The 52,143-nt window shown below is 73.8% G+C and carries 55 protein-coding genes (1 of these 55 running past the window's edge); 34 read left to right on the top strand and 21 right to left on the bottom strand.

Annotated elements, in window-relative coordinates:
• The 3 genes from ACIGNX_RS28505 to ACIGNX_RS28495 all read left to right on the top strand — a co-directional run.
• Positions 1-525: cellulose binding domain-containing protein (locus ACIGNX_RS28505; protein WP_396543887.1), on the top strand; the 525-nt coding region annotated here is incomplete at its 5' end.
• A 211-nt stretch (positions 526-736) separates the two neighbouring features.
• Complete coding sequence (locus ACIGNX_RS28500; RefSeq protein ID WP_396543886.1) at positions 737-1,156, top strand: YciI family protein; 420 nt, start codon at positions 737-739, stop codon at positions 1,154-1,156.
• The gene (locus ACIGNX_RS28495) at positions 1,153-2,460 is read left to right on the top strand and encodes an RNA polymerase sigma factor (protein ID WP_396543893.1); all 1,308 of its coding nucleotides are present in this window, start codon (positions 1,153-1,155) and stop codon (positions 2,458-2,460) included. The genes ACIGNX_RS28500 and ACIGNX_RS28495 overlap by 4 nt, the downstream gene beginning before the upstream one ends.
• On the opposite strand, the gene ACIGNX_RS28490 is transcribed toward ACIGNX_RS28495, so the two are convergent.
• Positions 2,444-4,147, bottom strand: a complete 1,704-nt coding sequence (locus ACIGNX_RS28490; RefSeq protein ID WP_396543885.1) for a serine/threonine-protein kinase — start codon at positions 4,145-4,147, stop codon at positions 2,444-2,446. The genes ACIGNX_RS28495 and ACIGNX_RS28490 overlap by 17 nt on opposite strands.
• Positions 4,148-4,246: 99 nt before the next feature.
• Positions 4,247-5,461 (bottom strand): serine/threonine-protein kinase, encoded by a 1,215-nt coding sequence (locus ACIGNX_RS28485; RefSeq protein WP_396543884.1) that lies wholly within the window; start codon positions 5,459-5,461, stop codon positions 4,247-4,249.
• 238 nt (positions 5,462-5,699) lie between these two features.
• Between ACIGNX_RS28485 and ACIGNX_RS28480 the strand changes: the two genes are divergently transcribed.
• The gene (locus tag ACIGNX_RS28480; protein WP_396543883.1) at positions 5,700-6,593 is read left to right on the top strand and encodes a trypsin-like serine peptidase; all 894 of its coding nucleotides are present in this window, start codon (positions 5,700-5,702) and stop codon (positions 6,591-6,593) included.
• Positions 6,594-6,690: 97 nt separating this feature from the next.
• Complete coding sequence (locus ACIGNX_RS28475; protein WP_396543882.1) at positions 6,691-7,278, top strand: hypothetical protein; 588 nt, start codon at positions 6,691-6,693, stop codon at positions 7,276-7,278.
• A 22-nt stretch (positions 7,279-7,300) separates the two neighbouring features.
• Here the strand turns inward: ACIGNX_RS28475 and ACIGNX_RS28470 are convergent, their stop codons facing one another.
• On the bottom strand, positions 7,301-7,762 hold the full coding sequence (locus ACIGNX_RS28470; protein ID WP_396543881.1) for a hypothetical protein: 462 nt from the start codon (positions 7,760-7,762) through the stop codon (positions 7,301-7,303).
• An 11-nt stretch (positions 7,763-7,773) separates the two neighbouring features.
• Positions 7,774-8,727, bottom strand: a complete 954-nt coding sequence (locus tag ACIGNX_RS28465; protein WP_396543880.1) for a caspase domain-containing protein — start codon at positions 8,725-8,727, stop codon at positions 7,774-7,776.
• A 234-nt stretch (positions 8,728-8,961) separates the two neighbouring features.
• Between ACIGNX_RS28465 and ACIGNX_RS28460 the strand changes: the two genes are divergently transcribed.
• Both ACIGNX_RS28460 and ACIGNX_RS28455 read left to right on the top strand, forming a co-directional pair.
• Positions 8,962-11,166: a hypothetical protein gene (locus tag ACIGNX_RS28460; RefSeq protein WP_396543879.1), complete on the top strand. Its 2,205-nt coding sequence runs from the start codon at positions 8,962-8,964 to the stop codon at positions 11,164-11,166.
• Positions 11,167-11,173: 7 nt separating this feature from the next.
• Positions 11,174-13,732 carry a toll/interleukin-1 receptor domain-containing protein gene (locus ACIGNX_RS28455; RefSeq protein WP_396543878.1) on the top strand — a complete coding sequence of 853 codons (2,559 nt, stop codon included), beginning with the start codon at positions 11,174-11,176 and terminating at the stop codon, positions 13,730-13,732.
• 6 nt (positions 13,733-13,738) lie between these two features.
• On the opposite strand, the gene ACIGNX_RS28450 is transcribed toward ACIGNX_RS28455, so the two are convergent.
• Both ACIGNX_RS28450 and ACIGNX_RS28445 read right to left on the bottom strand, forming a co-directional pair.
• A complete protein-coding gene (locus ACIGNX_RS28450; RefSeq protein ID WP_396543877.1) occupies positions 13,739-14,092 on the bottom strand; it encodes an ArsR/SmtB family transcription factor in 354 nt (117 codons plus the stop codon).
• A 175-nt stretch (positions 14,093-14,267) separates the two neighbouring features.
• Positions 14,268-14,864, bottom strand: a complete 597-nt coding sequence (locus ACIGNX_RS28445; protein WP_396543876.1) for a short chain dehydrogenase — start codon at positions 14,862-14,864, stop codon at positions 14,268-14,270.
• Positions 14,865-15,050: 186 nt separating this feature from the next.
• Between ACIGNX_RS28445 and ACIGNX_RS28440 the strand changes: the two genes are divergently transcribed.
• Positions 15,051-16,970 carry an ABC transporter ATP-binding protein gene (locus tag ACIGNX_RS28440; RefSeq protein ID WP_396543875.1) on the top strand — a complete coding sequence of 640 codons (1,920 nt, stop codon included), beginning with the start codon at positions 15,051-15,053 and terminating at the stop codon, positions 16,968-16,970.
• A gap of 71 nt (positions 16,971-17,041) precedes the next feature.
• Positions 17,042-17,941, top strand: a complete 900-nt coding sequence (locus ACIGNX_RS28435) for a DUF2268 domain-containing protein (protein ID WP_396543874.1) — start codon at positions 17,042-17,044, stop codon at positions 17,939-17,941.
• Here ACIGNX_RS28435 and ACIGNX_RS28430 read toward each other — a convergent pair.
• On the bottom strand, positions 17,938-18,759 hold the full coding sequence (locus tag ACIGNX_RS28430) for a hypothetical protein (RefSeq protein ID WP_396543873.1): 822 nt from the start codon (positions 18,757-18,759) through the stop codon (positions 17,938-17,940). The genes ACIGNX_RS28435 and ACIGNX_RS28430 overlap by 4 nt on opposite strands.
• A 149-nt stretch (positions 18,760-18,908) precedes the next feature.
• Here ACIGNX_RS28430 and ACIGNX_RS28425 point away from each other — a divergent pair, with 149 nt between their 5' ends.
• From ACIGNX_RS28425 to ACIGNX_RS28410, 4 genes are all read left to right on the top strand, one after another.
• A complete protein-coding gene (locus ACIGNX_RS28425; RefSeq protein ID WP_396543872.1) occupies positions 18,909-19,952 on the top strand; it encodes a magnesium and cobalt transport protein CorA in 1,044 nt (347 codons plus the stop codon).
• A 40-nt stretch (positions 19,953-19,992) separates the two neighbouring features.
• Complete coding sequence (locus ACIGNX_RS28420; protein WP_396543871.1) at positions 19,993-20,256, top strand: hypothetical protein; 264 nt, start codon at positions 19,993-19,995, stop codon at positions 20,254-20,256.
• Between the two features lie 208 nt (positions 20,257-20,464).
• Positions 20,465-20,956 carry a GNAT family N-acetyltransferase gene (locus tag ACIGNX_RS28415; protein ID WP_396543870.1) on the top strand — a complete coding sequence of 164 codons (492 nt, stop codon included), beginning with the start codon at positions 20,465-20,467 and terminating at the stop codon, positions 20,954-20,956.
• Positions 20,957-21,145: 189 nt separating this feature from the next.
• Positions 21,146-22,288, top strand: a complete 1,143-nt coding sequence (locus ACIGNX_RS28410) for a glutamate--cysteine ligase (RefSeq protein WP_396543869.1) — start codon at positions 21,146-21,148, stop codon at positions 22,286-22,288.
• On the opposite strand, the gene ACIGNX_RS28405 is transcribed toward ACIGNX_RS28410, so the two are convergent.
• The gene (locus ACIGNX_RS28405) at positions 22,289-22,633 is read right to left on the bottom strand and encodes a hypothetical protein (protein ID WP_396543868.1); all 345 of its coding nucleotides are present in this window, start codon (positions 22,631-22,633) and stop codon (positions 22,289-22,291) included.
• Between the two features lie 146 nt (positions 22,634-22,779).
• Here ACIGNX_RS28405 and ACIGNX_RS28400 point away from each other — a divergent pair, with 146 nt between their 5' ends.
• Entirely contained in the window at positions 22,780-23,181 is a 402-nt protein-coding gene (locus ACIGNX_RS28400; RefSeq protein WP_396543867.1) for an ATP-binding protein, read from the top strand.
• 11 nt (positions 23,182-23,192) lie between these two features.
• Here the strand turns inward: ACIGNX_RS28400 and ACIGNX_RS28395 are convergent, their stop codons facing one another.
• The 3 genes from ACIGNX_RS28395 to ACIGNX_RS28385 all read right to left on the bottom strand — a co-directional run bounded on the left by ACIGNX_RS28395 (position 23,193) and on the right by ACIGNX_RS28385 (position 25,626).
• Positions 23,193-23,585, bottom strand: a complete 393-nt coding sequence (locus tag ACIGNX_RS28395) for a hypothetical protein (RefSeq protein ID WP_396543866.1) — start codon at positions 23,583-23,585, stop codon at positions 23,193-23,195.
• 185 nt (positions 23,586-23,770) lie between these two features.
• Positions 23,771-25,099: a pectate lyase gene (locus ACIGNX_RS28390; protein WP_396543865.1), complete on the bottom strand. Its 1,329-nt coding sequence runs from the start codon at positions 25,097-25,099 to the stop codon at positions 23,771-23,773.
• A 347-nt stretch (positions 25,100-25,446) separates the two neighbouring features.
• Entirely contained in the window at positions 25,447-25,626 is a 180-nt protein-coding gene (locus ACIGNX_RS28385; protein WP_396543864.1) for a hypothetical protein, read from the bottom strand.
• 49 nt (positions 25,627-25,675) lie between these two features.
• Between ACIGNX_RS28385 and ACIGNX_RS28380 the strand changes: the two genes are divergently transcribed.
• The 6 genes from ACIGNX_RS28380 to ACIGNX_RS28355 all read left to right on the top strand — a co-directional run bounded on the left by ACIGNX_RS28380 (position 25,676) and on the right by ACIGNX_RS28355 (position 30,210).
• Positions 25,676-26,116, top strand: a complete 441-nt coding sequence (locus ACIGNX_RS28380) for an RrF2 family transcriptional regulator (RefSeq protein ID WP_396543863.1) — start codon at positions 25,676-25,678, stop codon at positions 26,114-26,116.
• Positions 26,113-26,529, top strand: a complete 417-nt coding sequence (locus ACIGNX_RS28375; protein WP_396543862.1) for a group III truncated hemoglobin — start codon at positions 26,113-26,115, stop codon at positions 26,527-26,529. The genes ACIGNX_RS28380 and ACIGNX_RS28375 overlap by 4 nt, the downstream gene beginning before the upstream one ends.
• Positions 26,526-28,049 carry a PucR family transcriptional regulator gene (locus tag ACIGNX_RS28370; protein WP_396543861.1) on the top strand — a complete coding sequence of 508 codons (1,524 nt, stop codon included), beginning with the start codon at positions 26,526-26,528 and terminating at the stop codon, positions 28,047-28,049. Before ACIGNX_RS28375 ends, ACIGNX_RS28370 begins: the two co-directional genes overlap by 4 nt.
• Positions 28,050-28,164: 115 nt before the next feature.
• Positions 28,165-29,424, top strand: a complete 1,260-nt coding sequence (locus ACIGNX_RS28365) for an NAD(P)/FAD-dependent oxidoreductase (protein ID WP_396543860.1) — start codon at positions 28,165-28,167, stop codon at positions 29,422-29,424.
• A gap of 9 nt (positions 29,425-29,433) precedes the next feature.
• Positions 29,434-29,598: a hypothetical protein gene (locus ACIGNX_RS28360; protein ID WP_396543859.1), complete on the top strand. Its 165-nt coding sequence runs from the start codon at positions 29,434-29,436 to the stop codon at positions 29,596-29,598.
• Positions 29,599-29,733: 135 nt separating this feature from the next.
• The gene (locus ACIGNX_RS28355; protein WP_396543858.1) at positions 29,734-30,210 is read left to right on the top strand and encodes a GreA/GreB family elongation factor; all 477 of its coding nucleotides are present in this window, start codon (positions 29,734-29,736) and stop codon (positions 30,208-30,210) included.
• Positions 30,211-30,351: 141 nt separating this feature from the next.
• Here ACIGNX_RS28355 and ACIGNX_RS28350 read toward each other — a convergent pair whose 3' ends face one another.
• The 4 genes from ACIGNX_RS28350 to ACIGNX_RS28335 form a co-directional block, all read right to left on the bottom strand.
• Positions 30,352-32,673, bottom strand: coding sequence for an Orn/Lys/Arg decarboxylase N-terminal domain-containing protein (locus ACIGNX_RS28350; protein ID WP_396543857.1), 2,322 nt, complete (start codon positions 32,671-32,673; stop codon positions 30,352-30,354).
• Between the two features lie 117 nt (positions 32,674-32,790).
• Complete coding sequence (locus tag ACIGNX_RS28345; protein ID WP_396543856.1) at positions 32,791-33,351, bottom strand: GNAT family N-acetyltransferase; 561 nt, start codon at positions 33,349-33,351, stop codon at positions 32,791-32,793.
• Positions 33,352-33,378: 27 nt separating this feature from the next.
• The gene (locus tag ACIGNX_RS28340) at positions 33,379-33,672 is read right to left on the bottom strand and encodes a hypothetical protein (protein ID WP_396543855.1); all 294 of its coding nucleotides are present in this window, start codon (positions 33,670-33,672) and stop codon (positions 33,379-33,381) included.
• Between the two features lie 69 nt (positions 33,673-33,741).
• On the bottom strand, positions 33,742-34,164 hold the full coding sequence (locus tag ACIGNX_RS28335; RefSeq protein WP_396543854.1) for a DUF6292 family protein: 423 nt from the start codon (positions 34,162-34,164) through the stop codon (positions 33,742-33,744).
• A 155-nt stretch (positions 34,165-34,319) separates the two neighbouring features.
• Here ACIGNX_RS28335 and ACIGNX_RS28330 point away from each other — a divergent pair, with 155 nt between their 5' ends.
• The 3 genes from ACIGNX_RS28330 (at position 34,320) to ACIGNX_RS28320 (ending at position 36,598) form a co-directional block, all read left to right on the top strand.
• Entirely contained in the window at positions 34,320-35,417 is a 1,098-nt protein-coding gene (locus tag ACIGNX_RS28330) for a sensor histidine kinase (protein WP_396543853.1), read from the top strand.
• Positions 35,414-36,079 carry a response regulator gene (locus ACIGNX_RS28325; protein ID WP_396543852.1) on the top strand — a complete coding sequence of 222 codons (666 nt, stop codon included), beginning with the start codon at positions 35,414-35,416 and terminating at the stop codon, positions 36,077-36,079. The genes ACIGNX_RS28330 and ACIGNX_RS28325 overlap by 4 nt, the downstream gene beginning before the upstream one ends.
• Before the next feature lie 117 nt (positions 36,080-36,196).
• Positions 36,197-36,598, top strand: coding sequence for a hypothetical protein (locus ACIGNX_RS28320; RefSeq protein ID WP_396543851.1), 402 nt, complete (start codon positions 36,197-36,199; stop codon positions 36,596-36,598).
• A gap of 42 nt (positions 36,599-36,640) precedes the next feature.
• Here ACIGNX_RS28320 and ACIGNX_RS28315 read toward each other — a convergent pair whose 3' ends face one another.
• Both ACIGNX_RS28315 and ACIGNX_RS28310 read right to left on the bottom strand, forming a co-directional pair.
• Positions 36,641-37,006, bottom strand: a complete 366-nt coding sequence (locus tag ACIGNX_RS28315) for an STAS domain-containing protein (protein WP_396543850.1) — start codon at positions 37,004-37,006, stop codon at positions 36,641-36,643.
• A 70-nt stretch (positions 37,007-37,076) separates the two neighbouring features.
• Positions 37,077-38,066: an RNA polymerase sigma factor RpoD/SigA gene (locus ACIGNX_RS28310; protein WP_396543849.1), complete on the bottom strand. Its 990-nt coding sequence runs from the start codon at positions 38,064-38,066 to the stop codon at positions 37,077-37,079.
• A gap of 254 nt (positions 38,067-38,320) precedes the next feature.
• On the opposite strand from ACIGNX_RS28310, the gene ACIGNX_RS28305 reads away from it, so the two are divergent.
• Both ACIGNX_RS28305 and ACIGNX_RS28300 read left to right on the top strand, forming a co-directional pair.
• The gene (locus ACIGNX_RS28305) at positions 38,321-39,016 is read left to right on the top strand and encodes a GAF and ANTAR domain-containing protein (protein ID WP_396543848.1); all 696 of its coding nucleotides are present in this window, start codon (positions 38,321-38,323) and stop codon (positions 39,014-39,016) included.
• Between the two features lie 343 nt (positions 39,017-39,359).
• The gene (locus tag ACIGNX_RS28300; protein ID WP_396543847.1) at positions 39,360-40,208 is read left to right on the top strand and encodes a maleylpyruvate isomerase N-terminal domain-containing protein; all 849 of its coding nucleotides are present in this window, start codon (positions 39,360-39,362) and stop codon (positions 40,206-40,208) included.
• Here ACIGNX_RS28300 and ACIGNX_RS28295 read toward each other — a convergent pair.
• Positions 40,200-41,198, bottom strand: a complete 999-nt coding sequence (locus tag ACIGNX_RS28295) for a serine/threonine protein phosphatase (RefSeq protein WP_396543846.1) — start codon at positions 41,196-41,198, stop codon at positions 40,200-40,202. The two genes, ACIGNX_RS28300 and ACIGNX_RS28295, sit on opposite strands and share 9 nt — an antisense overlap.
• A 105-nt stretch (positions 41,199-41,303) precedes the next feature.
• Between ACIGNX_RS28295 and ACIGNX_RS28290 the strand changes: the two genes are divergently transcribed.
• The 3 genes from ACIGNX_RS28290 (at position 41,304) to ACIGNX_RS28280 (ending at position 43,385) form a co-directional block, all read left to right on the top strand.
• Positions 41,304-41,849, top strand: a complete 546-nt coding sequence (locus ACIGNX_RS28290; RefSeq protein WP_396543892.1) for a GNAT family N-acetyltransferase — start codon at positions 41,304-41,306, stop codon at positions 41,847-41,849.
• A 95-nt stretch (positions 41,850-41,944) separates the two neighbouring features.
• Entirely contained in the window at positions 41,945-42,733 is a 789-nt protein-coding gene (locus ACIGNX_RS28285) for a lysostaphin resistance A-like protein (RefSeq protein WP_396543845.1), read from the top strand.
• A 22-nt stretch (positions 42,734-42,755) separates the two neighbouring features.
• The gene (locus ACIGNX_RS28280; protein ID WP_396543844.1) at positions 42,756-43,385 is read left to right on the top strand and encodes a hypothetical protein; all 630 of its coding nucleotides are present in this window, start codon (positions 42,756-42,758) and stop codon (positions 43,383-43,385) included.
• Between the two features lie 4 nt (positions 43,386-43,389).
• On the opposite strand, the gene ACIGNX_RS28275 is transcribed toward ACIGNX_RS28280, so the two are convergent.
• Complete coding sequence (locus tag ACIGNX_RS28275) at positions 43,390-44,832, bottom strand: flavin monoamine oxidase family protein (RefSeq protein WP_396543843.1); 1,443 nt, start codon at positions 44,830-44,832, stop codon at positions 43,390-43,392.
• 288 nt (positions 44,833-45,120) lie between these two features.
• On the bottom strand, positions 45,121-46,155 hold the full coding sequence (locus ACIGNX_RS28270) for a chitinase (protein ID WP_396543842.1): 1,035 nt from the start codon (positions 46,153-46,155) through the stop codon (positions 45,121-45,123).
• Between the two features lie 195 nt (positions 46,156-46,350).
• Between ACIGNX_RS28270 and ACIGNX_RS28265 the strand changes: the two genes are divergently transcribed.
• The 6 genes from ACIGNX_RS28265 (at position 46,351) to ACIGNX_RS28240 (ending at position 51,209) form a co-directional block, all read left to right on the top strand.
• A complete protein-coding gene (locus ACIGNX_RS28265; protein ID WP_396543841.1) occupies positions 46,351-47,373 on the top strand; it encodes a DUF2330 domain-containing protein in 1,023 nt (340 codons plus the stop codon).
• A gap of 46 nt (positions 47,374-47,419) precedes the next feature.
• On the top strand, positions 47,420-48,586 hold the full coding sequence (trpB, locus tag ACIGNX_RS28260; protein WP_396543891.1) for a tryptophan synthase subunit beta: 1,167 nt from the start codon (positions 47,420-47,422) through the stop codon (positions 48,584-48,586).
• Positions 48,583-49,365, top strand: a complete 783-nt coding sequence (gene trpA / locus ACIGNX_RS28255) for a tryptophan synthase subunit alpha (RefSeq protein WP_396543840.1) — start codon at positions 48,583-48,585, stop codon at positions 49,363-49,365. Before trpB ends, trpA begins: the two co-directional genes overlap by 4 nt.
• A gap of 34 nt (positions 49,366-49,399) precedes the next feature.
• The gene (locus ACIGNX_RS28250) at positions 49,400-50,176 is read left to right on the top strand and encodes a GntR family transcriptional regulator (protein WP_396543839.1); all 777 of its coding nucleotides are present in this window, start codon (positions 49,400-49,402) and stop codon (positions 50,174-50,176) included.
• Positions 50,177-50,603: 427 nt separating this feature from the next.
• Positions 50,604-51,020 (top strand): universal stress protein, encoded by a 417-nt coding sequence (locus ACIGNX_RS28245; protein ID WP_396543838.1) that lies wholly within the window; start codon positions 50,604-50,606, stop codon positions 51,018-51,020.
• Positions 51,021-51,080: 60 nt separating this feature from the next.
• A complete protein-coding gene (locus ACIGNX_RS28240; RefSeq protein ID WP_396543837.1) occupies positions 51,081-51,209 on the top strand; it encodes a hypothetical protein in 129 nt (42 codons plus the stop codon).
• A 49-nt stretch (positions 51,210-51,258) separates the two neighbouring features.
• Here the strand turns inward: ACIGNX_RS28240 and ACIGNX_RS28235 are convergent, their stop codons facing one another.
• Positions 51,259-52,143, bottom strand: the 3' portion of a protein-coding gene (locus tag ACIGNX_RS28235; RefSeq protein WP_396543836.1) for a hypothetical protein. 948 nt of this gene lie beyond the right edge of the window; 885 of the gene's 1,833 nt are visible here — the last part of the coding sequence; the start codon falls outside the window, past its right edge; its stop codon occupies positions 51,259-51,261.

Raw genomic sequence — 52,143 nt, 5'->3', positions numbered from 1 at the left:
CAAGCCGCCTCCACCCTCCAAAACGGCGGCGTCATCCTCATGCACGACGGCTACCAGACCACCATCAACGCCATCCCCCAGATCGCCGCCAACCTCGCCTCCCGCAACCTCTGCGCCGGCATGATCAGCACCACCACCGGCCGCGCCGTCGCACCCACCGACACCCCACCCGGCACCACCACCACGACCACGACGTCCACCACGACGTCCCAGCCGGGCACCGGTTCGTGCACCGCGACCTACCGGACGACCCAGCAGTGGGGCGACCGCTTCAACGGCGAGGTGACCATCCGGGCCGGCGCGTCGGCGATCAGCAGCTGGACCGCCACCGTGACCGTGCGGTCGCCGCAGAAGGTCTCGTCCACCTGGAACGGCACGCCGAGCTGGGACTCCACCGGCAACGTGATGACGATGAAGCCCGCCGGCAACGGCAACCTGGCCGCGGGCGCCGCCACGACGTTCGGCTTCACCGTCATGGCGAACGGCCAGTGGGCCTCGCCGACGGTCACCTGCCGGACCCCGTGACGCGTGCCGGTGCGCCCCGCACAGCGAGGTGCGGGGCGCACCGGCACGCCCCTCCCCCGCCGATCGGCCGACCCGGCCGCTCCCTCGGTAAGCTGCCGGCGCACTCCCGGAAAAAAGTTCGGCGGGTGTGTCGATCCACGGCCCGGCCCGTTCGACCCAGGGGTGACGGGGTCCGAGAGAGGGCCCGGACGACTGCCAGGGAGAGCGGACCATGAAGTACATGCTGATCATGCGCGCCACCGACGAGGCGTTCGCGAGCATGGCGAACACCGACTTCGACCAGATGCTGGAGACCGTCGGCAGGTTCAACGACGAGCTGATCCGGGCGGGCGTGCTGGTCGCCGCGGAAGGGCTCGCCGATGCCGAGGAGGGCGTGGTGGTCGACCACTCCGCCGAGCCGCCCGTGATCACCGACGGCCCGTACGGCGAGACCAAGGAGCTGTTCAACGGCTTCTACATCCTCAACGTGGCCTCCAAGGAAGAGGCCGTCGAGTGGGCCAAGCGGCTCCCGATCACGGGTGCCGGCTTCAAGACCGAGGTCCGCCGGGTCCCCACGATCGACGAGTTCCCGCAGGACAACGAGTGGATCCGGAAGGAGCGCGCGTGGCGGGAAGCGAACGGCCAGCTCTGAGCGGGACGACGGCCGGCGACCCGACGGGTCGCGGCGCCGTCGCCGCCGTCTGGCGGATCGAGTCGGCGCGGATCGTCGGCGCGCTCGCGCGCTACACCGGCGATTTCGCGCTGGCCGAGGACCTCGCCCAGGAGGCGCTGGCCGAGGCGCTGGTGAACTGGCCGCGCGACGGGGTGCCCCGCAACCCGTCGGGGTGGCTGCTCACCGTCGGCAAGCGGCGCGCGATCGACGCGTTCCGCAGGCGCTCCGCGCTCGACGAGAAGTACGCCGTCCTCGCCCGCGACCTGGGCGAGGGCGGCGCCGTCACGGGCGGCGGGGCCGGCTCCGCGCGCCACGGCGACGATGTGCTGTGGGACCCGGACCAGATCGACGACGACGTGCTGGCGCTGATGTTCATCTCGTGCCACCCCGTGCTGTCGAAGGAGGCCCGGGTGGCGTTGACGCTGCGCGTGGTCGGCGGTCTGACCAGCGACGAGATCGCCAAGGCGTGCCTGGTGCCGACGGCGACCGCGCAGGCGCGGATCACGCGGGCGAAGAAGGCGCTCGGCGCGGCGGGGGTGCCGTTCGCGGTGCCGACGGCCGAGGAGCGGACCGCGCGGCTCGGCTCGGTGCTCAACGTCATCTACCTGATCTTCACGGAGGGGTCGACGGCCAGCTCGGGCGACGACCTGATCCGGTTCGACCTCGCGGGCGAGGCGCAGCGGCTGGCCCGGGTGCTGGCCAGGCTCGTGCCCGACCAGCCCGAGGCGCACGGGCTGCTCGCGCTGCTGGAGCTGACCGCGGCCCGCTTCCCCGCGCGCACCCGCCCGGACGGCGAACCCGTGCTGCTGGAGCACCAGGACCGCCGCCGCTGGGACCACGCGGCGATCCGCCGGGGACGCGCGGCGCTGGCGCGGGCCGAGCAGGCCGGCCGCGGGCTGGGCGCTTACGGCCTCCAGGCGGCCATCGCCGAGTGCCACGCCGTCGCGCCCTCGGTCGAGGAGACGAACTGGGAGCGGATCGTCCTGCTGTACGAGGCGCTCGGCCGGCTCGCGCCCTCGCCGGTGGTCGACCTGAACCGGGCGGTGGCGGTGTCCATGGCGCGCGGCCCGGCCGCCGCGCTGCCGATCGTGGACGGGCTCGCCGGTTCCGACCTGCTCGCCAACTCCCACCTGCTGCCCAGCGTGCGCGGCGAGCTGCTCGTCCGCCTCGGTCGGGCGGACCAGGCGCGGGTCGAGCTGGAGCGGGCCGTGCTGCTGTGCGGCAACGAGCGGGAACGGTCGGTGCTGGAGCGCAAGATCGCCGACCTCACGGCATCGCGCTGAGGATCATGCCGTTCCACCAGTAGCCGAGCTGGTCGAGCGCGTCCGGGTCGAGCGCGGTGGACGACCGCAGCACACCCGTGGTGGAGGTCCTGCTGTCGACCCACCAGACCTGGCCGACGCCGTCGGCGACGAAGCACGTCGTGTACTCGCCGGGCAGCGGTTGGCTCTCCGGCCGGTAGTAGAGGGCGTAGTGCGCGGGGCGGGTCAGGGGCCGGCAGCCGCCGGACTCGTCCTCGCGCGGGATGCCCCTGGCGTCGACCAGGGCCTTGAAGTGGGCGTCCTGCGCGGCCCGGTCGGCGAACAGGTGGAACACCGCCTGGTCCGGGGGCGGGAACCGGAAGTGCGCCGAGTTGGCCTTCGCGCAGGTGACCGTCGCGGCGACGCCGGCGGCGGACGGGGACGGCACGCAACCGGCGTTGCCGCGGTAGGCACCGGGCAGCCGGTCGAGCAGCGTGGTGACCTGTGGGTCCACCGCGGTCGTGGTGGTCAGGGGAACCTTCGTGAGGGTCGGCTTCCCGGCGGTGGTCGTCTTGGTGACGGTGGTGGGGGTGCCGTCGGCGAGCGGGCCACTCTGCCGCCAGTTCACGGCCCAGACCAGCACCACCGCCACGAGCCCCAAGGCCACCGCGCCGGCGACGACCGGGGCGCGGGCGGTCGACCGGGCTCGCCCCTCGGGCCGCGACCGAACCGGCGACGGGACGAGTGGTGGGGGCGCGGACGGGGACGGCACCGGCTGTGATGCGGCCGGCGACCCGTGATTCGGCGCTGCGGGATTCGGGGCCGCGGGATTCGGTGCTGCGGGGTGGACCGGTGCGAGGTGGACCGGTGCGGGACGGGGCGGTGTGGGTGGTCTGGGGGCGGGCGTCGGTGGTGGTGCGTCGACCGCCCGCGCGGCGGCCGCGGCCAGGGCGCCCGCGGTCGGGAAGCGGTGCGCGGGGTCCTTGGCCATGCCCTGCCGGATCACCTCGTCCAACGCGCGCGGCACGGCCGGGTTGGTGGCCGAGGCGGCGGGTGGCGGCTGTTGGAGGTGCGCCCAGAGCAGGGCGGCGGCGCTGTCGGTCTCGAACGGGCGGCGGCCGGTCACGCACGCGTGCAGCACGCAGGCCAGGGCGTAGACGTCGGAGCGGCCGTCCACCGGTCCGTCACCGATCCGCTCGGGCGCCAGGTAGTCGAGCGTGCCGATCACCGCGCCCGACGCGGTGAGGTCCGTGCCGGCCGGCACGACGCTCCGCGCGATGCCGAAGTCCACCAGGTACACGAAGTCGTCGGGCGTCACGAGGACGTTCGAGGGCTTGACGTCCCGGTGCACCAGCCCGTCGGCGTGCGCCGCGTCCAGCGCGCCCGCCACCTGGGCCACGACCCGCACCGCCCGCGCCGGGTCGAGCGGGCCGTCCGCGAGGACCTCGGCCAGGTCCCGGCCCTCGACCAGCCGCATGTCGAGGTAGAGCCGGCCGTCGATCTCGCCGAACGCGTGGATCGGGATGACGTGCGGCTCGCGCAGCCGGGCCGCGATCCGCGACTCGCGCCGGAACCGGGCGCGGAAGTCCTCGTCCTCGGCGTGCCCGGCGGAGAGCCGCTTCAACGCCACCACGCGGTCGTGCGCCGTGTCGTACGCGCGGTGCACCTCGCCCATGCCACCGCGGCCCACCAGCTCACCGACACGATAGGGCCCGAACGCCTCCGCCATGACTCCCCCGGCTCGACCACCACGCCACTGCCTGACCGACGCGGATCACCGGCGAAGGGTTCCACGGACGTCGACGCGGTCGCGGCGCGGGTGCCGGCCCTAGGGCTTGCCCTTGCCCGGCGCCTTGCCGGGACCCTTGTCGACGACCTTGCCCTTCTCCTTGCCCTCTTCCTTGCCGCGGGCGGGTGCGGGCTTCTCCGCCGGACCGGCCTGCCGCTGGTCGGCGACCACCACCGGCGGCGGCGTGGTGGTCGCCTCCGCGGTGGTCACCGGGACCTCCGCCGACGTCGTCGGGCTCTGCGAGGTCGTCACCGACGGCGCGGGCTCCACCGGCGCGGACGTCGCCGGCGACGACCCGGGCGTCACCGCCCACACGATGCCCAGCGCGCCGACGAGGCCCGCAGCGGAGGCGGCGAGCGCCTTGACCCGCCGGTGCGGCCGGCGCGCGGCGACCAGCGTCTGCTCCTCGGACCCGCGGGCGTCGAAGTCGTCGTCGAACTCCAGCACGTCGGCCGGCGGCTCACCGGTGCGCAGCACGTGGGCGCACTCCCGGGCGGTCGGGCGGCGGCGGGCCGTCAGCGACGTCGCCAGCGACAGCAGGCGCACCAGGTCGGCGGGCAGGTCGTCCGGCACGGTGGGCCGGCGGTGCAGGCGGGCCACCGCGGACTCCACGTCACCGCCCGGGTACTCGCGGCGGCCGGTCAGGCACTCCAGCAGCACCAGCCCGAACGAGTACACGTCGGCGGCCGGGCCGATCTCGCCGCCCCGGACCTGCTCCGGCGACAGGTAGGCCGCGGTGCCGACGAGCTGGTCGGTGCGGGTGAAGCGGGTGGTGTCGGCCAGGTGCGCCAGCCCGAAGTCGGCCAGGAACGGCGTGCCGTCGTCGTCCAGCAGGATGTTGGACGGCTTGACGTCCCGGTGCACCACGCCCCGGTCGTGCACGTAGGCCAGGGCGTCGGCCAGCCGTGCGCCCAGCACCCGCACCTCCTCCACCGGCAGCGGGCCCTCGGCGATCCGCTCGCGCAGCGTGCACCCCTCGATCAGCTGCAGCACCACGAACGACGTGCTGTCGCTGGTACCCGCGTCGTAGACGGCCACGAGCCCGGGGTGCGAGAGCCGGGCCAGCGTGCGGGCCTCGTTGTCGAACCGCCGGGCGGCGTCGGCGTCCGCCGTGGGGTGGAACACCTTCACCGCGACCGGGCGTCCCAGCAGGGTGTCCCACCCCCGGCGCACCTCGGCCATCCCACCGATGCCCAGCGTGCCGGCCAGCCGGTAGCGACCGGCCAGGAGTCCGCCACTCACAGGAAGCGACACCGCGAACACCCTTCGGGCGTGGGGACACAGGACATCCTCAAGTGCCCGATGGCCGCCCGCGGCAAACCCACGACCTTCGGGTTGCCCGCGCGAGGGCGGATTTCCCGTCCCCGCTGGACCGAATGGCCGTTCGGCCGTCCGAAAGGGCACCCGTTCGCCGGAAACGCCCGAACGTCGCGCTGAGTAACTTCCTGTGCACGGTCCCTGCCGTTGATCGACCCACGAGAGGTGGAAGATCATGAACCGTGCCGTGAGAAGACTGATCACCCTGGCGAGCGCCCTCACCCTGTCGCTGGTCACCCTGCCGGTGGCGCAGTCCACCGCCTCGCCCGGCGCGTACTGGACGCCGGAGCGGATGCGCGCCGCCGTCCCGCTCGACCTGCGCACCGCGCCGCCCTCCGCGCTGCGCCTCACCGTCCCCACCGGCGAGCCCACCACCGTCGCACCGCTGGCCTTCCCCAACGGCGGCAGCGCGTGGACCGGCGGCGGTTCCGTCGTGAGCACGGCGGGCCGGGTGTTCTTCACCTACCAGGGCCGCAACGCCTCGTGCAGCGGCAACGCCGTGACCAGCGCGAACAAGAGCACGGTCATCACGGCGGGGCACTGCGTGAAGCTCGACGGCGCCTACCACACCAACGTCGTGTTCGTGCCGGCCTACAACAACGGCAACGCGCCCTACGGCACGTGGGCCGCGCGGACCACGCTCGCCACCCCGCAGTGGCACGCGAGCGAGGACATCAACTACGACATCGGCGCGATCGTCGTCGGGCAGCTCAACGGCCAGTACCTCACCGACGTGGTGGGCGCGCAGGGCATCGGGTTCAACCTGCCGAAGGCCGACAACACCTACGCGTTCGGCTACCCGGCCGCCGCGCCGTACGACGGCACGAAGCTCGTCTACTGCAGCGGTCGCACGTTCAACGCGCTGATCAGCAACGGCATCGGGCTGACGTGCGACATGACCGGTGGCGCGAGCGGCGGCCCGTGGCTGCGCGGGTTCTCCGAGGCGACCGGCACCGGCACGCTCAACTCCGTGAACAGCTACAAGATCAACCTGTTCCCGAACTGGATGTTCGGCCCGTACTTCGGCGCGGACGCGCAGAACCTCTACAACCAGGCCCAGGCCGCCTGAGCGCGCGGTGGCGGGCCGGGCACCACCCGGCCCGCCACCGATCCCCACCTGATCGGGTGAGACACTGCGCACCCGTCGACGTCCAGGGGGGACGACCATGCTGTCGCAGGCCACGAACGTGCTCCACATGCACCAGAAGGTCACCTTGATGGTGAACCGGTACGAGGTCTTCGCCGACCACAACGGCGAGCCGGGCCCGCTCGTCGCGTTCGTCGAGCAGAAGCGGCTGGCGTTCAAGGAGCAGGTGACGATCTTCACCGACGCGGGCAAGGGCCACGTGCTCGCGGGCTTCCGGGCGCGCAAGGTGATCGACCTGGGCAGCGGCTACGACGTGACCGACGGCGCCGGGCGGCCGATCGGCCTGTTCCGCAAGGACTTCGGCCGGTCGCTGACCAACTCCACCTGGCACCTCGACCAGCCGGGCGCGCCGACCGCCACGGGCACCGAGCGCAACCAGGGCGTCGCGGTCCTGCGCCGCCTGTGGAACTTCCTGCCGTTCGTCAACGACCTGCCGTTCCCGTTCCGCTACCACTTCGACTTCACCCGCGACGGCCACCCGGTGTTCAGCGTGGACAAGAAGACGTGGGTCCGCGACCACTACCTGATCCGGATCAGCGACCCCCACGTCGACCGCCGCCTGGTGATCGCCCAGGCCGTCGCCTTGGACGCCCTCCAGTCGCGCTGACCGCCGCTCCGACCGGACCCGCTCAGGTGCGTCGCACGCCCGACGGCCACGTGACGAGAACGTCGCGGCCGAGTTCCCGGGCCCGCGCGACGGCGTCGGCGGTCCCGCCGGGACCACGGGCCGGTTGGCCGTCCCAGACCGCCACCAGCAGCTCGCAGTGCTCCACGACGAAGTGGCCCGCCGCCAGGTAGGCCGGCTCGTCCGACCGGTCGAAGTCCAGTTCGACGACCTCGTTCGCGACGGCGAGCAGTTGGCGGTACCCGGTCAGCCCGGCACCGCTGAAGGTGGTGTCGTAGTCGCGTGCCGGGATCACCGCGTGCAGCGTGCCGCCCGCCTCCAGCACGAGCCGCGCGAACAGCTGGTCGGCGCCCTCGGCGAGGCTCGTCATGCCGATGACCGGTCCCGACCGGCGGTCCAGGAGGTCGCGGATCTCGCGTTCGGCGTGCGCCCGCGCCGCCTCGGGCAGGATCCGGTGCCCGCTCACCCCGATGACCATCACAAGTACCCGCGGCTCGCCATCTGCCAATAGTGCCTGCCCAACGGGGTGAGCCGGCAGCTCAAGCCCAACATCGCGGCGTAGTACATGTGCTGGTGGCCGACCGGTTCCACGAGCTTGTTCGCCCGGCACACCTGCAACTGCCCGAAAACGGCCTCGTGCTCCGGGTGGGGAGGCAGGTCCGACCGCGACTTGTCGGGCTCGTAGGTGGGGTCGAGCGGCAGTTCGTGGTCCGGGGTCGGGAACCAGGTGGGCAGCCGCCGCAGCGTCTCCAGCGGCACGGACGGCTTGCAGCGGCGCAGGTCGTGCAGCCGGTCGACGTTGGTCTTCACCGTGGGGCGCTGGTCCCAGGGGCCGAAGCTCTCCGTCAGGTAGGCGTACAGGCCGGCCACGGTGACGTGCCCGAGGACGTCGGCCGCACCACCGTCGAGCGCGCCCTCCAGGTGGAAGGAGAACACGCCACGTCCGCCGTCCTCCGCGGACACCTGGTCGCCGCGGCTGGCGGTCAGGATCGACACGCCGGTGCGCAGCAGGGCCGACCTGCTGTCCAGCAGGGCCACCGACCCGGCGCCACCGGAGAAGCAGCAGTCCAGGATCACCACCACGTCCTTGACCGGCGACCCGGCGATGAGTTCGAGGACCTCGCCGAACCGCACGCCGAGCACGTCGCCCTGGCCGTCGGTGGTGGTCAGCACCACGTCGCCGTTGACCTCCACCCCGTGCCCGGCGAAGTAGAGCAGGGCGAAGTCCGCGCCGTCCGCGAGCAGCGCCCGCACGCCGTCGAGCACTTGCCGCCTGGTCACGGCGCGGGTCAGGAGCTTGCAGTGGAAGTTGAGCGTGCCATCCTCGTTGCGGGTGAACAGCGGGTGCAGCGCTTTCGCGTCGTTCTCGCACCCGTGGAGGTCCCGGTGGTGGTCGTAGTGGTCGATCCCTACCAACAACGCGCGCTTCATCGCCGCCCCTTCGGTGCGGTCGGCCACCGCGTTCCCGGTGGACGCTTCCTCCGCTCCGGCGGAGTCGCCCCGTGAGGCTACGCCGGTGTCCGGTGTCCTCGAACAAGCCGAGCGTTCCGCACTTCCGTTGTCGGGAGCCGAAAACCGCGACGGGTGGCGTAACGGCACCCGGTCGAACGGCGATTCACCGAGCACCGACCGGGGGTCCGGATTCGCCACCAAGGGGAGCTGAAGGTGTCCACGGACGATCGCGGCCCCGAACCGGTCCTCGTGCTCGCGGCGGAACCCGACCTCCCCGTGGCCGAGGTGATCGCCCGCGGGCTGGCCGACCTGGGCGTCCGGACCGCGCTCTCCACCGGACCCGACGCCGTGCCGACGCGGGTCGTCGTGCTGCTGTCCACGGCGGCGGCTCGCGATCCGTCGTGGCGGGCAAGGGTCGAGCGCGTCCTCGACTCCCGGCTGGTCCCCGTCCAGCTCGACGAGGTGGACCCGGCCTCGGTGCCCGAAGCCGTCTCGGCGCCGAACTGGGTGCGGTGGAGCGCGGCGGGCGCACTCCACGCCAAGGCGGCCGTCTTCGCGGCGCTGCACTCGGACATGACGCGGTACGCGCGCCACCGCGTGCTCAGCGCGCGGGCGAACGCCTGGCAGGCCCGCGGTCGGCCCGACCACCTGCTCATCGACTCCCCCGCAGCGGCGCGGCAGGCGGTTCAGCACGTGGTGGACGCCGAGCACGACGCGCTCGCCCGCCCCACCGACGTGGTCCGCGACTTCGTCACCGCGTCCTCGCACCTGACCGCGAAGTCGACGCGGAGCCGCACCCGCCGGTGGGCGGTCCGGCTGGCCGCGGTCGTGGGCGCGGTCGCCGTGGTGGTGGGCGTGGTGACCGTCATCCGCGCGGGCGTGAAGGTCAACAACCTCCAGTTCTCCGGCACGACCATGCCGTGGATGCTCGAAGAGCGGCCGGACCGGATCGCGATGCTGTCCGCCGCGCTGCTGCTGCAGGGCGACGGCCCGGTGGAACAGGTCGCCCACCAGACCGCGCTGGACGCGCTCGCCCAGCCGTGGTCGCACGGTCTCATCGGAGCCGCCCACCCCTCGGCGATCATCGGCGCGGCGCTCGACCGCGGTGGTGGTCGCACGGTGACGCTCGACAGCGCCGGCACGGTGACGTTGTGGGACAACGGGTCGCTGGCGGTGCTGTGGCGCGAAGCCGTCGACGGCAGCGCGGGCAGCGGCGCCCTCGGAGCGTCGGGCGACCTGGACCGCATCGCCGTGAGCGCCGGCACGACCCTGCACCGGATCACCGCGCGACCGTGGCACGACGACCCGGTGACGCTGCCCGCCGAGGCCTTCCAGGTGGTCGTGGGAGCCCGGGTCGTGGTGGCGCGCGTCGGCGAGGGTGAGCTGGTCACCGCGCCGTTCACGGGCGGCGGGGTGGGCGGCCGTCAGGTCTACGACCGGGTGCTCGACCTGCGGCGGTCCTCCGACGGCGAGGTCCGCGCGCTGGTCCGCACCGGGGACGAACTGCTGGTGGTCGACCCGGTGGCCGGCCGGGAGCTGACCCGGGCGACGTGGCCCGCCCCGCCCTTCGAGTACGGCGCGGTCGACCCCGACAGCGGCGCGGTGTTCGTCACCGGGGCCGACCGGCAACTGCACCACGCGCCGGACGGCGCGGCGTTCCGCCCGACCGGCCAGGCGGTCGCCGACGTGCTCGACCTGCTGGAAGCCCTGCCCGACGGCCGGGTGGCGTTCGGGAGCCGCGAGTTCGGCGTGCGGGTGTTCGACGTGCGGCCGGGCGTGCGGGTCGGCGAGCTGTGCCGCGGCGTGATGTCGGTCGAGGAAGTGGTCGTGGCGGCCGACGGCGACGTGGTGGGGTGCCTGGACTACCTCGTGGTCGACCTGTGGTCGACCCGGGCGCTGAGCCCTCTGACGCGTCCGCCGGACAACGTCGTCGGGGCCTCTTCGGCTCCGTCCGCGACCGACGGCGGTCTGTCGGCCACCGGTGACGGTGCGGGTGCGGTCACCATCACCGAGGACGGGCGCGAGTGGCGGCTCCAGCCCGTGAGCAGCGCGGTGACCGCCGTGTCCGTGCACGCCGCGTCGCGCTCGGTGCTGGTCTCCTCCGACACGGGCAGCGTGGTGCAGCTCGCCGTCACCGCCGCCGGGCCGGTGAGCCTGGGCCGGTGGGCCGTGCCCGACCGGTCCGGGGTGACCGGGGTCGGGTGGCGGCCGGACGGGCGCCAGCTCGTCGTGTCCACGCGCTCCGGCGCGGTGTGGACGCCGCCGGGCTGCCGCAGCTGCGAGCGGGCGGACGTCGTCGTGAACCAGGTCCGGGACCGCCTGCCGGGTTGCTACACCGAGAACCAGATCGAGTACCTGGACGACGTCAGCCGCGCCCGCCTGGACGTCCACGCCTGCGAGCGCTCACCGGACGAGTAGGGGCACGATGAAGGAAGCGTTCCTGTCGTACGCGCGCGTCGACGCCGAAGCGGTGGGCCGGCTGACCGCTCACCTGGACCGGCTCGGCATCTCGCACTGGGTGGACCAGCGCGACATCCCCGTGTCGGTGCCGTGGCTCGAAGAGGTCCGCGAGGCCATCCGCGGCGCCGAGCTGTTCGTGGTGTGCGAGTCCTTCGCCTGGTACGGGTCGGAAGCGTGCCGGATCGAGCTGATCACCGCCGAGGAGCTCGGCAAGCGGGTCGTCCACGTCGACGTGGAGGACCACTCGCCCGTCGCCTCGGCCGCCACGATCGCCGACGCCCGCTCGCGGCTGGACGACCTCGACCGCGCGCACACCCAGTTGCTCGTCCGCAGCGCCGCGTGGGACCGGGCCGACCGCAAGTCCGACGACCTGCCCGGCGGCGCGCTGCTGCGGGCCATGCGCCGGGTGCTCGCCGCGCAGACCCGGCCGCTGACGCCCGAAGCCCGCGACTTCCTCACCACGGCCACCCGCCGCCACCGGCGCCGGCTGGCCCTGCGGGCAGTCGGCCTGCCCGTGCTCGCGTTGGCCCTGGTCACCGCGTCGGTCTTCGCCGGGGCGCAGCGCAAGCAGGAAGAGAGGTTCGCCGAAGCCTCGGCGGCGTTCGCCGACATCGCGGCGGTGGACCGGGCCACCGAGGCCGATCCCTACGCCGGCCTGCGCGCCGCAGTGGACCTGGTCGGGTCCGGCAACCGGGGTTTCATGGCGCTGACGGTGCTGCAACGCGCGCTCGACGTCGTGGTCCCGGACGAGTCGACCGAGGTGCCGGGCGCGGAAGTCGTGGGCTTCCGCACAGGTCGCGTCGCCTCCGCGCCGGAGGTAGTCACCCGTGATGGCACCGTGTCCACCGGTGGTTCCGGTTGGGGTGTCGCCCTGTCCGCCGTGGCGACCGGTGACGACGGGCGGGTGGCCGTCGCGTCGACTGAGGGCGGGCCCGCCGCCGTGGTGGACGGTGCGCCGGTCCGGCCACCCTGCGCCGGTGCCGCCTACGCCGTGTCCGCCTCCGGCCGGACCGTCGTGACTCTCGACGGCGGTGAGGCGTGCGTGTGGGAGCCGGACAGCGGGCGCGTGCGGCGGTGGTCGACCGGGGTTGGGCCGGGCGGGGCGCCCGCGGTGACGGACCGGTTCGTCGTCGTGGGGTCACCGTCGGGTGAGCTGGCCGTGTTCACCGTCGAGGGCGACCGGGTGGCGGTCGAGCGAGGTCCGGCCGTCACGCGCGTCACCACGACCTCGGACGGCAGCCGGATGGCGGTCGCCCGGGAGGGCTCCGGCCTCGTGGAGGTCCGCGCCGTCGGGACCGCGGCCCTGCACCGGGTCGTGCCGGCGGCGGCGCCGGTGCGGGCGATCGGGTTCTCCCCCGACGGTCGCACCCTGGCGATCGGGTTCGGGGCGTCGGTCCAGTTGACCGACGTGGCGAGCGGCGAGGTCAAGACCCGGTTGCGCGGCGGCTTGGGCGAGGTCCGGGCGCTCGCCTGGTCGGCTGATGGCAAGCGGGTGTGGGCAGTGGCCGGCGCCCACCGGGTGACCGGCTGGACGTGGCAGCTCGGTCGCCGGGTCGTGGACGACCCGACGACCTGGTTCGTGGCGCTGTCACCACCCGACGGCGAGGGCAGGCTGATCGCCACCACCAGGACCGGTGCGCTGGTCTCGCTGGACGCCGCGCGCTCCACGGCCGGCACCCTCGCGCAGACGAGCGCGAACGAGGTCGTCACCTCTTCCGTCTCGGCCGACCACGACCTCGTCGCGCTGGCCGCGCGAGAGGTGATCACGTTCTTCGACCTGCACTCGCGAACGGAACGGGTGGCGCCCGTCGAGGGGTGCTCACCGACCTCCACCGCGTTCGGACCGGACGCGTCGCGGCTGTTGGTGGCGTGCTACGGCGGTGACCTGCGGTCCCTGGACGTCGGCACGGGCCGCGTCGTGGCGCGGCTCGGGTTGCCGTCCGGTGGCGCGAGCGCCGTGGCCGTCAGCCGGGCGGGCGAGGTCTACGTCGGCGACCTCGCCGGGAACCTCCACCAGACCGACCCCGGCCTGGGCGAGTCGCGCGAGATGAGGCCGCTGGGCGGCATCGCGCTGAGCGTCTGGCGGCAGATCTCGATCGCCGACGACGGCGACACCGTGCTGTTGACCGGTGACGGCACGGGACGCATCGGCCACGCGTTCGTGGGTCAGCGCGACGGCAACGGTGACTGGGGGTGGAACGCGGTCGACTTCCCCACCAGGCCGGGCCTGCAGTCCCGGGCGGCGGTGCTCACCCCGGACGGTGAACTGGCCGCTGTCGGGCTCTCCGACGGGACGGTCCACTTCTGGCTGACCCGCGACGGCGACCCGGGGCCGTCCCGCACGGAGGTCTCCGGCGGGGTGCGCGGCCTGGCGTTCTCGGGTTCCGAGGTCGTCGCGGTGACCAGGGAGGGCGTCGCGCACGTGCTGCCGGGGTGCTCGTCGTGCGGCGACATCACCGCCCTCGCGGAGCAGGCCGGGAAGCGCCTCGGCGCGGCCGAGGGGATGGGGCTCGTCCCGCGGTGAAGGCGGTCAGCGGGTGTCCCGCTCGACCGCCTCGGCGATGCTCTTGATCCTGGCCAGCCTCCGGTCCCAGTCGGCGGCCAGGGAGGCCATCCAGCGGGCCGTCGCGTCCAGCGCCGCGGGTCGCACGGAGTAGCGCACCTCGCGCCCCACGCGGTCGCCCGAGACCAGGCCCGCGGCGTCGAGGACGGCCAGGTGCTTGACCACCGCCTGCCGGGTGACGGGCAACCGGGCGGCCAGCCTGGTGGCGCTGGCCGCCCCGTGCGCCGCGAGCAGGTCGAGCAGTTGGCGGCGGGTCGGGTCGCTCAGCGCGGCCAGGACGCCGTCGACCTCGCCGGCGCGGTCAGGGCTTTCGTCTGCCACGCTGCCGCACCGCGTCCTCGCGCACCCCCCGGACCCCGCTCGGCCCGGTGAACACGCGCACGACGACGCGCGGGCGCGCCGGGTCGCTCTCGGTGCTCAAAGTGGACTCCACAAGGTGCTGTTCCGTTTTCCCGCCCCAGCCTATTGCGGCGCGCAGAGGTGTACAAACCAGGCACTACGGCACGAAGACCCGACCGGTCTGCGCGCCTTCGACCGACCGGACGTAAGCGCGCGCGGCCTTGGCGAGGTCGACCGGTTCCATGCCGGGGAAGAAGTCGCCGTAGTCGTCGAGGCTCTCGGTGAACACGGTCGGGCTGACCGCGTTGACCCGTTGGGGTGCGATTTCGATCGCCGCCGCCCGCACGAACGCCTCCACCGCGCCGTTCGCCAGGGACGCGGCGCTGCCGGTCGGCACGGGTTCGCGCGCCAGCACGCCCGTGATCAGCGTGAACGACCCCCGTTCGGCGATCCGGCCGACGCCCTGCCGGACCAGTTCCACCTGGCTGAGGACCTTCCCCCGGACGGCGTCGAGGTAGTCCCCCGCGGTCAGCTCGGTGATCGCCCGCCACGGCACGTCGCCGGCCGCGCAGGCGACCGCGTCCACCCGGCCGGCCCGGTCGTACAGCTCGGTGACCTGCGCCGGGTCGGTGATGTCGTACCGCAGGTCGCCGCTGGAGCGGCCGACGGTGAGGACGTCGTGGCCGCGGTCGGCCAGGGTGGTGTGGACGGCCGCGCCGAGCGTGCCGGCCGCCCCGATGAGCAGGATCTTCATGCCGATCACGGTAAAGCCGGTCGGTTTCGTCCGGGAACGCGGCACCGCGGTGGCCGTGCCGCCACGCGCAATCACACTCGGACGACAGGAGATTCCTTCGGGTTGTCGGCCGTGCGTTATTCGATCGCCGAAACAGGGCAGGTGCGGCAACATCGGGTGCGCCAAGGTGCCCCCGGAAGGAGTCGGATGGCCGCGCCAAGGTCCGGAAAACCCAACCACAACCGCAAGAAAGCGGTGCTGCTCGCCCTGCGCCTGTACCTGCGGGAGCTGGGGCGGCACCGCCACCTCGGCGTGGGCGGCCTCGTGCTGCCCGCGCTGGGCAACACCTGCCTGCTCTACCTGGCACCGCTGGCGGTCGGCGCGCTGGCGGGCCACCTCGCGGGCGGCGGCGACACCGGTCCGGCCACCGTGCTGCGGTACGTGCTCGTGTTCGCCGGCCTCATGCTCCTCGCGGAGCTGTTGTGGCGCATCGGGATCCACTGCCTCAACCGCACCGACGCGCGGGGGATCGAGCACCTCTCGACCTTGGGCATGGACGCGCTGCTGGCCAAGGACGCGGCGTTCTTCCACGACAACTTCGCGGGCTCGCTCACCAAGCGGGTGATCAGCTTCGCGTCGCGGTTCGAGCAGTTCGTGGACGCGCTGGCGTTCAGCGTCGTCGCCAACCTCATCCCGCTGGGCTTCGCCTGCGTCGTGCTGTGGACCTACGACCCGCTGCTGGTCGTGGTGCTGCTCGGGCTGATCGCCGTCACCGGCTTCGCGGTCGCTCCGCTCGTGCGCCGCCGCCAGCACCTGGTCGACGAGCGGGAGGCCGCCTACGCACGGGTCTCCGGCCACGTCGCCGACACCCTGGCGAACATGGAGACGGTGCGGGCCTTCGCCGCCGAGGACCGCGAGGGCGCGGAGCACCGCAGCCGGGCCGCCGAGAGCCGGGCGCTGGCGCTGCGGTCGTGGGACTACGGCAACCTGCGCATCGACACGGTCGTGGCGCCCCTGTCCGTGCTGACCAACGCGCTGGGCCTGGCGCTGGCGGTCGGCATCAGCGACGGGCTCGGGGTGGAGGCGATCGTGGTCACGTTCGCGTACTTCACCAACGCCACGCGCATCATGTTCGAGTTCAACCAGATCTACCGGCGGGTCGAGGGCGCGCTCACCGAGGCCGCGCAGTTCACCGAGCTGCTGCTGGACGAGCCAACCGTGCTCGACCCGGAGGACCCGCAACCGCTGCGGGTGCGCGACGCCCGGGTCCGGTTCGACGGCGTGGTGTTCGGGCACGGTGACGACAAGCCGCTGTTCACCGGCCTGGACCTGGACATCCCGGCGGGCACTCGGGTCGGGCTGGTCGGCCGCTCGGGCGGCGGCAAGACCACGCTGACGCGGTTGGTGCTGCGGCTGATGGACGTGGACGAGGGCCGCATCCTCATCGGCGACCAGGACATCGCCAACCTGCGCCAGGCGGACCTGCGCGGCCTGATCGCCTACGTGCCCCAGGAACCGGCCATGTTCCACCGGACGCTGCGGGAGAACATCGCCTTCGCGCGGCCGGGCGCGAGCGACGAGGACGTGCTGCGCGCCGCCCGGGCCGCGCACGTGACGGAGTTCGCGGAGTCGCTGCCCGACGGGTTCGACACGATGGTCGGCGAACGCGGGATCAAGCTCTCCGGCGGGCAGCGGCAGCGCGTCGCGCTGGCGCGGGCCATCCTGCGCGACGCGCCGGTGCTGCTGCTGGACGAGGCGACCAGCGCGTTGGACTCGGAGAGCGAGGTGCTGGTCCAGGAGGCGCTGTGGCGGTTGATGGAGGGCCGCACGGCGCTGGTGGTGGCGCACCGGTTGAGCACGGTGGTGCGGATGGACCGGCTGATCGTGCTCGACCGGGGCCGGGTCGTGGAGCAGGGCACGCACGCCGAGCTGCTCGACCTCGACGGCACGTACGCGCGCCTGTGGCGGCACCAGTCGGGCGGGTTCCTGGAGGAGGCGATGCCTGACGAGGTGGGCGCCGACGAGGTGGGCGCCGACGAGGTGGGCGCCGACGAGGTGGGCGCCGACGAGGTGGGCGCCGACGAGGGGGTCACCGGCGCGGTGGGCGCGGAACCGTCCCGGGCGTGACCACCGCGCCGGCCCGCCGGTCGGCGACGCGCTTGACCCTCCAGCCGCTGGAGCACCTACCGTCGCCGGGCATGACGATCACGGTCCTGGACACCCTCCCGGCGATGCGCGGGGTCCTCGCAGCGCCCCTCGCCGACCGGCCCGCCCTGCTGGAGGCCGTGCTGGAGCCCGCCGCGGGCATGTACCGGCACTTCCCCGGCGAGGTCGACCTGGTGGCGATGCACCGGATGGGGTCGGGCTTCCCGCTCGACCGCGACGAGGAGCGGTGCCTCGACGCGCTGGACGCGCTGCGCGACGCGGACGCGTGGAACCGGGTCGAACGGGCGCTGGAGGCCGCCCTGGCCGTGCAACTGGCCGCCACGCCCGACATCGCGGTGCCGGACCTCACCGTCCTGATCGTCCTGGGCGATCCCGGGGACGAGCACTTCATGGGCCCGAACCTGGGGCTGACGGCGAACGGCAGCGTGTTCGGCCACCTGTTCCTCAACCTCTGGCCCCACCCCGAGAACCTGGCGCGGCTGGAGGCGACGGCGGTCCACGAGCTGAACCACAACCTCCGCTACGGGCCCGGCGGTGTGGTGTGGGACCCCGCGACAGTCACCGTGGGCGAGCAGGTGGTGTCCGAAGGGCTCGCCGACGCGTTCGCCCGCCAGTTGTACGGCGACGAGGTGGGTTACACGCGGATCGGGGTGCCGCACCTGCACGACGACGCGGTGTTCGCCAAGGTCGTCTCCGGCCTCGGCGTCACCGGCATGCGCGACTTCACCGCGTGGGTGCACGGCGACGCGACCGCCGTCCGCCACGGCGTGACCCCGGTCGGGCTGCCCACCGGCGCGGGTTACGCCGTCGGCAACCGGCTGGTGGACGCCTACCTGGCCGCGACGGGGCGCACGGCGGCGCAGGCGCTGTTGGTGAGCGGCCGCGAGGTGCTCGACCTGGCCCTGGCCCTGGACCGGCTCGGCCGGGCCTAGCGGGTGGCCTGGAACTCCTCGAACAGCTCGGGGATGTAGGCCAGCAGCAGTTCGACCGTGCTGAACGCGCCGTTGACCGGGTCGAGCCGGGCGTAGGCGTAGGCCATCTCCGAGCCCTTGCGCGAGGGAGCCGACTCGCGCACGTCGGTCAGCCAGTCCACGAACGGCACCCGGCGCAGCACCAGCACCGGGTTGAGCAGGCCGCCGTAGAGCAGCAGCAGGTCCAGCACGGCGGGCCGGTTGCGCAGCGCCCACCGGTAGAACTCCGAGAACAGGAAGAACCGGCGTTCCACCGCGGTCGGCCGCAGGCCGTGCACCTGCTCGGCCACCGCCACGCCGTGCTCGGTCGAGGCCTGCTCCGCTTCGCTCCACGCCCGGTCGTGCGTGCCGCGGACGGCCAGCTCACCGCGGGCCAGCCGGGTCAGGTAGTCGGCCCAGCGCGCCGAACCCGGGTTGCCGAAGCCGTCGGCCGACCGCCCGAGGGCGATCGCGACACCGCGCTCGATCCCCTCCAGGATCGCCGCGTCGACGTGCGAGACCCACGTGCCCGGCGCACCCAGCCCGTGGTCGCGGAAGAACAGCAGCACGCCCTCGATGTTGCGCCACCGGTCCGACGCGCCCAATCCCGCGGCGGGCCCGCTCTGCACCAGGCGGAGGAACTCGAGCCGCTCGCCGATCGCCATCCGGTCGATCTCGGCGGCCGTGCAGTCCAGCGACACCGCGCACTCCCCCGCCGGCCTGGCCTCCGCCAGGGCGGGCACGGGCACCAGCAGCCCGGCCACCAGTGACAGCACGACAACCCACGCGGCTCGCTCCACCCGGCGAACTTAACGCGCCCGCCGGGTCACCAAGGGTGAAATCCACCCGTTCAGGTCCGGTGACACTTCGGGGTCGGGTCCCGACCCGGGGTCCGCCGCACCGGCCGGCACGGGTCCCGTCGCGCGGCGGGATGCGGCAGGATCGCGGCATGGTGAGCCACGCCGAGGACCTCCACCGCGCCGACCCGGGGCGCAACGCCGTGGTGGCCTGCGGGATCTACGTCGACGGGGTCCGGCTGCCGGGCGAGTGGTCGCCCGCCGACGCGGTCGCCGAGGTCCGCCGGCGTGGCGCGGGGTTCGTCTGGGTCGGCCTGTTCGAGCCCGACGAGGACCGCATCTTCGACGTGGCCGAGGCGTTCGGGCTGCACGAGCTGGCCGTGGAGGACGCGGTGCACGCCCACCAGCGCCCGAAGCTCGACCGCTACGAGGACAACCTGTTCCTGGTGCTCAAGACGCTGCGGTTCGTGGAGCACGAGTCGCCGACCACGGCCAACGAGATCGTGGAGTCCGGCGAGATCATGATCTTCCTGGGCCGCGACTACGTCGTCACGGTCCGCCACGGCCACCACCACGAGCTGGGCGACGTGCGGCGGCAGCTGGAGGCCGCGCCCCACCTGCTGGCCGCCGGACCCGCGATGGTGCTGCACGAGATCGCAGACCGCGTGGTCGACGGCTACCGCGAGGTGGTCGAGGCGTTCCAGGGCGACGTCGACCTGGTCGAGGCGGCGGTCTTCGCGCCGCGCAGCGAGCTGGGCGTCGAGCAGATGTACCTGGTCAAGCGGGAGATCATGGAGCTGCGGCGGGCCGTGATGCCGCTGGCCGCGCCGCTGCGCAGGCTCAGCGACGGCTCGTGCGGCGCGCTGGTGCCCGAGGTGGTGCACTCCTACTTCCGCAACGTCGAGGACCACCTCACCGCCGCCGCCGAACGGGTCGTCGCGTTCGACGAGCTGCTGACCACCCTGGCCGACGCGACGCTGGCCAAGGTGTCGTTGCAGCAGAACAACGACATGCGCAAGATGTCGGCGTGGGTGGCGATCATCGCCGTGCCGACGATGGTGGTCGGCGTCTACGGGATGAACTTCGACCACATGCCGGAGCTGCGCTGGAGGTTCGGTTATCCGCTGGTGCTCTCGGTGACCCTGGCCGTGTGCGTGGTGCTGTACCGGCTGTTCAAGCGCAACCGGTGGTTGTGACGCGCGACCCGGCGACCCGGCGCACGGCACGATGGACGGCATGACGCGGAGGTTCCCCGCCAAGGACCGGCCGGGGCGGGGCGCCTGGCTCGGGCCGGTGTCGCTGTGCCTGGCCCTGCTCAGCTGGCCGATCCCGGTCGGCGGCCCGGTGCTGGCGGCCGGCGCGGTGGCGTGCGGGGTGCGGTCGATGACCACGAAGACCGAGTACCGGCTGGACTGGACGGCGGTCACGGGCACGTGCCTGGCCGTCGCGCAGCTCCTGCTGTCGCTGATGCTGCTGGTCATGGCCTCCCGGGGGCACTAGTGCCGCAACGGCGCTCAGGTGGGTGGGCAGCCGCGTCGTTCGTAGTGGCCGAGGCGGGCCCGGTGTCGTCGGCGCCGGCACGACCAGGACCGGACGTGCTCGCGGTGGAGGCCGACCCAGCACGCCGATGAGGACGCCGACGGCCTCTCGTACGAGCGTGGGGTCGTGCGGGTGTGATCGGACCCGCCGGCTGTGTGAAGCTGCGGCGATGACAGCCGACATCACCGTTTCGCGGTGGCGTGACCAGGCGCTCGCGCCCCTCCTGCTCGCCTACCACCTGCGGACCGAGGCGGAGAAGGGCGTCGCGGTGTCCGCCGTCGGGGATCTGCCGCCCCGCTACCGCGCCGAGGTGCTCGACCCGCGGACCGCGTTCGCCGGCGACACCGCATGGGTGGCCGAAACCGGTGGGAACCCGCTGGGCTGCGTCGTGGGGTCCGCGTCGGCCGACGCCTCGCTGGAGGTCAGGCGGCTGTGGGTGGACCCGGCCTACCGGGGCAGAGGAGCGGCGAAGGCCCTGGTCGGCGCGGTGATCGAGCACGCCGCCGAGACGGGTGCGGTCGCCGTGCGGCTGTCGGTGTGGCACTGGCGGCGGGACGCCATCGGGCTCTACGAGCGCCTCGGCTTCACCCTCGCGGACTCCTGGGACGACCGACCCGGCCTGGTGTGCATGCGACGCGCAGTAGTCAGTGACGCGCGGTAGTTGATGACGGCTGAGTGCCGAGTACGACGCTGGGGCAGGGCAGCACCAGTACGGGCAGACGCCGCCCGCGTCGGGACGTCGGGGTCGGCCGGGTGGCCGGTGACGCGGTGCGCCGTCGGCAGGCGGGTTGGTCCGGCCGGACGGGGGTATCCCACCGCTCCCTGGCCGAACAGCCATCGGGAGGCCGCGATGGGCAGTCTGGTGGGTGCGCAGGCCCCGACGCTCGGGGTCGAGGAGGAGTTCCTGCTGGTCGACCCGCTGACCGGGGAACCGGTGCCCCGGGGCGGCGAGGTGGTCGAGGCGGCCCGGCGGCGGTTCGGGGTGGACCTCGACATCGAGCTGGCCCGCGCGCAGGTGGAGGTCCGCACGCCCGTGTGCCACGACCTCGCCGACGTGCGGCGGCAACTGCACGGGCTGCGCACGGTCGCCGCGGAGTCCGCCCACGCGCTCGGCTGCCGCCTGCTCGCCGTCGGGGTGCCGCCCGTGGGCGGTCCGGAGGGGGCGACCAGCGACAGCGGCCGCTACCGCCGGTTGACCGAGGACTACCGGCTGCTCGCCCTGGAGCAGTCCATCTGCGGCTGCCACGTGCACGTCGGCGTGCCCGACCAGGAGACGGCCGTGCAGGTGTGCAACCACCTGCGGCCGTGGCTGCCCGTGCTGGCCACGCTGACCGCCAACTCCGCCTTCGCGCACGGCCGGGACACCGGTTACGCGAGCTGGCGCTCGACGGTGTGGTCGCGGTGGCCGGGCGCCGGCCCGCCGCCGTACTTCGAGTCGTTCGCGCAGTACGAGTCCACCTGCGACGTGCTCCTGGCGGCCGGCGCCGCCGCGGACCGGCGGATGGTCTACTGGGACGTCCGGCCCTCCGCGCACCTGCCGACCGTCGAGGTGCGGATCGCCGACGTCGCGGCCACCGCGGACGAAGCGGTCCTGCTGGCCGCCCTGGTGCGCGGGCTGGTCGCCACCGCGCTGGCCGACCTGCGGCGGGGCCTGCGGGCCGCGCCCGTGCCCGCGGAGGTGCTGCGGGCGGCCACGTGGCGCGCGGCGCGGGACGGCATCGGCGGCATGTCGCTGGACGTGTCCTCCGGGCGGTTGGTGCCCGCGCGGCTGCTGCTCGACCGGCTGCTGCACCGCGTGGCGGACCACCTCGGCGAGCCCGACCTCGTGCGGCAGCTGCTGTCCACCCTGGACGGCGTCGGCTGCGGCGCGGACCGGCAGCGGCGCGCCTTCGCCCGCGCGGGGCGGATGTCCGACGTGCTGGAGCAGTTGGCGAGCGACACGCAGGCCGGTGCGGAGACGTGGACGGGCGAGCCGTTCGGGCGCACCGCGTGATCAGGCGTCGGGGCCCGCCGGGGCGAGGCGGAACAACGCGGTGCGACCGGCGAGCAGGAACGCGCGGGCCGCCTGCACGTCACCGGACGCGGCCTGGTCGCCGGCGTCGCGCAGGAAGCCCAGCGCCGCCGCGACGGGACCGTTCGGCATCCGGTCGACCACGTCGCGCAACCGGTCGCGCACCGGCGCGACGGCCGCCGCGTAGCCGGCGAGCACCCGGTCGATCTCCTGCCGGGCGTCCGCGCCGCGCGGGTCCAGGCGGAGCACCGCCTGCACCGCGCCGTCGACCGCGACCCGCAGCACGGCGACCGGGTCGTCCCCGACCGGAACTCGTTGCTCACTCACGGCAAGCAAGAATAGGTGACGATGCGTGACGCGGCATGTGCCCACCGCTTCGGGGGGACGGGAGGTGTGCGGCGCGGCGGGGGCGGGTACCCCCACGCGCCAGGGTCGTGCGAACAGGGGCGACCGAAGTATCTGGGGGAACGGCCATGACGCAGTCCGAGAACGCGCTAGCAGACCGGCTCACGGTCGACCTGACCACGCCGGTCCCGCCGTTGGCGCAGATCCGGCAATGGTTGACGACCGTTCTCGCGGACCTCGCCGAAGACGTGCTGCAGGACCTGCTGCTGGTGTGCACGGAACTGGTGTCCAACGCCTACGACCACGCCTGCGCCCCGCGGCGGCTGCGCGTGCACCGGTCGCACAACCGCCAGTCCCTGCGCGTCGAGGTGGACGACGGCAGCCCCGACCGCCTGCCCGTGGCCGGGAGCTCGCGCCTGGGCACGTTCCGCGGCCGCGGCCTCATCATGGTCGACAACCTGTCCCGCCGGTGGGGCACCCGGCTGTGCGCCGACGGCAAGACGGTGTGGGCCGAGGTGCCGCTGGCCTGACGGTCGCCGGATCAGTAGCCGTCGGCCTCGGTCAGCTCGTGCTCGAAGGCGTCCGCGGCGGCGACCAGCAGCATCAGCGGTCGTTCGAACTCCTCGCGCACGCTCAGGTCCTCCAGCGGCACGGTGTGCTTGAGCAGCGCGACGCCGTCCACCACGGCCGCGCCGCCCACGGGCGACGTGCCGGCGAGCTCGAGCAGCCGCGCCAGGTCGATCGCGTCGGCCCGGCCGACCGGCGAGGAGATCTCGACCCACGCCACGCCGTCGGACTCCGGCACGTGGTGCACCGAGACCTGCTGGGTGCGGTCGCCCGCCAGGTCGAGCCGGAAGCGCAGCCAGTCGGCGGTCTCCTCCAGCACCTCGTACCGCGTCCGCACGTAGTTGATCACGTCGATCCAGCTGGTCACCGTCGTTGCCCCTCGCCCTGTCCACGCCACGCCGCCCGGTCCCCCGCCACCGTATCCGAACTCGGGCCCGACACCGCGCAGGCCAGCCCGAACGGGCCGGTGAAGATCACGCCGCCGGTCCGGGCGACCAGGCGACGAGGCCGCGACCCGGGTGGGTCGCGGCCTCGTCCGCGGTGGCCCGGCGGCTACCGCTGGGTGATGTCGGAGGCCGAGTAGAAGCAGTTCTTGCCGTCCGCGCCCTCGCCGATCTTCTTCGGCTCCGACCCCTTCGGCACGCCCTGGTACTTCTCGCAGATCACCGTGCTGCCGTACACCGTGATCCGGGAGAACCGGGCCGTGTCACCCCAGTTCGTGTTGATGCCGGCCAGCACCTTCGTCGACCGCGCCGTCACCCCGTCCAGCACCACGTGCCGCTGGTAGGAGGTCGCGCAGTTGCCGCAGGCCCGGTACAGCTTGCCCGCGTTGTGCACCTGGAAGTTCCGGATCGTCAGCGTGCCCGCCCCGTTGTGCTGGAACACCTTGTCCGACGCCGACTTCGCCCCGCCGCCGTCCACCAGGTAGGTCGCCGACGAGCTGGAGGACTTGAAGGTCGCCGCGTCCTCGCCCACGTCGTTCCACCACACGTTGCGGATCGTGCACGACCCCTCGCAGTGGATGCCGTCGCCCGCCGGCGCGTCCAGGATCACGTTCTCGATGGTCCCGCCGTTGGCCACCACGAACATCGGGTCCTGGCTCTCGCCCTGACCACCGTCACCGATGCCGTAGTACCGCTTCATCCCGCCGTTGAAGTAGGTGCCCACGTTCCGCGTCGACGTCTGGTGGACGCTGCCCGTGTCGCTCGGCCAGGGACCGCTCCCGTCGCCGCTGCCCGGGTTGCCCGTGGTCGTGGTCGTGGTCGTCGTGGTGGTCCGGGTCGTCGTGGTCGTGGTCGAGGTGCCGGTCGACGTCGGCCCGCCGCTCGTCGGGGTGAACGCCCACTGCTTGGTGGCCACGCCGTCGCAGGAGTTCGTCTGCACGAGCGCACCGGCGGAGGTGGAGTTGTCCTGGGTGTTCATGCACTTGCCGCCGTTGGTGTTGACCACGCGGTGGTTGCCGCCGCTCTCGGTCAACGACCAGACCTGGCTCGCCGCGCCGCTGCACGACTGCTGCTCGATCACCTTGCCCGCCGAGGTCGACGCGTCCCGGACGCCCGCGCACAGCCCGGTGGCGACGGAGCTGATCCGGAACCCGCCGCCGACGGAGGCGAGGGTCCACTGCTCGCCGGCCGAGCCGTCGCAGGAGGACTGCCGGAGCTGGGTGCCGGCGGACGTGCCGGCCGCGTCGAGGCACTGCCCGCTACCCGCGTTCTTCACGGTGTAGGTGCCGGCGCCGACGGCCGCCTGGGCCGGCGTGGCGGCCGACCACAGGGTGAAGGAGGCGGCCAGCGCGGTGGCCGCCGCGACGGCGGCCACCGCGGCCCGCCACCTCCTCGGTGGCGCGAACCGCGTGGATCGACGGTGATCCGCTGTGCTCATCAGGACTCCACTTCTCACTCCAGGACACCGAGATCGGCGGCAGGAACTTTTCCGACAACGTGCGCGCGAAGGCGTTCACACTGGTGAAAGAATTCTGCGGCGACTCGGAAATCGCTTTCCTGCGGGATGTTAAGGGCCGCTCGCCCGACCGGTCAACGACGGTTTTCCCAGGACTCGGGCGCGCGGACGTCGAATTCGATCGAATACCGTGGTCAGGGGCAATGCAATCGATCAACGACGAGCTCGCGGCAATTGCGGCCGGTCATATTCGTGAACAGAATCGGCCCGCGCGGGTCACACTCGTGAACAATGGGGCGCGTTCGGCGGGCAATGCGGCCCGCGCGGGCTCACCACCCGCCGTCGCGCTCGGGCATCTCCGCGCCGCACCGGGGGCACACCTCGGGCGGCGGGCCGTCGGGCACCGCGCCGCACTCCGGGCACACCCGCGACAGCAGGCACGCCGGGTCCCCGACGGGCTCCGGAACGCGGTTGCCCTCGGCGTCCATCGTCACCCTCCCGGCGGACATCCACCCCAAAAGAGGAATAGAAGATACCGCTTTTGCTACCGTCCGGGCCATGCACCTCATCCGGTCGACGGACATCGCGCTGCGCGTGGTGATGCTCCTGGCCGGCGGCGGGCGGCTCACCGTCGGCCAGCTCGCCGACGCGCTCGACGTGCCGCGCCACCACATGGCCAAGCTCGTGCAGCGGCTCCAGCGGCACGGCTTCGTCGCCACCTCGCGCGGCCGGGCGGGCGGGGTCGGGGTGCCGGCCACGACGCTGGACGCGTCCGTCGGCGCGGTCGTGCGCGCGCTGGAGGGCGAGCGCGAGGCGGTGGACTGCGACGGGCCGCCGTGCCCGCTGCGCGGCGGCTGCCACCTGCGCGGCGCCCTGCGGACGGCGCAGCAGGCGTTCCTCGCGGTGCTGGACGGCGTGCGCGTGCGGGAGCTGGTGGCCGAACCCGCCGGGCGCGTGCTGCTCGACCTGGTGCCCCACCGCCCGGGAGGCGCCCCGTGACCGCGCCGCGGGACCTGACCGGCCGCGACGACGTGCTGGCGGTGGTGACCGAGTTCTACCGGCGGGCGTTCGCCGACGGCGTGCTCGGCCCGATCTTCCGGGACGTGGCGCGGCTCGACCTGGCGGCGCACCTGCCGGTGATCGCGGACTTCTGGGACACGGTGCTGTTCCGCGCCGGCACCTACCGCCGCAACCTGCTGCGGGTGCACGCCGACCTGCACGAGGAGTTCCCCCTCACGGCCGCGCACTTCGCCCGGTGGCTGGCGCTGTGGGCGCGGACCGTGGACGAGCTGTTCGCGGGCGAGAAGGCGGACCTGGCGAAGGCGCAGGCCGTCCGGATCGCCCGCTCCCTGGTCCGCAGGCTGCGCCACGAGGACGCCAGCGAGCTGAACACCATCGAGGTCCGGCCGTGATCCGGCTCGACCGCCTGGTCAACGTGCTCGGCGGGTACGGGGTGCGGTTGGCGTGCTGCCCCGTGCCGCGGTCGACGGAGCTGCGCAGCGTGGTGCTGCGCGAGTCCGACCAGGCGCGGGCGGTCGGCGGCGACGTGTTCCTCGCCGTCGGCGCCGGGTCGGTGGAGCGGGCCGTGCGGTGGGCCGCGGCGGCGAAGGCGGCCGTGGTGCTGCTGCACGGCGAAGACGAGCGGGAGGCCGCCGCGGTCGGCGAGGCCGAGGGCGTCGCCGTGATGCTGGTCGACCCGGCCGTGTCGTGGAGCCAGTTGGCGGGCGTGGTCTACGGGCTGGTGCTGGAGGGCCGGGAGACCGAGTCCGGTCGCGGCCCGACGGACCTGTTCGCGCTGGCCGACAGCCTGGCCGGCGCGGTGGGCGGGTCGGTCGCCATCGAGGACCGGCAGTCGCGGGTGCTCGCGTACTCCCGCTCGCAGCAGGGCGCGGACCCCGCCCGGCTGGAGACGATCCTGGGCCGCGAGGCGCCGCGACGGCTGCGCGAGCTGTTCGAGGAGCGCGGTGTGTTCGCCCACCTGGCGTCGAGCGACGAGCCGCTGTTCGTGCCCGAGGACCCCGACCACGGGCTGACCGGGCGCATGGTCGTGGCCGTGCGCGCGGGCCGCGAGCTGCTCGGCTCGGTGTGGGTGACCTGCGGCGTGCCCCTGACCGGCGTGCGGTGCACGGCGCTGGCCGACGGCGCGCGCACCGTGGCGCTGCACCTGCTGCGCTCGCGGGCCAGCGCCGACCTGGAGCGGCAGGTCGAGTCGGACCTGGTGATCCGGCTGCTGGAGGGCACGGCGGACGCCGCGACCGTGGTCAGCAGGCTCGGGCTGCCGCAGGGCCCGTCGCGCGTCATCGCGGTCCGCGCGCACATCGCCGCCGAGCGGCACGCCGCGCTGCTGCTCGCGTTCGACCGCGCCACCACCGGTTTCGGCTGGTCGCGCCCCGGCCGCAGCACGCTGTCCGGCACCGCGCTCTACACCGTGCTGCCGGGCGAGGACGTCGCCGCGGCCCGGGCCTGGGTCGCCGGGCTGCGGACCGCCCTGCCGCCCCAGGTGACGATCACCGCCGGGATCGGCGGCACCGCCGCCGCGGCCGACCTGCCCGCCAGCAGGCAGGAGGCCGACGAGTGCCTGGCGCTGCACGAGGCCCGCCCGCCGGGCGCCGTGCCGCCGGCCTACGACGAGTCGTGGGACGACATCCTGCTGCAACGGCTGCGTGCCGCCGCGCGGGCGGGTCGCACCCCGGCCCGCGGCCCGGTCGCCGAGCTGCGGCGGCACGACCGCGAGCACGCCACCCGGTACGTGCCGACCCTGCGGGCCTGGTTGGAGGCGCAGGGCGACCTCGCGCAGGCGGGCGACCGGCTCGGCGTGCACCCCAACACGATCCGCTACCGGCTGCGCAAGATGACCGAGGTGACCGCGCTGGACCTCGACGACCCCCGCAAGCGGCTCGCCATGGTGATCGACCTGGCCGCCACCGACTGACTGTCGGTTGCCGACAAGACCACCTACCGGAATTGTCGGTGACGGACAACGGTCGGGCGTGGTGCCCGGGTCATGCTGGCTCCCGTCAGCAGGTGGTCCGGGTGTGGAGGTGGTCATGGTCGACGTCGGGCGCAGCGACGGTGGACCGCGGTCGGCGGTCGTCGTCGGCGCGGGCATCGTGGGCCTGTCGACCGCGTGGTTCCTGCAGGAGCGCGGCGTCGAGGTGACCGTGCTCGACCGCACGGGCGTGGCCGCGGGCGCGTCCTGGGGCAACGCGGGCTGGCTCTCGCCCGGCCTCACGATCCCGCTCAACGAGCCGTCCGTGCTGCGCTACGGCCTGCGGTCGCTGCTGAACCCGAACGCGCCGCTGCACGTCTCGCTGTCGGTGGACCCCGGGCTGTGGTCGTTCCTGCTGCGGTTCGCGGCGAACTGCCGGTGGTCGTCGTGGACGCGGGCCGTGCGCGCCAACCGGTCGCTGAACGCCGAGTGCGTCGAGGCGTTCGACGTGCTGACCGCGAACGGCGTCGAGGCCCGCACGGTCGAGTCGCCGATCACCGCGGGCTTCGAGACCTCCGCGCAGGCCGGGGGCCTGCTGCGCGAGCTGCGCCGGATGGCCGACGCGGGTCAGCCGGTCGAGCACGCGCCGCTGGACGGCGACGGGCTGCGCGACCTCGTGCCGCTCGCCTCGCCCGCCCTGACCGCGGGTGTGCGCATCGACGGGCAGCGCCACCTCGACCCCGGCGCGTTCGTGCGCGCGCTCGGGCGGTCCGTCGAAGCCCGCGGCGGGACGATCCGCGTGCTGGAGGCAGTCGGCGTGGACTCGCACGCCACCGGTGTCACGGTGCGCGGGCGTGGCGGCGAGGGCGTGCCCGCGGACGTGGCGGTCGTCGCGACCGGCGCGTGGCTGTCCCGGCTGGCCGGCGAGTGGGGCGTGCGGGTGCCGGTCCGCGCGGGCCGCGGGTACTCGTTCACCGTGCCCGTGGACCGCCCGGTGCCGGGTCCGGTGTACCTGCCCGTCGCACGGGTCGCGTGCACGCCGTACCAGGGCGCGCTGCGGGTGGCGGGCACGATGGAGTTCCGCGACCCGGACGCGCCGGGGGTGCCGGCCCGGTTGGAGGCCGTCATCGCCTCGGCCCGCCCGCTGCTGGACGGGGTGCGCTGGGACGAGCGCCGCGACGTGTGGGTCGGCCCGCGCCCGGTCACGCCCGACGGGCGTCCGCTGATCGGCGAGGTGCGCGCCCGGGGCGTGTACGTCGCGGGCGGGCACGGCATGTGGGGCCTGGCGCACGGTCCCGTCACCGGCAGGCTCCTGGCCGAGCAGATCACCACGGGCAAGCAGCCGGACGCGTTGCGCCCGTTCGACCCGTTGCGCTGAGCGGTCCGCATGGACGGCGCCCGCGACCCGCTCACCGACGACGAGCGCGCCGAGCTGCTGTGGCTGCGCAAGGAGAACGCGTTCCTGCGCGTGCAGCTCGACGTGCTGACCGACATCGCCACCGGCTACGCGCGCGACGTGGACACGATCCTCCGGCTGCGCGCGCACGGCTGACCGCCACCGACCACCCACCCGTCCGAGGAGCCGGCGCCGCTGGACCACCCGGCACCGCGGACACCCGGCCGTCAGGGCGGCCCCACCTCCCCGGCCGCCCTGACGGCGCCCCCGCCACGACACCCGAAGGCCACCATGACCAAGACCCGGACCACCTGGCTCACCCCGCAGGCGCACGACCGGTTGCGCGCCGAGCTGGCCGACCTCGCCCGCGCCGCGGACTCCGACGAGGGCGTCGACCAGGACGACCGCGCCACGATCCGCCGGCGGCGGCAGGAGCGCGTGCGCGAGATCCAGGAGCTGCTCGCCAACGCCGTCGTGGGCGAGGACCCGCCCGACGACGGGATCGCCGAACCGGGCATGGTGCTCACCGTCCGCTACGACGACACCGGTGACGCGGAGACGTTCCTGCTCGGCGAACGCGCCGCGGAGCACGGCGACCTGGAGGTCTACTCCCCCGGCTCGCCGCTCGGCACGGCGCTGACGGGCGCCCGCCCGGGCGAGCAGCGCGCCTACCGCGTCCCCGACGGCAGCACGATCCGCGTCACGCTGCTGGAGTCCGTCCCCTATGGACGGCACCGCACGCTCGGCGGCACGACGGGAACCCGCTGACGCGGCCCGGACCGGTCACAGCAGGAGGTTCAGCAGCACGGTCAGCAGCACCGACGCCACGATCGACAGCAGCAGCATCGTCAGGCACCCGGCCCGACCGCCGAGGAACTCCACCCGCGTACCCCCGAAGCGCACGGCCGCCTACTCGGTGACGCAGGAGATCCAGTACCGGCCGCCCTCGTGGTGCACGCCGTGCGTCTCGGCGGCGAACCCGGGGAACCGCCGGTCGAACGCCTCCAGCACGCGCAGGTACCGCGGCAGCGGGCCGTCGGGCGAGCCGACGCGCTCGCCGGGCACCAGCACGGGGATGCCGGGCGGCGTGGTGGTCACCTGGGTGGCCACCACGCGGTCGGCCAGGTCGTCCAGGCCCACCAGTTCGGTCCGGCCCCGGATGAAGCGCTGGTACGCCTCGGCGGGCGTCATCACCGCCGTCGGCGGGGTCGGGCTGGTGAACGCCTCGTTGAGCAGTTGCACGACCTTGCTGTCGGCCAGGCCGTGGTGCATCTCCTCGCACAGTTGCGGCAGCGTGAGCCGCCCGTACCGCTCGGGGTGCGCCTCGACCAGGTCCGGCAGCACCTCCGAGAGCGGCGCGCCCTCGTCGTGCAGCTGCTTGAAGTCGGTGAGCGCGTCGAGCAGCGTGCCCCACTTGCCCTTGGTGATGCCCATGGAGAACAGCACCAGGAAGGTGTAGACGTCGGTCTTCTCCACCACGATCCGCCGGGTCTCCAGGTACGCGGTGACCACCCGCGCGGGCACGCCGAACGCCGAGACGTCGCCCAGCGCGTCCACGCCGGGGCAGGTGATCGTGACCTTGACCGGGTCGAGCAGGCAGTAGCCGGGTTCCAGGTCGCGGAAGCCGTGCCACGGCGCGTCGGGCTCCAACGTCCAGCAGCCCGGCTCGGTGCGCAGCAGGTCCAGGGGCGCCTCGTGGAACGGCATCCGGTCACCGGTGGCCGGGTCGGCGACCTCCGTCGGCTGCCAGACGCCGAAGAACCACGGCGGCCGGTCGCCCGCGGTGGCCAGCCGCCCGCCCAGCCGGATCATCGCCTGCCGGAACCGGACCGCCTCGGTGATGGCCTCGGTGGTCAGCCAGGCGCCGGCCGGGCCGTCCATCATGCCCGCCGCGACGTCGCAGGAGGCGATCATCGGGTACAGCGGCGACGTGGTGCCGTGCATCATGTACGTCTCGTTGAACCGCGACCGGTCGAACGGCTCCTTGGTCCCGGACTTCACGTGCACCATCGCCGCCTGGGACAGCGCGGCCAGCAGCTTGTGCGAGGAGTGGGTGGCGAACACGGTCGGTCGCCGGTCGTCGGGCAGCCCGTCGCCGTCGACCGCCATGCCGTAGCGGCGCGCGTAGAGCGGGTTGAACCGGCCGTAGGCGAACCACGCCTCGTCGAAGTGCAGGACCCTGGTCGACGCGCCGAGCAGCTCGTTCACCCGGACCGTGTCGTAGCAGAGCCCGTCATAGGTGGAGTTGGTGATGACGGCGTAGGCCGCGTCGGGGCTCGCCGCGCCCGCCGCGATCGGCGTGCGGGCGATCTGGTCGCGCACCGCGTCCGGGGTCAGCCGGGACGGCGGGATGGGGCCGGTGATGCCGTAGCCGTTGCGGGTGGGCACCAGGTAGACCGGGCGGGCGCCGGTGAGCGTGACGCCGTGGTTGATCGCCTTGTGGCAGTTGCGGTCCAGCAGGGTGATCTCGTCGTTGGCCACCGCGCTGTGGATGATCATCCGGTTGGACGTCGAGGTGCCGTGCAGCACGAAGTACGTCTCGTCGGCGCCGAAGACGCGGGCGGCGTTGCGCTCGGCCTCGCCGACCGGTCCGGTGTGCTCGAACAGCGAGCCGAGTTCGCCGACCGACACCGAGATGTCGGTGCGGAACAGCCGTTCGCCGAAGTAGTCGAAGAACGCCCGCCCGACCGGTGACTTGAGGAACGCGATGCCGCCCGCGTGCGCCGGGGTGTGCCAGGAGTACGGGTGCGTGTCGTCGAACCGGCGCAGTTCGCGGAAGAACGGCGGCAGGACGTGGTCGAGGTACTGGCGGGCGGCGAAGTCGATCCGGCCCGCGATGAAGTCCGGGGTGTCCTCCAGCAGCCAGATCCAGCCGTTGATGATCTCGGAGACCCACAGCGGCGTCTCGTCGCTGTAGTCGCCGGTGGTCAGCAGGAAGACGGGCAGCCGCGAGGAGAACCGGTCCAGCAGCATCCGCAGCACCCCGCCGGGCACGGCCGGGCCGGTGTCGGAGGTGCGGATCGCGCCGCCGGCCAGCTCCCAGCTCACGACGGCGCCGGCGAGGTTGGCCTCCGCGGTGATCACCGCGGCCGCGTCGGTGGTGGAGTGCACCACCACCACCTCGTGACCGCACTCCCCCAGGTGCGCGCAGACCTGCTCCACCTTGGCCGTCGGCACGGTGTTGTCCTGCGCCGCCCGCTCGGTGGCGATGAGGACCGTGGACCGGGTCATGGGCTCCGCTCCCTCCGCGCAGGGGTACCTGCCGAGCGTAGGAGCGGTGCGGGAGGCCGGCGCGCGCATCACCGGAACGTGGACCGGACCCACTCGTCCGTGGTGGAAGCGCTGCGCTCAGTCGAGCGGGTAGGCCATCTCGACGCCCGCCAACGTCACTCCATCAGGTAGCGGCACCTGGGTGCGAGTCACCTCGCGGAACCCGAACGACCGGTACAGCGGCACGCCCGGCAACGTCGCCATCAGCACCAGCGACCGGAACCCGGCGGCCCTGGCGTCCTCGGCGCACGCCGTGAGGATCTGCCGGCCCAGGCCGCGCCTCGTCCAGTCGCCCCGGACGAACATCGCCCGCACCCGCGCGGGTTCGGTGGCGGGGTCGAGCAGCCTGCCGTCGGTCGGCCGGGCGCCCGAGCCGGTGTAGAGCTTGTCCCGCCTGCTCCACCCGCCGCACGCCACGACCTCGCCGGCCACCTCGTGCACGTAGTAGGTGCCGTCGTCGACCAGCACCACGTCCGGCTCGGTGAGGTAGCGCGCCGCGCTCGCGGTCTCGCGCTCGTCGTGGAAGCGCGGGAACAGCTCCAGCACCGACCGGCGCATCAGCGCCCCGATCCCCGGCACGTCCGACCGCACCGCCTTGCGCCGCACGGGCGCCGCGTCCACCGCTCCCCCTCGGGTCACGGGGTGATCATCGCAGGTCCGCCGGCGCTACGGGCGCGGGTTGTGGCGGGTCCACCTCGGCCCGGAGCGCTCGGCGCGCGGGGTGGTGGCGGCCACGCAGCGCGGGCACAGGTGGAACGGCTGCTCGGCGGTCTCGGCGAAGTACCGCGCGTCCGCCCACGGCACGTGCCGGAAGCGGCCCAGCCGGCTGCGGCTCAACGCCTGGCCGCACAGGGTCTGGTTGGTGCCGGGCGTCCAGGCGTGCACGTCGCCCGACGGTTGTCGGACGCCGTCCTCATCCGTCCACTGGCTGGAGGCGGCGACACACGGCTGGGCGACCATGACGGCGGTGTACCCGTCGTCGGCGCACCCGACACCGCGCCCCGGCGGCGTTGGCCGCGCGAGGTGGGGTCAGCCGCGCGGTGCCGGCACGAGCCCGGCTGCCGCGTACGGCGCGAGGTCGAGGCGCAGGTCCCGGTGGCGCGACGAGCCGGGTCGCGGGCGGGGCACCCGCTCGCCGCGGAACAGGCCCCGCACCCACCGGGCCACGGCGCCGGGAGGGGGCAGGAGCTCCTGGCCGAAGTACGCCTGCACGATCACGTCCTCACCGCTGTGCGTCTCCACCGCGGCAGACCAGCCGTGCGCCTCGTCCCACAGCAGCGCCACGTCGCGGTCGGGGAACCCGGGCAGCCGGCCGTCCAGCGCGAGGTACGCCGTGGCGGGCCCGTCGGCCTGCACGTAGGAGCACTCGCCGGTCAGCCCCAGCTCCTCGGTGACCAGGCGCACGTACCCGCGCAGACCCCGCCCCACCGCGTCGTCGAAATCCAGTTCCATGGCGCTCCGCCGCCTTCTCCCGGTTCACCGGGATGTCGACGCGCCGACTGTTTGACGCAACCCCCTGGTACCCCGTCCGGGTGACGGGCGAACCCCGCGCCGGTTCTATTTCGATTCAGGTGACACGGCGTACCCGGGTCGAGCACAGTGAGGACGTGCAACGGGCCTTGGGCGTGCTCACGGCGGTGGCGTACGTGACGTTGCCGCTCGGGTCGAAGACCTTCGAGCAGTTGCTCGTGCCCACGCTGCTCGTCGGGCTGGTCTACGGCGCGTTGGCCATCTTCGGCTTCCCGTTCGCGCAACGACGCGGCCGGGCGTTCGCGGTGGCGTACGTCCTCGTGCAACTCCCGCTGGGGTTCGCGGTGTTCGCGTTGTCGGGCGCGGCGGTGGGGTCGGTGCTGCTGCTCGTGGTGCTGGTCGCGCAGGCGGTGTTGCTGCTCCCGCTGCCGGCCGCCGCGGCGGTGGCCGCCGTGATCCCGCTGGTCCACCTGGACATGGAGTGGCCCGACGGGTTGCGCGAGGGGCTGGGCACGCTGGCCGTGACCGGGTTCACGGTCGTCGTCACCGAGCTGCTGGTGCGCGAGCAACGGGCCCGGGCGGAGCTGGCGGTGGCCCACGAGCGCCTGCGCGGGTACGCGGCGCAGGCGGAGCAGCTCGCCGTCACGCGGGAGCGCAACCGGGTCGCCCGCGACATCCACGACGGGCTCGGCCACCACCTGACCGTCGTGCGGATGCTCCTGCAGGCCGCCCGCGCGGTGATCGGCACAGCCGAGCCCGAGCGGCTCGACTCGATGCTGGCCAAGGCCCAGGACCAGGCCGGGCTCGCGTTGACCGAGGTGCGCCGCTCGGTCGCCGCGCTGCGCGAACCGCGGCCCGAACCGCTGGTGGACGCGCTGCGGGTGCTGGCGGCGGAGGTCACCGAGGCGGGCGTGCCGACCGGGGTGGAGGTGCGCGGCGCGGCCCGCGTCACCCGGGCGGAGGTCGAGGAGTCCCTGTTCCGAGCGGCCCAGGAGGGGTTGACCAACGTGCGCAAGCACGCCGACGCGACCGAGGCGACCGTCGTGCTCGACTACGGGCGCGACGACCTGGTGCGGCTGGAGGTGCGCGACGACGGCCGCGGGATGGGCGACGACCCGGGTGGCGGGTACGGCTTGGTCGGGTTGCGGGAACGCGTGGCCGGGCTCGGCGGCGAGGTGTCGGTCGGCCCGGCCGGCGGGCGTGGCGTGGCGCTGACCGTGGAGGTGCCGGCATGAGTGCCCCGGAGCCGCCGGTGCGCGTGCTGATCGCGGACGACCAGGCCCTCTTCCGGGAGGCGCTGGCCACGTTGCTGGAGGTGCAGCCCGGCATCGAGGTGGTCGGCGAGGCCGGTGACGGCGAGCAGGCCGTGCGGCGGTGCGCCGAGCTGCGGCCCGACGTCGTCCTGATGGACCTGCGGATGCCCGTGCTGGACGGCATCGCGGCCACCCACCGGCTGCGGGTCGAGCAGCCCGGGGTGCGGGTGCTGGCGCTGACCACGTTCGACGACGACGCGGACGTGTTCGCGGCCGTGCGCGCCGGCGCGGTGGGCTACCTGCTCAAGGACGTGTCGTCGGCCCGCCTGGTCGAGGCGCTGGTCGCCGCGCGGCGCGGCGAGTCCGTGCTGCAGCCGTCCGTGGCGGCGAAGCTGGTCGCCAGGGTGGCGCGGCTGCCGCACGAGGAGGGCGAACCGCGCCCGCGCCCGCCCGTGCCGCTGACGCAGCGGGAGCTGGACGTGGTCCGGCTGCTCGCCGAGGGGCGCAGCAACCGCGAGATCGCCGGCCGCCTGTTCCTCGCGGAGGGCACGGTGAAGAACCTGGTGACCGGGGTGCTGGCCAAGCTCGGGGTCCGCGACCGCACGCAGGCCGCGCTGCGGGCGCGGGAACTCGGGCTCTGCTGAGCGCCCGGGTCACACCGGGACGTGACCCGGGGCATGACCTCCGGCACCTGACCGCGTGACCCGGCCCGACCCAGGATCGCCGTTGCGAGAGGACCGAACCGCGACGGAGGGACCGACATGGGCACCGAACCGACGACCACGGGGACCGACCGGGCGACGTGGTGGCGCCTCGCCCGGCACGCGCTGGAGATGGCCGTCGCCATGGTGGTGGGCATGGTGGCGCTGGAACCGCTCTGGTCGTCGGCGTGGCCGGATCTCGGCGACCACGTCACCGCGCACGTGCTGGTGATGGCGACGGACATGTCGCTGGGCATGGCCGTGTGGATGCGGGTGCGCCGGCACGGGTGGCCGGGCGTGCTGGAGATGTGCGCCGCGATGTACGCGCCGTTCGCGGTGCTGCTGCCCTTCCACTGGGCGGGCGCGCTGTCCGCGACGGCGCTGGTGGCCGCCGGCCACGTGCTGATGGTCCCGGCGATGCTCGCCGCGATGTGGCGACGCCGCCACGAGCACGGGTGCTGACCGGTCACGTCCGAGCCCGGTGGCGCTCGGGCTCGGCCGGGGTCAGGTCGACACGAGCCGCAACGCCGCCAGCGCCTCGTCCACGGACCGGTGCAGCGGGAGGGTGCCGAGCACCTGGCTGATCTCCAGGGGGCGCAGCACGGCCCGCGAGTTCGCCACGATCGCGAACGGCACGCGCAGCCTGCCGGCCCGGTGGTGGGAGTTGACCAGCATGGCGATGCCGACCGAGCCCATGAACGCCACCTCGCTCAGGTCCAGCACGACACCGGGCGGCCGTGCCTCGAACACCCCGTCGAGCTCGGACACGACCGGCCGGTGGGTGGCGGCGTCGAGGGAGCCCGACAGGCTCACCAGCAGGACTCCCCGATCGAGTCGGGTGGTGGTGACGTGGTGGACGGGCTCGGTCATGGGTGCGCTCCTCGAGGTCGCGGACACCCGAGACTGCGCCCCCTCGGCGCGGGCCGCAAAAGGAGGCAGATCAGCCCGCCAGGGCGAGCAGGGCCCGGTTGCGCTCCGGGTCGCGCAGCAGGCGCAGCGACTCCTTCTCCAGCTGCCGGATGCGCTCGCGGGTCAGGCCCAGCTCGTCCGCCAGCTCCTGGAGGCTGCGGGCACGCCCGTCGGCCAGGCCGAAGCGCTGGGTCACGATCCGGGCCTGCCGCTCGGGCAGCGTGTCCACCAGGGCCCGCAGCTGCTCGCGGACTTCCTGCTGCTCGACCACCTCGTAGGCGTCCACCGCCTCGCCGTCCTCGATCAGGTCGGCCACGGACGAGCCGCCGTCGTCACCGATCGGCGTCTCCAGGCTCAGGGCGGCGCGGCTCGCGGCGAGCAGCTCCACGACCCGGGCCTGCGGCATCCCCACCACCTCCGCCAGCTCGGCCGCGGTGGGCTCGCGGTCGGTGTCCCCGCGCAGCTTCTGCTCGGCCTTGCGCAGCTTGCCGACCTCCTCGTGGACGTGCATCGGCAGCCGGATCGTCCTGGTCTGCTCGGCCAGCCCGCGTTCGATCGCCTGGCGGATCCACCAGACCGCGTAGGTGGAGAACTTGAAGCCCTTGGCGTAGTCCCACTTCTCGACCGCGCGGATCAGGCCCAGGTTGCCCTCCTGCACGACGTCGAGCAGCGGCAGGCCGCGGAACGAGTGCTTCTTGGCCACCGACACCACCAGGCGCAGGTTGGCCCGGATCATGTGGTCCTTGGCCCGCTTGCCGTCCGCGACCGCGGCGCGCAGCGCGCGGTGGCGCTCGGCGTCCAACGGCGCCGCCTCGCCCTCGTCGGACCGCCGCAGCAGCTCGGCCGCGTACACCCCCGCCTCGATGCGCTTCGCGAGCACGACCTCCTCGGTCGCGGTGAGCAAGGGCGTCGCCGTGAGCTCCCGCAGGTAGTGGCCGACGAGGTCGGCCTCGCCCGCCGCCCGGGCCGGGCGCTCGCGGGTCGGGCGGCCCTGGCGGGGCATGTCCACCGTGAACGACATGGTCGTCTCCTTGCCGAATCGCACCCGCGCGCGGCCGGCCGCACGGGGTTGCCTGGAGGGATGCACGGCCGTCCGCCGACACCGCGGCTTCGGACGACTTCGCCCCGCGCACCTAGGGCAGGGCCGACAGCAGGTCCAACGGAACGCTTTCGACTCGTATTCCACTCCGGCGCGTTGTGTACGGATGAGCGTGACTGGGCACACGGGGGCATGGTGAGGTTGCGCGACACGACGACGCCCGGAGGTGGCCTGTAGTGGACGACACGGTGAGCGACGACCTGGCCGTGCGCCTGAACGAGGTCGCCAGGGCGCTGCACCGGCAGGACAGCGCGCAGGACACTCTGGACGAGATCGTGCGCGCCGCGGTGGACACGATCCCGGGGGCGTGGCACGCCGGGATCATGACCATCGTGGGCAAGCGCGACGTGGAGACCGTCGCGGCGACCGACGACATCCCGCGCGACGTCGACCAGGTCCAGTACGACACCGGCCAGGGACCGTGCCTGACCGCGCTCTACCTGCACAAGATCGTCTCCGCGCCGGACCTGACCGAGGAGTCGCGGTGGCCGGTGTTCGCCAAGCGGGCGCTCGAGCTGGACGTGGCGAGCATGCTGTCGTTCCGGCTGTACGTGGACGGTGACGACCTCGGGGCGCTGAACCTCTACTCGCCGGACGTGCGCGCGTTCGACGAGGAGTCCGAGCACGTGGGGCTGCTGTTCGCCGGGCACGCCGCCGTCGCGCTGGCCACCGCCCAGGAGCGCGAGCACCTGGCGGACGCCGTGCTGACGCGCGACCTGATCGGGCAGGCCAAGGGCATCCTGATGGAGCGCCACAAGCTGACCGCCGACCAGGCGTTCGCCGTGCTCGTGCGGGCGAGCCAGCAGGGCAACCTGAAGCTCCGCGAACTGGCCGAACGGCTCACCCGGACGGGCGAACTGCCCTCCTCGTGAGGCTGCTCACGCCGCGTACGCGATCATGCTCACCCCACCGCCGGTCGGAGGCCCGTGGCCGACCTGCCCGGGCAGCCGGCAGTGGACGCCACGCGGCAGCCGCGCGAGGTGCGGCGGCGGTCGGTCACCGAGCGCCTCGGCGGCGTGTTCGCGGGCGTGGGGCGCGTGTGCTCGGACGAGGGGGCGAAGGCGCGGTGGGAGGGCTGGGGCGAACCGCACTGGACGTGGTGCGCCGCGGGCCCGGCCACGTGCGGTCCGCGCGGTAGAGCACGAACGCGGTGGTCCCGCGACCGGCCCGTCACTACTTTCGGTGAGGTGAGGTCGACGGCGCGGGAGGCGACTCGTGGAGCTGGACATCACCGACCGGCGGTGGCAGGACGCGCGTGACGCCCTCTCCGGGGCGGCGGAGCGGTTCACCCGGGTGCTGGCGGACTGCCGCACGCCCGACCGCCGCACGATCGGCGACTGGTCGGTGGCCGACACCGCGGCCCACGTCGCGCTCGTCGGCCGCCTCAACGCCGGCCTGATCGGCGCGGACCCGTCCCCCCTCGACGAGCCCGACCTCGACCGCGGCTGGCGCGAGTCGAGCCTGGGCGGGTTCGCGCGGCTCAACGCGCTGAGCCTGGCGCGCTTCCCCGAGCGGGCGCTCGACGTGGTCTCGAACACGCTACTCGAAGAGGTCGACCTGCTGCTGACCCGCGCCAAGGACACCGACCCGCGCGAGCTGCGGCCGTGGTTGGGCGGCGCCGAGCTGCCCGCCGCCGCGCACGTCGCCCACCAGCTGAACGAGGTCCTGATCCACGGCCTGGACATCGCGCGGGTGCTGGGCGTGCCGTGGCGCATCTCCGCGCACGAGGCCGCGCTGACGTTCGACCTGTTCCTCATGCCGATGCTGGGCGGTCGGTCGGGCCGGTTGCTGGCGGGCGGCGGGGCACCGGGCCGCGTGGCCCTCGAGTTCCGCTCGAAGCACACCACCCCCGTCGTCCTCACCAGCGAGGGCGGCCGGTTGCGGGTCGAGCCCGCCGACGGCCGCCGGGTCGACGCCCGGGTGACGTTCGACCCCACCGCGATGATGCTCACGATCTTCCGCCGCATCCGCCTGGCCCGGGCCGTCGCGACGGGCAAGGTCCTCGCCTTCGGGCGTCGCCCCTGGGCGGCCGTCGGCTACCTGCGGGGCATGCGGTCACCGTGACGGGTAGGGCGTGAGGACCTCGCCGTCGAACAGCCGCCAGTAGAAGTCGTTCAGGCGGGCGGCGGTGGGCGCGTGCCGGGCGAGGATCGCGACCACGGCCGGCGGCACGTCGTCCGGGAGGTCGCCGTCGGCGCACCGCCGGACGAAGGCGTTGCACGCGGAGGGGACGCCACCGGGTGGCACCGACACCCCGCACACGGCGGTCACCAGCCAGTTCACCAGCCGCATGGCGGCGTAGTCGGCGTCGTGGGTGGCGTTGCGGCGGACGAAGTCCCGTTCGGCGGGCGAGAGGTCGAAGGTGGGCGAGGTGACCAGGCCGAAGTCCGTCAGGTACAGCCGCTCCCCGTCGGTGCGCAGGTTGCCGAAGTGCGCGTCCATGTGGAGCAGCTCCCGCTCGCGCAGGAAGGTGACGATCCCGGTCAACTCCCGCTCGACCTGTCCGGCCTTGCCCGCCGGGTCGTCGTCCAGCCAGCCCTCCACCGGGTGCGGGAGGTGCTCGAAGAACAGCACCAGGCAGGCCGGCGCGGCGGCCAGCGCTTCGAGGCGGGCGCGCACGGCCGTGCTGCCGCCGAACAACGCGACGACGGCGTCCACGTCGGAGTGCTCGGCGGCGACGGGAGGCCGGCCCGGCAGCACGCGCCAGTGGTGCAGCAGCGGGAACGCCGCCGTCTCCCCCGCCAGCACCGCCTCCGTGACGACCCGGTTCGCGGCCAGCTCGCGCCACGCCGTGAACGACGGGCCGCCGATCCCGTACTGGCAGGACACCGGCAGGTCGAACAGGTTCGCCGTGTCGTGCGGTCGGGCGGCCTCCGCCCCGGTCAGCGGGACGCGCTTGACGAACACCGCCTCCCCGTCGACCTCGACCACCCCCGTCGCGCCACCCACGCCCACCCGCTCCCCCGCGCCGACCAGCGCCGTCACCTCGTCGTCGGCGCGGGCGGAGAGCCACGCGGACAGCCGCTCGTGCCGGGCGCGCCGGGAAGTCGTCACCTCCCGATCATGCCCGCGATCGGAGTCCGGGTGGTTCCGGCGTCCGGGGAATCGGCGTCCGGGTGATTACCGTGCACGTGAGTTCGGGGGGTGGGCGGGTTGTCGGTGGTGCCGGCGCGGTGGCCGCGGGACGCGGTGGTGCGGACCGGGAGGGTGCGGGTGGAGCCCGTGCGGGTCGAGGACGCCGAGGAGATGGCGGTGGTCCTGGGCGATCCCGCCCTGTACGCCGTCATCGGCGGCACACCCCCGACCGCGGCGCGGCTCGCCACCAGGTACGGGCGGTGGCAGCGACCCACCTCGGACGACGGCCGCGAGGGGTGGCTGAACTGGGTCGTGCGGCGGGACGGGGACGGCGCGGCCGTGGGCACGGTGCAGGCGACCACGACGTGGGGGCCGAACGGCCTGGTCGCCGAGGTGGCGTGGGTGGTCGGCGTGCCGTTCCAGGGGCACGGCTACGCCACCGAGGCCGCGGCGGCGCTCGTCGCGTGGCTGGTCTCGCACGGGGTGACCGACGTGTGCGCCCACATCTCGCCCGAGCACCCGGCGAGCGAGGCGGTGGCCCGGCGGATCGGCATGCGCGCCACCGGGGAGTTCCGCGACGACGGCGAACAGCGGTGGCGCCACCGCCGCCCCGCCACCCCGCCGCTGTGACGCGCACGGCACCACCGACCCGCCGTCGGTCTCGATCCGGCGCACGTCGGTGGAGATCGGGTTGACCCCGCCGGTGCGGCGGGGTACCCACGGTCGTGGGCGATGAGCAGATCGGGCCGGCGCGGCAGGACGAGACCGTGACCGCGCCCCCGCCCGCCGCGGCACCCCGGGATCGGCGGGTCGGCTGGTCGCTGGTCGGGCTCTTCCTCGTCGGGCAGCTCACGATGGTCGCCGTCTCCGTGCTCGTGCTCCTGTCGCACGACCCGAACGGCACCGCGGGGCTGGAGGACGGCCGGTTGCTCGCCCTCCTGCTCGTGCCGACGGCCTCGGGCGCGGTGCTCGCGGCGGTCGGGACCGGGCGGTTCGGGGGCGGCCCGAGGAGCGGCCGGGTGTGGCGCGAGCTGGCGGTCCGCCCCAGCCTCAAGGACGTCGCCATCGGCTCGGCGTTCGGGTTCGGCGGGCTGGCGTTGACGCTGCCCGCGGCGGCGGTGTGGGCCGCCTGGGTCGGCGACGACCGGGCGTCCTCGGCGGTCGGCGACGCGTTCGCCGGGCGGGAGTTGCCGCCCGCGGCGGCCGTCGTCGTGTTCCTGGCGGTGTGGTTGGTGGCGCCGGCGGCCGAGGAGGTGCTGTTCCGGGGCGTGCTGTGGCGCGGGTTGGAGCACCTGGGCTGGAACCGGTGGGTCGTGTTCGCCGCGACGAGCGTCGTGTTCTCGCTCGCGCACCTGGAGCTGCTGCGCACGCCGCTGCTGCTCGTGCTGTCGATCCCCATCGGCCTGGCCCGGCTGGTCACCGGCAACCTGCTGGCGAGCGTGGTCGCCCACCAGCTCAACAACTTCCTGCCCGCCCTCGCCCTGCTCCTGGCGACCACGGGCAACCTCGGCTGACCGCCCTGGTTACGATCACCGCATGGCCTTGATCCACCGCGCCACCCTGAGCCCGACCAAGCTCGAGCTGCTGGCCTCCTGGCTGCCCGGGCGCGGCTGGAACCCCGGCACCGAGGGCGAGGTGACATGGGTGGCGGCCTTCCGCTTCGACGACCCGGCGGGCGCGGTCGGCATCGAGACGGCGCTGGTCCGGGTCGGCGACGGCCCGGTCCTCCAGGTGCCGCTCACCTACCGCGACGCGCCCCTGGCCGGCGCGGACGAGTGGCTGCTGGGCACCAGCGAGCACTCCGTGCTGGGCACGCGGTGGTGCTACGACGCGATCGGCGACCCGGTGTACGCGGCGGCGCTGGCCGACGCGATCCTGCGCGGCACCGGCCAGGCCGAGCAGTTCGTGGACGTCGACGGCCGGCTGGAGCGCCGGGAGCCCGCCATGGCGGTCGCCGTCGAGCCGCCCGGCACCGCCGACGCGCCGGAGGCGGGCCCGGTCGAACGCGCCGCGGACGGCGATCCGGCGATCGTCGTGACCCCGACCGTCGAACTCGCCGTCCGCCGCCGCCTCGACACCACCGACCGGCTCACCGGCGCCCTCCTGACCGGCGCGTGGCCGGGCCAGGGGACGCCGGTGCCGCTGGCCTCGGCGACGGTGCGGTGACGGCTCAGTCCTTCCAGGGCATCTCGTCGCGCAACCCCTCGTTGATCGCGTAGGCGTTCTTCACCGCCGCCTTGAGCGCGCCCTCGACCCACCGCCGGTGCCGCCGGTCGCACGCGTCGTTGGCGAACCACACCCGGTTCACCGGCCGGATCACGTCCTCGTAGAACGTCTCGCTCATCTCGAACGCCCGGAACAGCGGGCCGATGCCGCAGGCGAACCAGTCGAGCGCCCAGTCCTTGTAGACGCCGAACTCGAACGTGTCCCGCGCCTCGGGGTGGATCTTGACCAGGTCCTCCAGCGCCTGCATCACGCTCTCCTCGCCGGCCAGCGGCGTGTACGGCATGCTGTCCTGCTCCCAGCAGTACGACGCGATCATCACGCCCTTGCGGAACCGGGTGTCCTGACCCGCCGGCGGGTAGACGACGTTGCGGATCGCCAGGTCGGTCACGGTCAGCCCGTGGGTGATGCCGTACCCGCTCTCCCACCACCGCTCGCTGAACTGCATGAACAGCTTGTGCGCCCGGCCGTAGTAGGTGTTGCGGATGGCGTACCACTTGTCCGGGTCCAGCCCCTGGATCTCCATGTGCCGCAGGCTCGCGAACGGCACCGTCACGATGCACTCGTCGGCCGTGACGGTGTAGGAGCGGCGGCCGGCGCGGTAGTGCACCCGGACCTCGCTGTCGCTCTGGTCGATGCCGTGCACGAGCGCGCCGAACCGGATGTCGTCCATGAGCATCGGCTCGAACGCCCGCGGCAGCGAGTCGGCCCCGTCCACGATGTACACGAGGTGGCCGAACACGTCCTCGTAGAAGTGGGAGAACCACTCGACCAGCGAGAAGTGGTAGCGGCCCTCCAGGTTGAACAGCGGGCCGAGCATCGCCAGCGCGCCGTCGCTGAGCCCGCGCTCCTTGAGGTAGCCGAGCAGGGTGTACCGGTCGTAGTCGGTGAGCAGCCGGTGCCACGCCTTGCTCTCGTCCTCCTGCTCCATGATGTCGATCAGCGGCTGCACGGTGTGCCGCAGCAGGTCGTGCGGCGACCGGTCCGCCTCGCCGCGCTGGAGGTCGAACGAGAACTGGTCGGCGGAGAAGTCGCGGCGGCGCACCCCCTTGCCCTGGAGGTACACGAACGTGTCCTCGTCGTACATGGGGAACGGCTTGGTGGGCAGCCGGAACTTCTCGTCGATCAGCCACGACACGAGCGGGTGCTGCTGCGGGAACCGCATCGCGCCGAACTCGCCGTACATCTCGCCCGCGAAATCGCGGTGGGTGAGGATGCGCCCGCCCAACCGGTTCTGGCCCTCGAGGATCGTCACCTCGTGGCCCGCTTCCTTCAACAGCATGGCCGCAGTGAGGCCGGCCATTCCGGCGCCGACGACCACGATGCGCCGCCGCGGCGCGGAACTGTCCGGCAGGCCCTCTTTGAGCAGGTCGAGAACGTCCAACGCCATCGAGACCACCTCACACCCGATCGACACCGCGCTTTCGCGCCGCGATTGCTTGACAAGCGGAGCCGGCCATCCCCGAAATCCGACCGTACTCGGCCCGAAAGCGGCGGCCAACGCCCTGATGGGGTGAGTCCGGTTTCCGTGGAATGCGCGGAAACGGGGGGTCGAAACGCAGAAGTGCGGGAATCGCGGGTCGGCGCGCGGCCGAACGGGGCGGCTCATCCACCTGTCGAGTGATCGCGCTCCGCGCCGCGGTGACCCGGACCGGGCGGCCTCGGTCCGGGCCGGGGCTCACCGGCCCTGGAGCGCCCTGACGTTGTCGCCGAACGTCCAGTTCCGCGACCCGTCCCAGTTCACCGACCAGGTCATGAGGCCCTTCAACGCACCGCGGTAGTTGTTCCACGCCTGCGCGACCTGCCCGGTGGACAGGTACCCGCCGCCCGCGCCGGGCTGGGCGGGCAGGCCGGGCGCCTGCTTGTCGTAGGGCACGCGGATCGTCGTGCCCTGCACGACCAGGCCCCGGTCGAGGCAGTCGGTCTGCGCCGTAAAGCCCTGCACCGTGCCGGCCGAGTAGGAGTCGCCCGAGCAGCCGTACATGCTGCCGTTGTAGTACTGCATGTTGAGCCACCAGAGGCGGCCGTTGTCCGCGTACTTCTTCACGATGGGCAGGTACGCGCCCCAGATCGAGCCGTAGACGACGCTGCCACCGGTCACGTAGGCCGTCTCCGGGGCCATGGTCAGCCCGAAGTTGGCCGGCATGCGCGCCAGGACGCCGTCGATGATCCGGATCAGGTTGGCCTGCGAGGGGGACAGCGTGCCGATCCGGCCGCTCCCGACCAGGCCGGTCTCGATGTCGATGTCGATGCCGTCGAAGTTGTACGCCTTGAGGATCGGCACGACCGTGTCGACGAACCGGTCCGCGACGGCGGTGGAGCTGAGGTCGATGCCCGCGGTCGCGCCGCCGATCGAGAGCAGGATCGTCAGGCCGGACGCCTTGGCCTGGCACATCTCGGCCGGCGTGGCGACCTTGACGGTGGCGTCCATCCCGTTCTCCCACAGGACCGTGCCGTCGGAGCGGATGACCGGGAAGGCCGCGTTCACGACGTTGTAGCCGTGCGCGCGGATGCGGCTGTCGGTGATCGGGATCCAGCCGAGGGGCGGGTGCACGCCGTTGACCGCGCCGTCCCAGTTCTCCCAGTAGCCCTGCAGCACCTTGCCCGTGGGCTTGGACTGCACCGCGCACGTGTCCGCTGCGGCGTGCGCGGGAGGGGTGAGGCAGGTGAGGGCGAGCGCCGCCACCGCCAGTGCTTTCGTCCACCGGACCATGTCCAGGCTCCTTCGAGGGGGGTGCCCGGCCCGCCGTCGGTCGACCCGTCGGTTTGCGCCCGCCAGGGTGTGCCAACGCCGTCCATGCAACCAGGCCCCGCGCCGCCGGGCACCCTGCTTTCGTCGGGTCGTGCCGGGCAGGAACCCGATCGGTGCCGACCGCGTCCGACGGGCGTGGCGAACGGCCGAACGGTGATGCGCGCGGTGGTGGTGCTCGCGCTCGTCGCGATGACGGTGGTGGGTGGTCCGGGCACGTCGGGCGCGTGCGCGTGCGGCGCGTTCGTGGCCAACGACGAGTTGCGCGCGCTGGACGAGACGGCGCTGGTGGAGCTGACCGGCCGCACCGAGTCGATCACGCTCGCCGTGCGGGCGCGGTCCGAGGCCGACCAGGCGGCGTTCCTCATGCCGGTGCCCGCGCGGGCCGCCTTCGAGGTGGCCGACGGCGAGCTGTTCGCCGAGCTCGACCGGCTCAGCCGACCGGACGTGGAGGTCCGGCGCGTCACCGTCGACGGCGACACCGCCGGGGCGCCGCGGTCGGACGCCGGCGCGACCGTCGTCGACCACGTCGAGATCGGGCCCTACGAGGTCGCCCAGCTCGCCGGCGCCGACGTCGGCGCGGTGACGCGGTGGTTGGGCGAGCACGACTTCACCATGCCCGCGGCGCTGGAGGGCGCGCTCGGCCCGTACCTCGCCGAGGGGTGGCTGGTGGTCGCGGTGCGCCTGGCGCCGACCTCCGGCAGCCTCTCGTCCGGGTTGCCGCCGGTGCGGGTGGCGTTCGAGACGGACGCGCCGGTCTACCCCGTGCGGTTGTCGGCCACGGCGCGGGGTGTCCAGCCGTTGCGGCTGTACGTGCTGGCCGACCACCGCACGGACGTCGGCAACCCCACCCCGGGGGACGCCGCGCCCGGTCTGACGTTCGCCGGCGAGGTGGCGCCCGACCCGCGGTACCCGGCCCTGTCGGCGAGGTTGACCGGCCCGCGCTTCCTCACCCGCTACGACGCGTCGCTGCGGCCGGCGGCGATCACCGACGACATCCGGTTCAGCCGTTCGGCCACCGACGAGCCGTATCGGGCGGTCGTGGTCGTCACGCGGTACGTCCGGTCGGCGTGGCCGCTGCCGGGGGTGCCGTTGCTCCTGGTCGGTCTCGCCCTGGTGGCCGGGGTCGTGGTGGTCGTCGTGCGGGTGGTCCGCCGGAAGCGGCTTGCCGCAGCCCGCTAAGAGTTCTAGAGTTCTAGAAGTGTCCATCGAGAGAAGCACCGGCGTGATGCGCGCACCCGACGCGGCCGGTCGGTTCGGGAGGTTCGGCGGGCGTTACCTGCCCGAGGCGCTGGTCCCCGCCGCGGCGGCGGTCGAGGCGGCGTTCCGCGAGGCGTGGGCGGATGCCGCGTTCACCGCGGAGTACCGGCGGCTGCTGGCGACGTACGTGGGTCGGCCCACGCCGCTGACGGAGTGCGCGCGGTTGTCCGAGGCGCTGGGGGTGCGCGTGCTGCTCAAGCGCGAGGACCTCGCGCACACCGGCTCACACAAGATCAACAACGTGCTGGGCCAGGCGTTGCTGGCCCGCCGCACGGGCAAGCGGAAGCTGATCGCGGAGACCGGGGCCGGGCAGCACGGCGTGGCCACCGCCACCGCGGCCGCGCTGCTCGGGCTGGCCTGCACGGTCTACATGGGCAGCACCGACGTGCGGCGGCAGGCGGTGAACGTGTTCCGGATGGAGTTGCTCGGCGCCGAGGTCGTGCCCGTCACCTCCGCGAACGGCGTCGGCACGCTCAAGGAGGCGACCAACGGCGCGCTGCGCGCGTGGGTCGACGAGACCGAGGACGCCCACTACTGCGTCGGCTCCACGATGGGGCCGCACCCGTACCCCTGGATGGTGCGCGAGTTCCAGCGCGTCATCGGCGACGAGGCACGCGCCCAGTGCGCCGAGCTGCTGCCGACGGCCGTGCCGGACGTCGTCGTGGCCTGCGTGGGCGGCGGGTCGAACGCGGCGGGCACGTTCGCCGGGTTCGCGGACACCCCGGCGCGGCTGGTCGGCGTGGAGGCGGCCGGTGGCAGCGCCGTCGACAAGGGCAAGCCCGGCGTCCTGCACGGGTTCCTGTCGCACTTCCTGCAGGACGACGACAGCCAGGTGCTCGAAGCGCACTCGATCTCCGCCGGGCTGGACTACCCCGGTGTCGGGCCGGAGCACGTCCACCTCGCCGAGACCGGGCGCGCGCACTACGCGAGCGTGACCGACGAGCAGGCGTTGCGGGCGCTGCGCCTGGTGACCAGGACCGAGGGCATCCTCCCGGCGCTCGAATCGGCGCACGCGCTGGCGTGGGTCGTCGACGCCGCCGCGACCGGCGAGCTGGCCGCGGGCACGACCGTGCTGGTCACCCTGTCCGGCCGCGGTGACAAGGACATCCAGCAGATCAGGGAGCACCTGCGATGAGCGTGGCGTTGTCGTTGCGGGCGGACGAGCGGCCGCTGCTGATCCCGTACGTGATGGCCGGTGTCGTGCCGGACTGGGCGGACCTCGTGCGCGGCCTCGCGGAGGCCGGGGCGGACGCCGTGGAGATCGGCCTGCCGTTCTCCGACCCCATGCTGGACGGCCCGACCGTGCAGCGGGCCGCCGCCCGGTCGGCCGCGCGCGGTGGCCGGCCGAGACCGCTGCTGGACGAGCTGGCGGAGCTGGACCTCGCCGTGCCGCTGGTCGTGATGACTTACGCGAACGTGGCGCTGACGCTGACGCCCGACCGCGGGGTCGGCGGGTTCGTGGACCACCTCGCGTCCGTCGGCGTGCGGGGCGCGATCGTGCCCGACCTGCCGTTGGAGGAGTCGGCGGAGTACCGGGCGCGCGCGGCGGAGGCGGGGGTCGCCGCCGTGCTGCTGACCGCGCCCGCGTGCGACGACGACCGGTGCCGCGAGATCGCCCGGGCGTCGTCCGGGTTCGTGTACTGCATGAGCTCCATGCGGATCACCGGCGAGCGGGCCGACCTCCCCGCGACGGCCCGGGAGACCGTGCGCCGGGTCAAGGCGGTGGCCGAGCTGCCGGTGGTGGCGGGGTTCGGCATCTCCTCGGTCGAGCACGCGGTGGAGGTCTGCCTGGACGCCGACGGTGTCGTGATCGGGTCGGTGCTGATGCGGATGCTGCTCGACGGCGCGCCGGTGGCCGACGTCGTGGCCGAGGTGGCCGCGTTCCGCCGGGCGCTATCCTCCGTCGGGAGCTGAGAGTCCGGGGCCGAGGGTCGGGGGTGCTCCACCGGTGGACGAGGGGCGGCGCACGGGTCGCGAGCCCGGCTCGCGCATGCCCAAGTACCTCGCGATCTACCGGGTGCTGGCCGACCGCATCGCCGAGGGCCGCTACCCGCCGGACGCGCCGCTGCCCGCGCAGCGCGAGCTGGGCGACGAGTTCGACGTCTCGCTGATGACCGTGCGGCAGGCCATCGCGGCGCTGGAGGCAGACGGCCTGCTGGAGACCCGGCACGGGGTGGGCACGTTCGTGCGGCGGCCCGCGTTCGCCTACGGGCTCACCGGGTTGCGCAGCCTGGCGCAGGAGCTGGTCGAGCAGGGCATCAAGCTGGTGACGGAGGTGCTCGACGCGCGGCTCGTCGTGCCGCCGGGCGACGTCGCCGGGCGGCTGGGGGTCGCGGACGGCGGTCGGGTGCTGGCGGTCGAGAGGCTGCGCAGCACGCCGACCACCGGCCCGCTGCTGTTGCAGACGTCCTACCTGACCGAGGCGATCGGCGCGCGGATCGACACCGGCGAGCTGGGCCACCGGTCGCTCTACCACCTCCTGGCGGGCCTGGGCCGCCCGGTGCGGCAGGCGAGCGAGACGATCCGGGCGGTGGCGCTGACCGCCGCGCAGGCCCGGTCGCTGCGCCGCGAGCCCGGTTCCCCCGCCCTGCTGAGCTGCCGGCTGAGCCGCGGCGAGGACGGGGCGCCGCTCGTGGACGACCGGGCCCTGCTGGTGGGCGACACGGCGGTGATCACCGCCGAGCGCGCCACAACGGGAACGAATCTCGCATATGCGCGCCCGTGACTTCCGCGACCGCCCCCCGCAATAGCGCGGAACAACGCGACAAGAGGACCGCTCGGTATCCGGAGGTCGCTATTCCAGTCAATGGGGAGTCGCGGGTGGCGTACCGCGATACCCCGCTCGGGTGACCTGCCGACAGGCCCTCGAGGGGCGGCGACACCGGGCGGTACCACGGTGAACGGCCGGCGTTGCGCCGTTCGGACGTGACGTCCCCGCATTCGGGTGCCACCGGTTTGCGCCTCTCCGCGAAAATCGTGGAACCGCAATCCAAAGGATGAGTAAATCGGCGCGGAGTGCGCCGCCGAACCGCGACATAAAAATGGCGTAAATACCGCCGACAACGCTCGACACGAATGCGCACCGGTCCGATTATTCCGGGTAGGTGTTCGGCGGGTGCCCATTCAGGACACCTACCCCGCGAGGAGGCGTGATGGAAGCCAAGCGGATCATCGTCGGCGTGGACAACTCGGCGGCCGGCAAGGCGGCGCTGGAGTGGGCCATACGCCACACGCAGGACGGCGGGGTCGTCATCGCGGCCTCGGTCTGCGGGTTGACGACCCCCAACGGCCGGTCGGACGTCTTCCACAGCGCCCGGCTGCGCACGGTGGACGACGCCCTGGAGGGCATCGGCGCGGGCGCGGGCGTGCGCGTGGAGCGGTCGGTCCTCGACGGCGACCCCGGGCCGGCGCTGGTCGAGCTGGCCGGTGAGGCCGACGGCCTGGTGCTCGGCCGCCACGGGTACAGCCGGGCCGGCGTCACGATCCTCGGCTCGGTGATCCGGCACTGCCTGGAGCACGCCACGTGCCCGGTCGTCGTCGTGCCGGCCCGGCCCGCGCAGGCGGCCTGACCGACCGGCGGCACGCGTCACGCCCGTCGGCTGTCACGGGGAGGGCGCGGCCGGCATCTCGTGATCGCCACCACCGACGACACTCGGCTCGCCGACTCCCACCAGGGCGTGTCCGACGAGGCGCGGGCGTCGGTGCGCGAGCACTGCGACACGACCGGGTGGCGGCGCTCGTCACGCCGGTGGCCGTGATCAACGCGGTGAACCGGCTCGCGGTGATCGTGCACCGGGAGGGCGGTTGCTACGAGCCCGGGATGGTCGCCTCCTCCGCCTGAGGACCCACCCACCCCTGCCCGGACGCGGCGGCCAGCCAGGCCCGGCGGGCCGCCGCGCGGGTGAACTCGCGGACGTGGAGGCCGGCGCGCAGCCAGGCGAGCGGGAACCCGTCGCCGTCGTCGCGGACCACCCGGCCGAACGCGTCCCGACCGCGGTCGCGGCAGGCGTCGGTCAGGTCGGCCAGCAGGCCGGCCGTGACGGCGAGGCCGTCCCGGGACAGGGCGGCCACCTCCCGCTCGGCCGAGGCGACGGCCGCCACGGCCCGCCCGCCCAGCGCGATGCGGTGCACCACGTTCTCCACCGGGCGCACCGGGCGGGGCACGCGGTCGACCGGCTCGGGCCGGGGCGGCAGGGGGCGTCCACCGGCACCGGCACCGGCTCCGACGACGTGGGAACGCTGGAGCCGGTCCAACCCCAGGTCGACGTGGTGGCGCAGCTCGGCGGGCAGGGCCGGCCCGCCGGCGACGGCCAGCGCGACGGCCGTGCCCGGTCGGTCGGGCAGCAGGCGTGCGACGACGCGCAACGGGAGGCCGGGCGCGGTGGCCAGCACCCTGAGGTTCTCCCGCTCCCGTGCGCCCGCACCGACGAGGTCCACGTGGGCCTCGTCGGTGACCAGGCGCACCGCCTCGCCCGCCGCGCCGAGCACGGTGCCGGCGAGGAACAGCAGGTCCGCGCCCGCCGGGCGGTGGGCCTCCGGCTCGGCGAGGCCGCGGAAGGCCCGCGCGACCTGGTCGGGCAGCGGTCGCGCCCACAGGTCGACGAACGGCGGCTCGTCCCACGCCGCGGCGGAGGCGGCGACCGCGCGCACGGCCCTGCCCGCGCCCAGCCGGTGGTCGGCCGAGGCCGTGCC

It is taken from the genome of Actinosynnema sp. NPDC053489, from assembly GCF_044544865.1.
GTDB lineage: Bacteria > Actinomycetota > Actinomycetes > Mycobacteriales > Pseudonocardiaceae > Actinosynnema.
This window is presented reverse-complemented; position numbering and strand designations above follow the sequence as displayed.

Bases quoted from the DNA above. Each gene is read 5' to 3' on its own strand.
- ACIGNX_RS28410 (WP_396543869.1), top strand. From the start codon at position 21,146: ATGGGCAGTCTGGTGGGTGCGCAGGCCCCGACGCTCGGGGTCGAGGAG.
- ACIGNX_RS28270 (WP_396543842.1), bottom strand. From the start codon at position 46,155: ATGGTCCGGTGGACGAAAGCACTGGCGGTGGCGGCGCTCGCCCTCACC.
- ACIGNX_RS28315 (WP_396543850.1), bottom strand. From the start codon at position 37,006: ATGACCGAGCCCGTCCACCACGTCACCACCACCCGACTCGATCGGGGA.
- ACIGNX_RS28490 (WP_396543885.1), bottom strand. From the start codon at position 4,147: ATGGCGGAGGCGTTCGGGCCCTATCGTGTCGGTGAGCTGGTGGGCCGC.
- ACIGNX_RS28325 (WP_396543852.1), top strand. From the start codon at position 35,414: ATGAGTGCCCCGGAGCCGCCGGTGCGCGTGCTGATCGCGGACGACCAG.
- ACIGNX_RS28280 (WP_396543844.1), top strand. From the start codon at position 42,756: ATGGCCTTGATCCACCGCGCCACCCTGAGCCCGACCAAGCTCGAGCTG.
- ACIGNX_RS28455 (WP_396543878.1), top strand. From the start codon at position 11,174: ATGAAGGAAGCGTTCCTGTCGTACGCGCGCGTCGACGCCGAAGCGGTG.
- ACIGNX_RS28400 (WP_396543867.1), top strand. From the start codon at position 22,780: ATGACGCAGTCCGAGAACGCGCTAGCAGACCGGCTCACGGTCGACCTG.
- ACIGNX_RS28365 (WP_396543860.1), top strand. From the start codon at position 28,165: ATGGTCGACGTCGGGCGCAGCGACGGTGGACCGCGGTCGGCGGTCGTC.
- ACIGNX_RS28440 (WP_396543875.1), top strand. From the start codon at position 15,051: ATGGCCGCGCCAAGGTCCGGAAAACCCAACCACAACCGCAAGAAAGCG.
- trpB (WP_396543891.1), top strand. From the start codon at position 47,420: ATGCGCGCACCCGACGCGGCCGGTCGGTTCGGGAGGTTCGGCGGGCGT.
- ACIGNX_RS28320 (WP_396543851.1), top strand. From the start codon at position 36,197: ATGGGCACCGAACCGACGACCACGGGGACCGACCGGGCGACGTGGTGG.
- ACIGNX_RS28340 (WP_396543855.1), bottom strand. From the start codon at position 33,672: ATGGTCGCCCAGCCGTGTGTCGCCGCCTCCAGCCAGTGGACGGATGAG.
- ACIGNX_RS28275 (WP_396543843.1), bottom strand. From the start codon at position 44,832: ATGGCGTTGGACGTTCTCGACCTGCTCAAAGAGGGCCTGCCGGACAGT.
- ACIGNX_RS28265 (WP_396543841.1), top strand. From the start codon at position 46,351: ATGCGCGCGGTGGTGGTGCTCGCGCTCGTCGCGATGACGGTGGTGGGT.
- ACIGNX_RS28480 (WP_396543883.1), top strand. From the start codon at position 5,700: ATGAACCGTGCCGTGAGAAGACTGATCACCCTGGCGAGCGCCCTCACC.
- ACIGNX_RS28445 (WP_396543876.1), bottom strand. From the start codon at position 14,864: ATGAAGATCCTGCTCATCGGGGCGGCCGGCACGCTCGGCGCGGCCGTC.
- ACIGNX_RS28385 (WP_396543864.1), bottom strand. From the start codon at position 25,626: ATGTCCGCCGGGAGGGTGACGATGGACGCCGAGGGCAACCGCGTTCCG.
- ACIGNX_RS28475 (WP_396543882.1), top strand. From the start codon at position 6,691: ATGCTGTCGCAGGCCACGAACGTGCTCCACATGCACCAGAAGGTCACC.
- ACIGNX_RS28380 (WP_396543863.1), top strand. From the start codon at position 25,676: ATGCACCTCATCCGGTCGACGGACATCGCGCTGCGCGTGGTGATGCTC.
- ACIGNX_RS28420 (WP_396543871.1), top strand. From the start codon at position 19,993: ATGACGCGGAGGTTCCCCGCCAAGGACCGGCCGGGGCGGGGCGCCTGG.
- ACIGNX_RS28350 (WP_396543857.1), bottom strand. From the start codon at position 32,673: ATGACCCGGTCCACGGTCCTCATCGCCACCGAGCGGGCGGCGCAGGAC.
- trpA (WP_396543840.1), top strand. From the start codon at position 48,583: ATGAGCGTGGCGTTGTCGTTGCGGGCGGACGAGCGGCCGCTGCTGATC.
- ACIGNX_RS28355 (WP_396543858.1), top strand. From the start codon at position 29,734: ATGACCAAGACCCGGACCACCTGGCTCACCCCGCAGGCGCACGACCGG.
- ACIGNX_RS28390 (WP_396543865.1), bottom strand. From the start codon at position 25,099: ATGAGCACAGCGGATCACCGTCGATCCACGCGGTTCGCGCCACCGAGG.
- ACIGNX_RS28465 (WP_396543880.1), bottom strand. From the start codon at position 8,727: ATGAAGCGCGCGTTGTTGGTAGGGATCGACCACTACGACCACCACCGG.
- ACIGNX_RS28425 (WP_396543872.1), top strand. From the start codon at position 18,909: ATGGTGAGCCACGCCGAGGACCTCCACCGCGCCGACCCGGGGCGCAAC.
- ACIGNX_RS28435 (WP_396543874.1), top strand. From the start codon at position 17,042: ATGACGATCACGGTCCTGGACACCCTCCCGGCGATGCGCGGGGTCCTC.
- ACIGNX_RS28500 (WP_396543886.1), top strand. From the start codon at position 737: ATGAAGTACATGCTGATCATGCGCGCCACCGACGAGGCGTTCGCGAGC.
- ACIGNX_RS28310 (WP_396543849.1), bottom strand. From the start codon at position 38,066: ATGTCGTTCACGGTGGACATGCCCCGCCAGGGCCGCCCGACCCGCGAG.
- ACIGNX_RS28360 (WP_396543859.1), top strand. From the start codon at position 29,434: ATGGACGGCGCCCGCGACCCGCTCACCGACGACGAGCGCGCCGAGCTG.
- ACIGNX_RS28415 (WP_396543870.1), top strand. From the start codon at position 20,465: ATGACAGCCGACATCACCGTTTCGCGGTGGCGTGACCAGGCGCTCGCG.
- ACIGNX_RS28335 (WP_396543854.1), bottom strand. From the start codon at position 34,164: ATGGAACTGGATTTCGACGACGCGGTGGGGCGGGGTCTGCGCGGGTAC.
- ACIGNX_RS28245 (WP_396543838.1), top strand. From the start codon at position 50,604: ATGGAAGCCAAGCGGATCATCGTCGGCGTGGACAACTCGGCGGCCGGC.